The 40,931-nt window shown below is 39.2% G+C and carries 34 protein-coding genes, 2 tRNA genes and 1 pseudogene; 25 read left to right on the top strand and 12 right to left on the bottom strand.

Annotation, left to right across the window (positions count from 1 at the left end; translation table 11 throughout):
* Positions 1–206: 206 nt before the first annotated feature.
* From ACFO3G_RS00615 to ACFO3G_RS00640, 6 genes are all read right to left on the bottom strand, one after another.
* Positions 207–728, bottom strand: a complete 522-nt coding sequence (locus ACFO3G_RS00615) for a KdsC family phosphatase (RefSeq protein WP_380077006.1) — start codon at positions 726–728, stop codon at positions 207–209.
* Entirely contained in the window at positions 721–1,500 is a 780-nt protein-coding gene (locus tag ACFO3G_RS00620) for a Rossmann-like and DUF2520 domain-containing protein (protein WP_380077008.1), read from the bottom strand. The genes ACFO3G_RS00615 and ACFO3G_RS00620 overlap by 8 nt, the downstream gene beginning before the upstream one ends.
* A 48-nt stretch (positions 1,501–1,548) precedes the next feature.
* Positions 1,549–2,100, bottom strand: coding sequence for a nitroreductase family protein (locus tag ACFO3G_RS00625; protein WP_380077010.1), 552 nt, complete (start codon positions 2,098–2,100; stop codon positions 1,549–1,551).
* A gap of 169 nt (positions 2,101–2,269) precedes the next feature.
* Entirely contained in the window at positions 2,270–2,821 is a 552-nt protein-coding gene (rsmD, locus tag ACFO3G_RS00630; protein ID WP_380077012.1) for a 16S rRNA (guanine(966)-N(2))-methyltransferase RsmD, read from the bottom strand.
* A gap of 6 nt (positions 2,822–2,827) precedes the next feature.
* Positions 2,828–3,631 carry a DUF3822 family protein gene (locus ACFO3G_RS00635; protein WP_380077014.1) on the bottom strand — a complete coding sequence of 268 codons (804 nt, stop codon included), beginning with the start codon at positions 3,629–3,631 and terminating at the stop codon, positions 2,828–2,830.
* Positions 3,628–4,263 carry a hypothetical protein gene (locus ACFO3G_RS00640; RefSeq protein ID WP_380077016.1) on the bottom strand — a complete coding sequence of 212 codons (636 nt, stop codon included), beginning with the start codon at positions 4,261–4,263 and terminating at the stop codon, positions 3,628–3,630. The genes ACFO3G_RS00635 and ACFO3G_RS00640 overlap by 4 nt, the downstream gene beginning before the upstream one ends.
* Before the next feature lie 105 nt (positions 4,264–4,368).
* Here ACFO3G_RS00640 and ACFO3G_RS00645 point away from each other — a divergent pair, with 105 nt between their 5' ends.
* From ACFO3G_RS00645 to ACFO3G_RS00655, 3 genes are all read left to right on the top strand, one after another.
* Positions 4,369–5,781, top strand: a complete 1,413-nt coding sequence (locus ACFO3G_RS00645; RefSeq protein ID WP_380077018.1) for an ATP-dependent DNA helicase — start codon at positions 4,369–4,371, stop codon at positions 5,779–5,781.
* A 203-nt stretch (positions 5,782–5,984) separates the two neighbouring features.
* Positions 5,985–6,059: transfer RNA gene (locus tag ACFO3G_RS00650), tRNA-Val, on the top strand.
* A gap of 30 nt (positions 6,060–6,089) precedes the next feature.
* Positions 6,090–6,164, top strand: a tRNA-Val gene (locus tag ACFO3G_RS00655).
* 578 nt (positions 6,165–6,742) lie between these two features.
* On the opposite strand, the gene ACFO3G_RS00660 is transcribed toward ACFO3G_RS00655, so the two are convergent.
* Complete coding sequence (locus ACFO3G_RS00660; protein WP_380077020.1) at positions 6,743–7,012, bottom strand: hypothetical protein; 270 nt, start codon at positions 7,010–7,012, stop codon at positions 6,743–6,745.
* A gap of 225 nt (positions 7,013–7,237) precedes the next feature.
* Here ACFO3G_RS00660 and ACFO3G_RS00665 point away from each other — a divergent pair, with 225 nt between their 5' ends.
* From ACFO3G_RS00665 to ACFO3G_RS00750, 18 genes and pseudogenes are all read left to right on the top strand, one after another.
* A complete protein-coding gene (locus ACFO3G_RS00665; RefSeq protein WP_380077022.1) occupies positions 7,238–8,542 on the top strand; it encodes a serpin family protein in 1,305 nt (434 codons plus the stop codon).
* A 205-nt stretch (positions 8,543–8,747) separates the two neighbouring features.
* Positions 8,748–9,644: a 4-hydroxy-tetrahydrodipicolinate synthase gene (gene dapA / locus ACFO3G_RS00670; protein WP_380077024.1), complete on the top strand. Its 897-nt coding sequence runs from the start codon at positions 8,748–8,750 to the stop codon at positions 9,642–9,644.
* A 148-nt stretch (positions 9,645–9,792) separates the two neighbouring features.
* Entirely contained in the window at positions 9,793–9,966 is a 174-nt protein-coding gene (locus tag ACFO3G_RS00675; protein ID WP_380077026.1) for a hypothetical protein, read from the top strand.
* A 590-nt stretch (positions 9,967–10,556) separates the two neighbouring features.
* Positions 10,557–11,603 (top strand): aminotransferase class I/II-fold pyridoxal phosphate-dependent enzyme, encoded by a 1,047-nt coding sequence (locus ACFO3G_RS00680; RefSeq protein WP_380077028.1) that lies wholly within the window; start codon positions 10,557–10,559, stop codon positions 11,601–11,603.
* A 9-nt stretch (positions 11,604–11,612) separates the two neighbouring features.
* Positions 11,613–12,659 carry an adenosylcobinamide-phosphate synthase CbiB gene (gene cbiB, locus ACFO3G_RS00685; protein ID WP_380077029.1) on the top strand — a complete coding sequence of 349 codons (1,047 nt, stop codon included), beginning with the start codon at positions 11,613–11,615 and terminating at the stop codon, positions 12,657–12,659.
* Positions 12,659–17,203, top strand: a complete 4,545-nt coding sequence (locus tag ACFO3G_RS00690) for a translocation/assembly module TamB domain-containing protein (RefSeq protein ID WP_380077031.1) — start codon at positions 12,659–12,661, stop codon at positions 17,201–17,203. Before cbiB ends, ACFO3G_RS00690 begins: the two co-directional genes overlap by 1 nt.
* An 11-nt stretch (positions 17,204–17,214) precedes the next feature.
* Positions 17,215–17,811: a Maf-like protein gene (locus ACFO3G_RS00695; protein WP_380077033.1), complete on the top strand. Its 597-nt coding sequence runs from the start codon at positions 17,215–17,217 to the stop codon at positions 17,809–17,811.
* 69 nt (positions 17,812–17,880) lie between these two features.
* Positions 17,881–18,042: a 50S ribosomal protein L34 gene (gene rpmH, locus ACFO3G_RS00700; protein ID WP_380077035.1), complete on the top strand. Its 162-nt coding sequence runs from the start codon at positions 17,881–17,883 to the stop codon at positions 18,040–18,042.
* Between the two features lie 658 nt (positions 18,043–18,700).
* Positions 18,701–19,441, top strand: a complete 741-nt coding sequence (locus ACFO3G_RS00705; RefSeq protein ID WP_380077037.1) for a polyprenol monophosphomannose synthase — start codon at positions 18,701–18,703, stop codon at positions 19,439–19,441.
* Between the two features lie 27 nt (positions 19,442–19,468).
* On the top strand, positions 19,469–20,821 hold the full coding sequence (locus tag ACFO3G_RS00710) for a dihydroorotase (RefSeq protein ID WP_380077039.1): 1,353 nt from the start codon (positions 19,469–19,471) through the stop codon (positions 20,819–20,821).
* A gap of 401 nt (positions 20,822–21,222) precedes the next feature.
* Entirely contained in the window at positions 21,223–22,530 is a 1,308-nt protein-coding gene (locus tag ACFO3G_RS00715) for an Ig-like domain-containing protein (protein WP_380077041.1), read from the top strand.
* A gap of 173 nt (positions 22,531–22,703) precedes the next feature.
* Positions 22,704–23,042: a preprotein translocase subunit YajC gene (yajC, locus tag ACFO3G_RS00720; RefSeq protein ID WP_380077043.1), complete on the top strand. Its 339-nt coding sequence runs from the start codon at positions 22,704–22,706 to the stop codon at positions 23,040–23,042.
* A gap of 121 nt (positions 23,043–23,163) precedes the next feature.
* Complete coding sequence (locus ACFO3G_RS00725) at positions 23,164–24,189, top strand: CdaR family protein (protein WP_380077045.1); 1,026 nt, start codon at positions 23,164–23,166, stop codon at positions 24,187–24,189.
* 11 nt (positions 24,190–24,200) lie between these two features.
* Positions 24,201–24,806 (top strand): dephospho-CoA kinase, encoded by a 606-nt coding sequence (gene coaE / locus ACFO3G_RS00730; protein ID WP_380077047.1) that lies wholly within the window; start codon positions 24,201–24,203, stop codon positions 24,804–24,806.
* A 130-nt stretch (positions 24,807–24,936) separates the two neighbouring features.
* Positions 24,937–25,365, top strand: a complete 429-nt coding sequence (locus ACFO3G_RS00735; RefSeq protein ID WP_380077049.1) for a DUF5606 family protein — start codon at positions 24,937–24,939, stop codon at positions 25,363–25,365.
* Between the two features lie 113 nt (positions 25,366–25,478).
* Positions 25,479–26,669, top strand: coding sequence for a glycine C-acetyltransferase (gene kbl / locus ACFO3G_RS00740; protein ID WP_380077051.1), 1,191 nt, complete (start codon positions 25,479–25,481; stop codon positions 26,667–26,669).
* 160 nt (positions 26,670–26,829) lie between these two features.
* Positions 26,830–27,395 (top strand): annotated as a pseudogene (locus tag ACFO3G_RS00745) (transposase); the annotation flags it as partial.
* A 34-nt stretch (positions 27,396–27,429) separates the two neighbouring features.
* A complete protein-coding gene (locus ACFO3G_RS00750) occupies positions 27,430–27,714 on the top strand; it encodes a transposase (RefSeq protein ID WP_380077069.1) in 285 nt (94 codons plus the stop codon).
* A 150-nt stretch (positions 27,715–27,864) separates the two neighbouring features.
* Here the strand turns inward: ACFO3G_RS00750 and ACFO3G_RS00755 are convergent, their stop codons facing one another.
* Entirely contained in the window at positions 27,865–30,282 is a 2,418-nt protein-coding gene (locus ACFO3G_RS00755; RefSeq protein WP_380077053.1) for a leucine-rich repeat protein, read from the bottom strand.
* 1,006 nt (positions 30,283–31,288) lie between these two features.
* Here ACFO3G_RS00755 and ACFO3G_RS00760 point away from each other — a divergent pair.
* Together ACFO3G_RS00760 and ACFO3G_RS00765 are read left to right on the top strand one after the other, a co-directional pair.
* Positions 31,289–31,513, top strand: a complete 225-nt coding sequence (locus ACFO3G_RS00760; RefSeq protein ID WP_380077055.1) for a hypothetical protein — start codon at positions 31,289–31,291, stop codon at positions 31,511–31,513.
* A gap of 445 nt (positions 31,514–31,958) precedes the next feature.
* On the top strand, positions 31,959–33,197 hold the full coding sequence (locus ACFO3G_RS00765; RefSeq protein WP_380077057.1) for a hypothetical protein: 1,239 nt from the start codon (positions 31,959–31,961) through the stop codon (positions 33,195–33,197).
* A gap of 184 nt (positions 33,198–33,381) precedes the next feature.
* Here the strand turns inward: ACFO3G_RS00765 and dnaB are convergent, their stop codons facing one another.
* Both dnaB and lepA read right to left on the bottom strand, forming a co-directional pair.
* Positions 33,382–34,947: a replicative DNA helicase gene (gene dnaB / locus ACFO3G_RS00770; RefSeq protein ID WP_380077059.1), complete on the bottom strand. Its 1,566-nt coding sequence runs from the start codon at positions 34,945–34,947 to the stop codon at positions 33,382–33,384.
* Positions 34,948–34,960: 13 nt separating this feature from the next.
* Positions 34,961–36,748, bottom strand: coding sequence for a translation elongation factor 4 (gene lepA, locus ACFO3G_RS00775; RefSeq protein ID WP_380077061.1), 1,788 nt, complete (start codon positions 36,746–36,748; stop codon positions 34,961–34,963).
* A gap of 762 nt (positions 36,749–37,510) precedes the next feature.
* On the opposite strand from lepA, the gene ACFO3G_RS00780 reads away from it, so the two are divergent.
* Entirely contained in the window at positions 37,511–37,780 is a 270-nt protein-coding gene (locus ACFO3G_RS00780) for a hypothetical protein (RefSeq protein WP_380077063.1), read from the top strand.
* A 450-nt stretch (positions 37,781–38,230) separates the two neighbouring features.
* On the opposite strand, the gene ACFO3G_RS00785 is transcribed toward ACFO3G_RS00780, so the two are convergent.
* Complete coding sequence (locus tag ACFO3G_RS00785; protein ID WP_380077065.1) at positions 38,231–39,325, bottom strand: PepSY-associated TM helix domain-containing protein; 1,095 nt, start codon at positions 39,323–39,325, stop codon at positions 38,231–38,233.
* A 401-nt stretch (positions 39,326–39,726) separates the two neighbouring features.
* On the opposite strand from ACFO3G_RS00785, the gene ACFO3G_RS00790 reads away from it, so the two are divergent.
* Positions 39,727–40,746, top strand: coding sequence for a branched-chain amino acid aminotransferase (locus tag ACFO3G_RS00790; protein ID WP_380077067.1), 1,020 nt, complete (start codon positions 39,727–39,729; stop codon positions 40,744–40,746).
* 97 nt (positions 40,747–40,843) lie between these two features.
* Here ACFO3G_RS00790 and ACFO3G_RS00795 read toward each other — a convergent pair whose 3' ends face one another.
* Positions 40,844–40,930: an IS3 family transposase gene (locus ACFO3G_RS00795; RefSeq protein ID WP_380077071.1), complete on the bottom strand. Its 87-nt coding sequence runs from the start codon at positions 40,928–40,930 to the stop codon at positions 40,844–40,846.
* Between the last annotated feature and the right edge of the window lies 1 nt (position 40,931).

The following is a 40,931-nucleotide window of genomic DNA, read 5'->3' on the forward strand; positions in this document are numbered from 1 at the left end:
TAACTATTTGTATACCATAAAGATAACTATTATTAATAACATGGAAAAGACTTAATATAGAGAAAGTTGAAACTTTTTTCAAAAAACAGAAAGGGCTGCGCCAAATGGAATTTTGACACAGCCCCATATCATTTTTACCACCTCAATACCTTGAACTGATTTGAAGCACAACTCTATATTGAAATATGATTATGACGTCACAATCCTTACCAACCCCATCCTTGGCCATTGGCCCATTTGCCTTGAGCCTTGAGGGTTTGCTCAATGACATCTCTTACCACACCAAATCCCCCATTTTTGTGTGATATATACTTGGCCACGGCTTTTATCTCGGGGACAGCATCATTAGGTGCTACCGGAAGTCCTACAAATGCCATGATTTCTCTATCCGGTATATCATCACCGACATAAATGATTTCCTCTTTTCGAAGCCCTGTCTCTTCCATCAGTTGCTTAAGGCATTCCAATTTGTTTGGGACTCTCATAAAGCAATGTTGTATTCCCAAATAGGCAGCTCTCTCCTTCATTGCTTGAGAAAGTCCACCGGAAATGATGGCAATCGTAAAACCTTGCTTCACGGCATATTGCATGGCATAGCCGTCTTTGATATTGAGCGTTCTCTGTGCCTCTCCATCAGGAGCCATAGGTACAACCGTACCCGAGATAACACCATCCATATCAAAAATGAATGCTTTTATCTTTTTTAGATCGTATGCTATACTACTCACGGTTTGTTTGAAGTTTAGAATGAATAATCGAATCGGACATGGTTTGATAAACCTTCTTGAGGTTTTCTTCATCCAACAAGTCCATATGCTTCTTTATTGTCTGTGTATCTTTTCGAGCTGCGGGCCCGGTCTGCGCTTTATAGGCCGGCATCACAGCTATTTTCTCAGAGGTCTCCTTGATAAGAGGGGCCAAAGCTTCTGCCGAAAGATTTGCTTTTGAGAGAAGATGCTCGGCTATGGCATATAGATGATTTGTAAAGTTACAGGCAAAGACCGCTGCAAGGTGCAACTGCTTTCGCTGATTGTCATCTGCAAATGCAACACTTTTTGAGATTGAGTTTGCCAACTTGGTTAAGGTCTCTCGCGCTTTGTCTGTTGCAGCATCCAGATAAAGAGGCAACGAAGCATAATCAAGTTTTCTTGATTTACTAAAAGTCTGAAGTGGATAAAAAATGCCATGATCATTATGCTTCTTAAGCACATTTATGCTCACACTGCCGGCTGTATGTGCCCACACACCGGAAGTCTCCGGCATTTTTTCGGCCAATTCCGAAAGGGCATTGTCACTCACCGCAAATAGATATAAATCAGCAGAAGGATCTATAAGATTGAGATTATCCAGGGCTTCTGCTCCACAATTCAATTGATCTACCAAAGCCTTGGCATGGTCATAAGTTTTGCTATAAACCTGCAAAAGCTCATTCTCAGACATGGCAATTGCCGTGGCAAGATGAGTAGCTACATTGCCACTTCCCAAAAGTATGATTTTCATTATAGTCAGGCGTTACAAATAGATTAAGAGATTGCATGTTTTCCATGCCTATTCTTCAGATGTTGGAAGATGATAATGATCAAGATGTACTCGCTCCCATAATAGCTCTTCTTCCGGAACAGGCTCTTTGTCTTCATCCTTATGTCCTACAGCTATAATACAAAGGACTTCAAGTTGAAGAGGAATATCAAATTGAAGACGAACATACTCGGCAGACTCCTGACCATTGACAGTCAAGGTATCAATGATTTGACACCAGCAAGAACCCAAGCCCAATGCTTCGGCCTGAAGTTGTATAAATGTAGCCGCAATAGAAGCATCCTCCATCCAATGATTGGATGTGATCGGATCACCAAGTACCACAATTCCCAATGGGGCATGCTCCAAAAACTTCGAGCCATGTTCTCTAACCAAAGAGAGAGCCTTCAGTTTTTCCTTATCCTCCACAACAACATATTGTACAGAATGTCTGTTTCGACTTGAAGGTGCCCTCAAACCCGCAGACAAAAGATACCGCACCTGATCAGGTGTCAAAGGAGTGTCCTTAAACTTCCTTGTAGAACGTCTATCAGAAATTAAATTGTAAAATGACTTTTCCATAACCAGAGATTTTGTTTACCCAACTGCAATAGGAGAAGCAGATATATCCAATAAGACTATCAAAAAGCAGAATAGATAGTCTCTACAACTATCTGCATTGCCTCCTACAGAAGGTCAAAGACAAATGTAAGTCTATTTTTCGATAGAGACTCAATTAGATTGAGCAAGACTATTGCTCTTCGATTGTAAAGAAAGAAAAATTGACAGAGCCATACACACGATGGTCGAAGAAGTGCTCTTCTTCACTAAAATCATATTCTTTGGGATGTTCCAATACAAATATACCTCCCGGCATAAGAATATCCGATCCAAAAATCAAGCTCGGTATTTTCTGTAGTTCAGGCAAAGCATAAGGGGGATCAGCAAAAATAAAATCAAACTTCTGACCTCCACCGGCCTTTGCCAAAAACTTCAATGCATCATGAGACAATACCCTTAGCTGACCCTCACAACCCAAAATCTTGGCAGTCTTTCGTATAAAATTGGCATGTTCGTTGCGAAGCTCCACAGCAAGGACATTGGCTGCTCCTCTTGAGATAAGCTCAAGCGAAATACTTCCGGTACCACTGAAAACATCCAATGCTCTAATTCCTTCAAAGTCCATCAAGTTATTTAGGACATTAAAGAGATTCTCCTTAGCCAAATCTGTCGTTGGTCTGGCATTAAATGACTTTGGAACATCAAAACGTCTTTTCCCATATTTACCGGAGATAATCCTCATAATTCTTTAATCTATAGTACAATGTTGAAAAAAATTGGATGCTACATCGAGCAATCTTTGGCACATATCATGACTTCTTTTGTCATCGACACAAATTCTCAAATGGTCTCCACAAGCATCAAGAGACTGCGTTCTGGCAATCATCAAAATATAATAAACAATCTCTCCTATGACCTCCTCAGAGTCCAAAGCCACAGAGAGATCAAACTTATTGGCAAAAACGATCTCCCCATTTTCAAAGATAAAGGCGTCAATCGCATTTTTTCGAATAATGACACTTAATTGACGGCCGGTGCATTCCCTTGCAAATTTGGATTCCTGCAACAATAAATCGACAAAATAAGGTTTTGGATCGACTACCAACATTTGTCTATTTAAGAACCGAATAACCGGCTTGTTGGCAGCAGACAGAAGCAACTTCTTATTATCCTGCAACTCTGTGGTATAACATTCCCAACGACGTGCCGTAGCCTCAGCTCCCACTTCCGGCTCTTCTGATATGGCTTGCAACCAAAACGAACCTTTCGACTCGTCATAAAGTTGTATTGGAACCAGCGTATACACCAATGGCTCATAATAGATTATGACCTTCTTATATGGATACGCCAAAAAGGGATTCTTATAAAAAACTTCTTCTACTGCATCTTTCTCTTCATAGACACCACAGGGATAGGCAAACCATTCCTCATATTCCAATTCTCCCGAATCAGAATAGATATGAAAGCAAAGTCCATCCACTCGTAAGCGGATGGACACACTATATTTTTCTGCTATATCCGGTCTTAAAAAAGACAAGAAATCAGTTTTCACTCCCAGTTACCTGTTGTTTTAACCTCTTTCAAAGAGCCAAGTACCAAGCCCGGGAAACCATTAGCTTTAGCATTCTCAGAAGAGATAGCCTGGCTAAGAGAAACCTTGTCCAAATCACCCAAGTAATCTTTAAACTTAAGAGAAGCACGGAATACCGGCACCTTAACTTCCGAATCGCCGACAGTCTGTGTTATAAAATCAGTCTCCAACTTGATAGGATTTTTGCTAAATGGCACATTGAAAAGATTAGCTGCCGTGATACCGGAATTCTTCAACAATGTATCAGCCACAGGTACCCAAACAGTGTCTCTACGCAACAATCCCTGTCTTACTGCTTCACGCTCTGTAATCTTCTTATCTCTCATCTCATCAGTGTACTCACCTTCAGCCTTGATGTAATACAATTTGCCCTCTTGCAAGAACCACTGTAAATGCTGAGCGTCAGCGTACTTATGATAAATATTCTCATAAGCCTGTTCCAATGTAGAGATTGCCTTAAGCTTCTTTTGGATTACTTTTTCACGCTGTGCTTTTTCCTTTATAAACTGTACCGGTGTGTAAACGCTCATTACACAAAGGTAAATCATCACTAGAGCAGCGATGCCCACTAAGATTTTGATTAGCTTATTCATCTTTATCTGATAATTATTTTACTTTCAAAGCATAAATTACACCGCTAAGATACATCTATAAATTTAGAAAGAGTAACTTAGTGAGTGCAAATATATGATTTTACAATGATAGAGCAGTCTTTTATTCAACAAATAATACAAAACATACCTTTCAAATTAAGTGAAGATCAAACCAATGCCCTCCTAAAGTTGCAAGAATTTTTTGAAGACCCCTCCCCCTATTCAATTTTTGTATTGAGAGGCTATGCCGGTACAGGTAAAACAAGTCTTATAAGTGCTTTGGTCAATGCCATGCACTTACCCGGTCTCAGTATTACTCTTATGGCTCCTACCGGCCGGTCTGCCAAAGTCTTAAGCAACTATTCCGGACTACAATCTTACACGATTCACAGAGTTATTTATCAAGCAACAGCAGCACTTCCGGAAGAGGGAGGCAGTTTCTCTCTTGCCCCGGGAGGGAGACGAGGCAGCTTATTTGTGGTAGACGAAGCCTCAATGATTGGTTCACAAGGCAACAGTTTTGGACTATTTGGATCAGGAGACCTTCTCGGAGACCTCCTCTCTTTTGCATCGTGCACAGAGGGCTCGCGTCTCATCCTTGTTGGTGATTCTGCTCAGCTTCCACCTGTAGGAGAAGACAACTCACCGGCTCTTGACATTTCCTTTTTGGAAGGTCGCTATGGTCTCAAGGTATACCACTATACCATGAAAGAGATCCTTCGACAAAAAGAGACATCCGGCATCCTTTACAATGCCACGACAATACGAAACTTACTTGAAGGGGAAAACACGCCCAAAATAAACTGCCATTTCAATGACACACATCAAATCTCCGGAGCAGAACTCATTGATGCCATTGATACCTCTTATAGAAATTACGGTTTAGAAAATGTTATGATTATATGCTACTCCAACAAGAGGGCACTTGCGTATAACCTTGGCATTAGATCCCAGGTCTTGGACTTTGAAGAAGAGATTGTGAGAGGCGAAAGGTTAGTAGTCACGCGCAACAACTACCATTATGCCACCAAAAAAGATCGCACCGACTTCCTTGCCAACGGGGAGATTATCGAAACAACTCACTTAGGAAACAGGATTGACTTATACAATAAGCGTTTTTGCGAAGCTGAGATCTTTAGAGAAGATGAAAATAGAGAGCAATCGGTCACACTTCTGCTCGACTCTCTCACCTCTGAAACAGCTCAAATGACAGGTCAAGAAAGGGAATCTTTTTATAATGAAGTTATGCTTGACTATCAAGAGATAACTTCTATCGTAAAGCAAAGAGAAGAACTAAAGAAAAACCCCTATTGGAATGCGCTCGAAGTCAAATATGCTTATGCACTGACATGTCATAAAGCACAGGGGGGACAATGGCCATGTATATTTATTGATATGGGACTGATGAGTATCATTCCAAGCGATGCCAACCTTATTCGTTGGCTTTATACAGCCATAACTCGAGCCGAAAAGGAGGTTTTCTTTGTTAATACGCCTAAGGAGATGGTTGAACCATAAAGAATTGAAGAAAAAAAGTTTTACATCTTTCCCAAAATATAAAACACTTACAAACAACTACTTAAACAACATATCACAAAGGAGGAATAAATTTTTATTCTTAAAAATAACAGCTTTCTCTTGCAGGTTTCAAAAAATGCCTTACCTTTGCATCGTGTTTCTGAGAAACGCAGTAGACAAGACAAGTCTAAAACAAAGGTAAGGGGCTCATAGCTCAGCTGGTTTAGAGCATCTGCCTTACAAGCAGAGGGTCCTAGGTTCGAATCCTAGTGGGCCCACACCTCAAAGTTTTGGAAAGTCTTAGTTAAGGGCTCATAGCTCAGCTGGTTTAGAGCATCTGCCTTACAAGCAGAGGGTCCTAGGTTCGAATCCTAGTGGGCCCACTAAAGGTTGTATCAGTGATGATGCAACCTTTTTTGGTTATATACAGTCTCGAAAAACAATTCTTTTAGCACTTCATCTACATAACGAATTAAGCACCGGGTGGATGTATTGAACCCCAAACCTATATTGTACACCTCCCTTAAATCAGACTTTATTAGATAAATAATGTAAATTTATCAGCAGTTCTTTTTGTCTAAAAACAGCCCATTTTTGAGCTTAAAAAAGGCCATTTCTTCTATAAAATCAGAGCGAAGGGAGATTTGTCGGCTTTGCTAAATGTTAATTTATATAAAGTACTATTTTTATTTGTCTTTCGCCGGCTTAAAAATCGACTTTAGGCCGCCTTTTTTGGAAGGTCGCGCGACTTGCAATCCATTCTCGCGCTACCTTGAACCTATACTCGCGCGAGGTTGCACCCCAAGTAGCGCGACTTCGCATGTCAAGGTCGCGCGAGATCAGATCCAAAGTCGCGCGAGAACGGATTGCTTCTCGCGCGAGCTTATTTGTTAAAATAGCGCATAAAAAAGCCCGTTTCGTACTATAAAAACGGGCAAAGTCGGCAAAAGGGCAAGTGACCCTAACCCTCGAATTTGTGAATTTGAAGTTGAATCAGTGTTGTTTCAGTAGCTTTTAGAGTATTAGAACAGGTAACAGTATTTAACAAACAATCCCCTCTCATGACGAGCTTCACAGCCCAATTATAAAGGACATTCTTAAGATTATATTTGATAGTTATTGGGTCATTGATTTGTTCCTCGTCGATAAGACATATCTTACCCTCTTGAAGGAATAATCCTCCAAGCAAAACAATCATCAAAAGGAAGGTAAGTAACATGATTATATCCATGGTATCTGTCTTTATCGGTGACTAAGATACTAAAAAGGATTATCTTTAGCAATGACACTTCAATTGGATTAAGGCCAAACTGTATATGAAACAGACCTCAAAAGGACCTTCTCTTAAATTCTGTATCGCAAATATTATTTTTGTTGAAGCAGTATTTCTGCATATTTCTCATTTACTAAGTGAATAGCAAAAACAAACAGTTTAACTAACATAAGTACAACTCGTATGAAACATTTAATACAATTTACACTGACTGCAGCTGCTTCATTGACTCTTCTGAGTTCATGTGACAAAGACAACAAAGAAATAAATCCGGATATTAATAAGGGTACAGACATTTACTACGCCAATAATGTCGAGACTCCAAAACCGGGATCGAGTGTTCCAAAGATTAAGAATGACAAGCGGGAAGCCATTCTTCCGGAAGACGAAGCATATGTCAATGCGGGAAATAGGCTTGGGTTCTCTCTATTTAATGAGATTGAAAAGAAAGAACCCAAAAACAATAACACTTTATTCTCCCCACTTTCTCTTGAATATGCCATGGGAATGTATATGCTTGGGATAGAGGATAAAGCCTATGATGATCTTGTTTCTAAATTTCAGTTTCCTCATGGTAATTCTATCAAACTTGCAGAGTATTACAAAAGGTTATCCCAAGATTTGATTACCTCGGACGAATACAGAAGATTCTTCCCCGCCAATGCCTTTTGGGTTGACCTGATACATAAAAAAGAAGCCAACCGGGCATATCCACAGAATTTGGAGAAATATTTCAATGCTTCCATGGCTTTTGCCAATCTGAATGACAGCCACACAATTGAAGCCATCAACAAGTGGATCGAAGCCATGACTTACGGAAGGATCAAGGATCTGCTGAAACTTCAAATGATAGACGGAAAAACTCATTTTATCTTAGTCAATACCATCTATTTCAAAGCTCCTTGGCTAAATCCATTCGATGCTTCCCATACTAAAACAGGGATATTTTACGGCTCCACTGGCAAAAGTGAAGTACCTTTTATGAGTGACATAGTCTGCGGAACACACGCTGAAGACAATCAAATGGAGGCCATCACAATGAATGCAGGAGAGGCTTATGATATGGTAATAGTCATGCCTAAAAACAGGGAAGAATTTTCATCTTCTTACTTCATACAAAATGACATCAATAAGATTTTGGACAACGGGACGACAAGTTCATTCAACCTATCACTTCCAAAGTACGAATTTACAACATCATCTTTACCGTTATCAGAAAGTATGAATAACATAGGGCTAAATAGAATTCTCACAAGCAGCACAAAAGAGAAAATGGGATTTAATGGTGGAGACAACATCCAGATTGTACAAAAATGCTTTGTAAAATGGGATGAAAATGGATTGGAGGCCTCGGCGGCCACAGCTATCTCGGGCAATGAAGCCATACCAATAAAAGTTGTTGTGGACCACCCATTCTACATCCTAATCAGACACAAACTAACAGGAAAGATTTTATTCATAGGACATGTAAATAACATTCCCAGATAAATAGAGCAAATTGATACATTAGAAAAGCACCTCCATCGAAGTAAATCTTTGGAGGTGCTTTCTATTTCAACAGATTGTCTATTACCTTCATTATATGCAACAACATCCTATTTACAGAAAGAATGATAAATAAAAATCATCTAAAGTTATTTGTTGAACAAAGGCAGTTAAGTTACATTTGTGACTAATAACAGCAAATTTATCTATGTGTAATCTAAAACTAAGTGGCTTGGGTGTGGCTATGGTGACACCTATGAATATAGATGGCAGTGTTGATTTTGAAACGCTGGACAAATTGGTAGACTATCAAATCGAAGGAGGTGCTGATTTCCTTCTTGCAATGGGTACAACCGGTGAGTCCGCCACATTGGAAGAATCTGAGCGCATAGCGATCATTAAAGCTATCATAAAGAAAGTAGACAAAAGAGTTCCGCTAATCGTTGGTGTAGGCGACAATTATACCAAAAGGCTTTTGGAAAAGGTCGAACGTTTTACTCTTGATGGAGTCGATGGCTTTTTATCTATTGTACCCTACTACAATAAACCCAACCAAGAGGGCATATACAGACATTTTTGCGAACTAAACAAAGCTTCAAAACTGCCAATCATTCTATACAATATTCCCGGGAGAACAGGGGTCAATGCAAAACCGGAAACAATCAAACGAATTGCAGATGATTGCGAAAAGATATTTGCTGTAAAAGAGGCTGCAGGAAGTGTCGATCAAGTAAAACAGTTAGTTGACCTATTGGGACAAAGACTCACCATTTTGTCCGGAGACGATCACTTGACCATCCCATTCATGAAAGTGGGAGCCAAAGGAGTCATATCAGTTGTTGGAAATGCTTACCCCAAATACTTCTCTCAACTGGTGGCTTATGCCTTAAATAAAGATTGGGGAAAAGCTCAATCAATGGACCAAAGGTTGGAGCAATTGTATCAGCTGCTCTTTGTTGAGGGGAATCCCGGAGGCATCAAATCACTTCTGAAATCAATGGAACTGATACCCAACGACACAATGAGACTGCCACTTACCGAAGTTTCTCACAAGACAGCCGAGCAGCTTTTTGAGGTATATCAAACGCTTGGAACAGATCACTGAAACAATGATGTATTAAATTGATCTAACGTCAATAACAGTGATAAAAGAAAAAGATTAAAGATAAATTGTTGGGGATAATTTCAATATCCCATAGATTATTCCCAAATTTGTGGTCACGAAAAGAATAATAAACAAAATATAGATAGTTATGAATAACTTTATGAAGTATTTAGGTGCCATCGTAATGTTGATCGGTGTACTGTTTTTGGCAGTTCCCTATTTTGCAGGCATTGAGTCCAATGCAACACTATGGACCGGTTTGATTCTTGAAATCATCGGCTTTGTAGGACATATTGTTTTGAATAGAAGAGCGGGAGCTTAAGAATCCTCATTTTTATAAAGATGTATTTTTAAGAAGCTGTTTCGATTTTATCGGACAATCAAAAAAGTAATTCGAAGCAGTTTCTCAGTCTTCCTTTGCCACTTCTATAGGCAGAGGAAGATTTGTTGTCACTTATTGTGAGTGAGAGGGCGGTTTTGACTTCATTATAATGCTTTTAATGAATAACTATTTGTATTATGAGCATCTATTAAAGCCCTTTCTTTAGTCTGTTTCAGACAACTGTTTTTGGATTTGTTGCCCCCCCAAATGCATAAGTTCGTAAACCCAAACTCTCATATCACTTGAAATTCTTTTAAGTTATTTTTCGGTTGTATGTATTGCAAATACTCATTATCAGTTTTCTCAGTGTAACTGGAAGCAATACAATATTTATTAACCTTTTGGCTTAGAAGCAATTTATTTTAATGGGTATTTCGGGTTCTCCTCAATAGTAAAATGATTGCCATTATCAGAGCAAAGACAAAGAGAGAAAACAGGAGGAGCATCGACCTAATAATACGTAAACAATACAAACCTTGTTCATTCAAGCTGTTTGTATCCTTATATTTTTATAATAAACTCATTTATGTATGATAGACGGACACGGTGATGATCTATACAAATATGGTATAGATGTTTTAAAAGCAAACTTCAGTAGTAATATCTACGGTCCTACCAACAACCAGGCGCTGAAAGAACACCTCATTCGATCAATTTCGGTTATTGATTCATATCCGGAGCCTGAGCCATATTCTCTTCAAGAGAGATTAGCAGAGAAACTTCATGTTGACAAATCAAATGTAATCGCATTTTCCGGTGCTACAGATGCCATTTACACGATTGCAAATGTTTTGGGAAGCAACAGTGTCAATGTAGTTGTACAACCTACATTCAGCGAATATACCGATGCACTCAATCATGTAGGAGCAAAGGTTTACAATGTATCATCCTTCAAAGAGGGAGCCAATCTTATCAGTTGCTTTCGATTGGATGCCTTTTGGTTTTGCAATCCCAACAATCCTACCGGTCAAGTAATTCCTCTTGCAGAGATCAAGGCCCTTGCAAAACGATGCTCCAACACCCTTTTCATTATTGATCAGTCATACGCATCCTTTACTGCAGAAGATGTATTTCCAGATGAAGACATCAACACATTCGATAATATTTTAATTCTTCATTCACTTACAAAAGCATACAAACTTCCCGGTCTAAGACTTGGTTATGCAGTGACACAAAACAGACTTATCCTACAAAAATACGGAGCATTCAGGATGCCTTGGTCTGTCAATGCTTTGGCGATAGAAGCCGGTATGTTTGTCACGAAAGATGAAGAATGGAACAAAAGAACATTTGATTTGGGAGTATTGCTCAGTGAAGCCAAAGCATTGCGAGACGGTCTGATTGCGTTAGGACTTGAGGTTGAGCCTACCAATACCCATTTTATGCTATGTAAAATTAGTGACAAACATTCGATCACATCTCAAGAACTCAAAGACAAACTTGTCTCTCAATTCGGATTGCTTGTCCGAGATGCCTCCAATTTTCACGGCCTCAGCAACAAGCATTTTCGTGTTGCAGCACAAGATGCATCAAGTAATTCATTACTTTTGAATGCTATTAAGCAAGTTCTTAAGTAATTTGACAGAATGTTTGATGCAGATATAAGTTATTTCACAGTACCTATAGTATGTTTTGCATTTGCCTGGATCTTAGACAGGATCTTTGGAGACCCAATCTCTCTTCCGCATCTTGTGGTCGGATATGGCAAATTGATTTCTTTTTGGGAAAAGAGGGCTAATCGCACATCATCCGAAGCTCATGTGAAAAGGATTCACGGCGCATTGATGGGATTTGTCCTAACTTATGGCGTGCTTTTAGTCACGATTGCAATAATTTATAGTGCCTATTCGACCATCCCCATTTTGGGGGTGGCCATTTCTATTATACTCATATTCTACTGCCTTGCAGGTACCAGCCTCATTAGAGAAGTAAAACAGGTCTTCAAGGCCGTAGATCTTTCTGTTGATGCCGGAAGAGCACAAGTTGCCAGGATTGTGGGGCGAGACACTTCGCAGCTCTCACCTCAAGAGATTCGTATCGCAGCATTAGAAACACTTGCCGAAAATCTAAACGACGGAGTCATTGCTCCTATATTTTATTTCTTTGGTGGAGTATTGTTAGGACTGTTGCTTCATCTGGTCTATCCACTTGCCACAGAAGTGCTACCTCTTTCGTTGGGTGTTGGACTAATGACAGCATTTAAGATGGTCAATACTCTTGATTCGATGGTAGCATACAAAAACGATCGATACATCGACTATGGACGATACTCAGCCATTCAAGACGATATTTGGGGCTACATACCTGCACGGATTACAGCTATCATGCTTCTGTTGTCCGCTAAGGCTCTTGGCAACTGGTCTTTTGTAAAGAGATTTGGTCGAGCCCATCTCAGTCCCAACAGTGGATATCCGGAAGCTGCAATGGCTTCTCTTCTAAATTGCAGATTCGGCGGCCCTCACAATTATTTTGGCAAAGAGGTCTATAAACCCTATATAGGGATAAACGAACGATTGGTGGACACCAAGGATTGTAACAAATCCATCCACTTTGCACAAAGGGCGGAATTTCTTTCTATTTTGACTTTTATAGTCATTGCATTCATTGTCTGGCTTTCGGTTATGTCATTGTAATGAAGAAGAAACTTGGGAAAATATCTTTGCATCCTTCTCGTTTCAGAAGGCAGTTGCATCAGCGAATAATTCGTTGGTTCAAGCCTTTGGCATGGCTCCTGGCTATTCTATTTTTTATTCTCTACCTTCTTCCCCTGATATTAATCAACATTCCATCAGTGCAACATTGGATGGCTAAAGAGTCATCATCGTATCTAAGTCGCACCCTCAAGACTGAAGTAAGGTTGGACAAGGTGTATATTGCTTCACTGGGTCGAATCGGGCTCTCAGGAGTAGAGATCAAAGACCAACAGGACAAACCACTATTGCAAGCAAAACGACTCGAAGGGGGATTGGATTGGATTCAACTCATCAAAACCGGAGAGATAACCATTAGATCGGCTCGTCTTTTTGATGGATATATCAACCTATATCACCTAAAAGACCAACGGCTCAATGCAGATTTTATCATTACACTTCTAAAAGGAGATCCCAATCATCCCTCTAAAACGCGTCTTCGTATCAATACCATTATCATTAGAAATACCTCCTTATCCTATATACCATTAGATAAAAGACGAAAATATCTTGCCAAGAATCTGAACCTAAAGGTCAGAAAACTTAGGATTTACCCTCATAATATCTCCGGAGAGTTGAGGCATATGTCATTTAACCTCAATAGAGATCTTTTTGAAGTAAGAGATTTTGCCGGAAGGTTTAGTCTTGTTGATCAAATCCTCAAACTAAATGACGTGGCATTGTCTCTCCCTCATTCTCATCTGAACCTTCCATTGTTGGAAATGAATCTTGGAGAAAAAAACAGTGGTGTTCCGACCTTTTCTTTTGACAATCTCACAGCCAATATCACCCCATCCGATTTGAAAGGTTGGTTTGAGCCCTTATCCGAATTTGATGATCTATGCTCTTTGACCCTAAAAGGGCAGGTAAAGAAGGATAAGATTTTGTTGAATGATTTATCAATAAACTACCCGAATTTTAATCTAAGTATAGAAGACCTAAGCTCCCGTTCTATCCCGAGAAGCAAAGACTCCCTTAGCAGTCTATTAAGTCACAATGGACTCTCTTTGGGAAACCTGAGCCTGCAAATAAACAGGTCATTGTTTCACAAGATTACAGCGGAGTTGATTCCTTATCAAATCAGTCAGCATCTGTCTCCTTTAGGATTTATCGACTTCAAATGCCATGTAGACGAAGGACGTTCAGCTTCTCAATATAAGTTCTATACAGAACTCTTGACAGGACTCGGTAAACTATCGGGAGACATTGATTTGGCCTTCTCGCAAAAAAACCTTTATCCATCAGCTATTGACGGAATGCTCAATATAGACAACAAGTCAATCCTGTCGTACACCCCATACGGAAGCCAACCCCTCCTCTTGGATGCAACAATAAAAGTAGCAGCAAAGCATTCAGATCATACACTTATCAAACAAGTTCCCTATCGAGGACATTTAGATGTTTCTATCCGCAATGGCATTTACAAATACTTAAATATCAATGATGCCACTATCAACCTCACTTCGGACAACTTAGGGTATAAAGCTCTCGTAACATGCAAGCAACCCAATGTTCAAGCAAACTTGTCATATTCGATGCATCAAAAACAACCTCAATTAGACTTTGACATCGAATCCTCAGAATTTGCATTGAACAAATTCGAGAAACTTCCCGAATGGCTTCGCAAAACGACCTGTTCATTCAATGCTCAAGGATATATCAATGATTTTTTATCTATTGATAAAATTGGAGGGCAAGTATCATTGTCCAAAATGCTGTTTAAGTTACCTAAGGAGGAGAAACTGGACTTAGCTCCCTTTGATGCCTACCTCCTTAGAGAAGGACGAGGCCTAAGTATGGGGGTCAATTCTCCTTACCTATCAGCCTTAGTTAAAGGTAGCTTTCCCTTAAACGAATTGCCGGCATACTTTACTTCTGCCCTAACAAAAGCTCTTCCACAAGGATTGATAAAGTCAAAATTTCCTCACGCCTTATCGCAAAATGCTCAATTTCAAGCAGATGTACATGTAGGTAAGCACCTTGCCATTTTGGAGAAATACATCAATATGCCACTTCAATTTGTATCGGATATTGATCTCTATACACATTATAAATCTCCATCCCTGCTTGATGTTAATATCAAGATGGATTCCGTAAGGAGAGGAAGTCTTTGCTTTCACAATCTTAAAGCTCTCCTTAAGGTTAATGACCATAAAGCGGCACTCCAATGTCAAGGAGACATTCAACACAAGGATAGCCTCACTTCTAAAGACTGGAAAATAAGTTTATTGTCGGATTCGGATAAAGATATCGTTGGGAAAATTGATTTGGGATACCGTCCGGGCAACAAAGACAATGGACATATCATAGCCAAAGCCCAATACACCAATCCAAACAACAAGCCACAATGGAATATACAAATAGACAAATCCAGGTTTTACCTAAACAATATCTATTGGGATTTGGAGCCATCAGAAGTGGATATAATAGGGGGCGAAGTAAAAGTTTCTGCTCTTCAATTAAAAGCTCCCGGCAGAGGACTTTATGTGCAAGGCAAACTGGGACACAACCCCGATGATCGACTAAACATCAAACTAAACCATATCGACCTATTGTACGCACTCAGTGCCGCAGGCGTCTCATTTGACATTTTACAAACCGAGCTTACGGGAGAGGCTTCAATTTCGGATGTTTATGGAGAGCAGATTATGGAAGCCAACTTGACAAGTGAAGCATTTAAAGTGAATGGAAGAGATGTCGGGGCTATAGAATGTCATGGCAATTGGGAGAAAAACACACAGCAAATTGTACTGACAGCTACCGTAACCCAAGATAGCGCCAGATATGCAGACGTCAGTGGCTTTATCAAGCCGGTCGGAAAGGATGCCGGGCTGAGACTTAACTTTGATGCTCACGACCTCAAAATAGATTTTATAGACTACTGGTTGTCGGGATTTTGCAGCAAATTTAGTGGCAATGCTACCGGTCTGATCCGGTTGGTTGGTCCATTTAGCTGTCTCGGGCTTGAAGGAGAAGCAGAAACTCGTAATCTACAGTTTGGGATTGATTATACCAATGTGGTTTATACACTAAATGGACGAGCCAAGTTTACACCGGTCTCAATGGATTTTACAGACTTCGAAGTAAAAGATCAAGAGGGTCATAAGGGACAATTTAATGGACATGTGGGATACAAAGGATTCGACAACTTTGTCTATTCTTTGCAAGCAGATAATCTCAATGACCTACAAGTTTATAATGTTACAAAGGCCAAAAACAACTTCATATATGGAGCTGCATATGCTTCAGGAAAAGCATCATTGATTGGCAGCGAACATGACTTTACCTTAAGAGGAGCTCTCACTGCAGACAAAGGATCGGATATGACCCTAAACTTCATGAAGCCAACAGTTTCTTCCAAAACCGGATTGATGAAATTTATTGACTTCGATGCTCCCGCCTCAACTAAAGATTCTACAAGCAAACAATCAGAGCAATCTGCCTCATCCATGCCTATAACCATTTCGCTCCAACTGGATATCACACCAAAAGCAAAAGTAAAGTTGGTATTGGATGACGCAAATTCTGACGGCATTGTAGCAACAACAGAAGGGAACCTAAAAATTGATTACAATTCAGAAGCAGAAACCGATGTATACGGAAAGCTCAGTCTCTTGGATGGGACCTATCAATTCAACTTCCAAAACATTATTCGTAAGAACTTCGACCTTGAAAAAGGAAGTAAGATATTGTTCTATGGAGATCCAATGGATGCAACTATCAACCTAAAGGCAAACTATAAGTTGACAACAAACTTGGCTGATCTTGACGAAAGCTTCAATACTCTGTCACAAAACACATCATCCGTACCACTACTGTGTGTACTCGAAGTAGATGGAGCAATCAAAAGACCCGATGTGGGATTTAATATCGTCCTTCCAAGTAGTGATGCGGAACTTCAGAGAAGAGTACATGCATTTATCAACACCGAAGACGAAATGTCAAAGCAGGTTGCATACCTTATCATGACAGGTCGATTCAACAGTATCAACAACCTCAATGCCTCTGACAATACAGCTGACATAGCAGCTTCAGCCGCTGCCACCAACTTGTCGGATCAGCTATCCTACATTCTAAGCAAATTTGGAAGTAACTTCAGATTTGGAACAATGATCAAGACACCTACCGGACAATACGCCAATACAGATATGGAGCTTTTAATGAGCGGATCTTTATTTGACAATAGATTGAAGGTTAACGGAAACTTCGGATATAGAGAAAACCCGATGCTAAAAGGAACATATGTGGGAGAATTTGATGCCGAATACAGCCTCAATAAATCCGGAAGTATCATACTGAAAGCATACAACCACTACAACAATATGTACCAATACCTCAAGCAATCCTCATCAACCTGGGGATTTGGAATCATGTACAAAAAAGACTTTGACAGCTTTATAGAGTTATTCCCCAAGCCTATGAGAAAGTGGTTTAGAAAAGAAAATCGATCTAAATCCAAACAAAAAGAAACTATCATCTATAAATAAGGCATTGTTATATGAAACCGGATATTTATACAAGACTCAAAAACTACCACATTATATTGGGATCTCAATCTCCACGTAGAAAACAGCTCTTGCAAGGACTGGATATCTCGTTTGAGCAAAAACCCATGCCAGATATTGACGAAATTTATCCGCCAGGTCTCGATGCAGTGGATGTGCCCGAGTATTTAGCACGTCTTAAGGCCTCTGCATATAAAAATGAGATGAGAGAGGATACACTCCTAATCACAGCTGATACTGTAGTCATTATAGACAACGAAATTCTTGGCAAACCTCATGACAGGTCCGACGCTATAGAGATGCTTCAGAAAATAAGCGGAAGGGAACATATGGTAGTAAGCGGTGTCTGTCTTACAAAACTTGGAGAACAACAATCTTTCTCTTCTCGATCTTTTGTTACATTTGCAGAGATTCCAATTCAAGAAATAACTTATTATATAGACAAATATAAACCCTTCGATAAAGCAGGGGCTTATGGCATACAAGAGTGGATTGGCTATGTAGCAATACAAAAGATAGAAGGGTCTTTTTATAACGTGATGGGATTGCCGGTACATCAACTGTTTAATTCACTCAAAAACTTTGTGTAATAAACTTTATTCATTACCTTTGCATCCCATAAGTGCTGAGAATAAAATAAATAAATAATATAGACTGAGATGAAAAGGACATTCCAACCATCAAACAGGAAGCGTAAGAATAAACATGGCTTCCGCTCAAGAATGGCAACTAAGAATGGTCGTCGAGTACTAGCTGCTCGCCGTTCTAAAGGTCGTGCCAAACTAACTGTTTCTGACGAGTACAACATGTCTGTCAGATAAGCAAGTTATTTGAAATTAATGAATCTAACGATTGGGGAAGGAAAAAGTCTTCCCCAATTTTTTTGATCAAAAAATAAGGAAAAGATTTGTGGCATACAGATATAATGTATAAACACGACCCCTTAATCCGAAGATGTCATTAGAGAGACAATTCTTAGAAAACAATTTATCCCAAATATGCAGATAGAACATCGGAGTACCACATACATTCAAATATTCAAATCCCTTTTTCCCTTTATCACATCGCACCAAAATGGTGGAAAAATTTAGCAGACAATTTATAAGATTATAAAACGATGATATATAATGTATTAAGAATAATAATTTCAAATGACGGTCATTAGAATCTGCCATCTAACGACAAATCCGGGTTAAAACAACCTCTAAATAGGTCTCTCTTTAGCAATAACACTTTCTTCCATTCATTAATATCTGATGCCATTTTACATATTAAGTTCTTGGAATTACTCCATTATGCATCGCTCATTTTGCTCTATCTGGACAATGCCATCCAAAGGCCACATAAAATGTCTTATCTAAGTCTTTAAAGTATTGAACAATATCTTATCTTTCTTTATATCTTTGCTAAGTATTGGGAGTTGTTTGGGTCTAATCAATCTATTGGAAAACGACTTCTTAATCCTTTGATGTAAATAATATGGACAGTATCATCATTATACCCACTTACAATGAAAAGGAGAACATAGCCTTGATGATTGAAAAGGTGATGTCACTTCCTAAACCATTCGATATCCTGATTGTTGATGACAATTCGCCTGACGGGACAGCAGGTATTGTAAAGAACTACCAAAAGCAATATCCTGATAGGCTTTTTTTGATTGAACGTGCAGGTAAACTTGGTCTGGGTACAGCCTACATAGAAGGATTTAGATGGAGTCTTGAACGAGACTACAAATACATTTTTGAGATGGATTGCGACTTTAGCCATCCGGTTGAAAAGCTTACGGAGCTTTATACGGCTTGTCATGACCAGGGATATGATGTAGCGGTTGGAAGCAGATATATCAAAGGTGGCCATGTAAAAAACTGGCCTTTGGGTCGCATATTAATGTCTTATTTTGCCTCTGTCTATGTTAGAATAGTCACCTGGATGAATGTTCATGATACGACAGCAGGATATGTCTGTTACAAAAGAGAGGTTTTAGAGTCGATAGATTTAGATTCGATACATTTCAAGGGATATGCTTTTCAGATCGAGATGAAATATACTGCTTATTGCCTTGGCTACAAGATAAAGGAGGTTCCTATTACATTTGTAAATCGTAGATTGGGAACTTCAAAAATGAACAGTTCTATCTTTGGAGAGGCATTTACAGGAGTCCTTAAACTTAGATATTGGCATATGTTTAAAAATTTTCCAAAACGTAAGAGATTTTAGTTTTACCAAACCAAACATCCATTTTCAATGAAAACTCTTCTTCGAGATGCGATGATCATAAACGATCACAGTAGAATGCATGGATCCGTACTTATCGAGGATGACACTATACTTAAGATAGCATCTTCTGAATTTGATACCGATTGTATGGTCTCTTCGTCAGATGTCATAATCAACTGTAAAGGGCTCCTTCTACTGCCAGGATGCATAGACGACCAAGTCCATTTCAGAGATCCCGGTCTTACCCACAAAGCAGATATTGAAAGCGAAAGTCGCACAGCAGTAGCTGGAGGCGTAACAACCTTTATGGATATGCCTAATACAAAGCCTACAACGACAACAATAGAGGCTTGGCAAGCAAAAATGCAGAGAGCGGCAGACGTCAGTTGGGCCAATTATGGATTCTTTTTTGGTGGAACCAATGACAATATAAATGAGATTAAAAAGATTGACAGGCATAGTATTCCCGGGCTGAAACTATTTTTGGGAGCCTCCACAGGCAATATGCTGGTAGACAATAAAGAATCTCTGAGAAGAATCTTTTCTGAAACAGACCTTCTAATTGCTGTTCATGCTGAAAAAGAAGAATTGATTCGTAAAAACAAGGCTTATTACATTTCTAAGTTTGGAGAAAATCTTGGAATAGAGTTTCATTCTTTGATTCGCTCGGCAGATGCCTGCTACAGATCTTCCGCTGAAGCGGCTGAGCTTGCAGAACGCTGCGATGCACGCCTACATATTCTACATATTTCAACAGAAAAAGAACTATCCCTTTTTAGAAAAGATATACCACTCAGAGAGAAGCGTATTACTTCTGAAGTATGCGTACATCACCTATGGTTTGATGACTCATACTACAAGACTTTAGGCAATAGGATCAAATGGAATCCGTCAATAAAGCGCTTATCTGACCGTGATGCTCTAAGAGAGGCCGTAAGAAATCACAAGATAGATATAGTAGCAACAGATCATGCGCCACACCTTTGGTCAGAGAAGCGAGGTTCTTGCCTTAGAGCTGCCAGTGGAGGTCCACTGATCGAACACTCTCTGCTTACAATGCTGGAGATGGTCAAACAGGGGATATTCAGTTATGAGAATGTGGTAGATATGATGGCCCATAGGCCGGCTATTCTATTTGGAATACCGGATCGAGGCTTTATTCGTCCTGGGTATAAAGCAGATTTGGTTTTAGTAAACCCAAATAAGCCACATAGAGTTACTGACAATAAAGTCTTTTCTAAATGTGCTTGGTCACCTTTTGATGGTTATATATTTGCACACTCAGTTGAGAAAACTTTTGTCAATGGGTGTCTCGCATTTTCCAATGGAATTCATTCTCACAAAAGGCCAGAGATTGAAGCTGTGAGATTTGGCTACTAATATCTCATTGTATTCCATTAAAACCTTTGTTTAATAGGTAGTTAAGGATACGTAAAGAAAGGAACAACAGACAATATGCAATACATTCATCTTAAAAACAGACCAACAGTCAGCAATCGGGACAAAAGGGGTTCTTAACCAATCACTCACACAATTAACTCAAAATAGATTTTAAGTGTATACCTATCACAACATCTAATAGTATATTTGACATACGATTAGTCAACCATATCACATTTTTTGATGTTTATTATACTTTGACTTATCAAAAAATTATTTAGCTTTGTGGTAGCGCAAGCCATATGGAGAACAATGAACGATGAGAATTGACTAGAACAGTTCTTCAATCTTTCAAAAAAGATATTTATTTTTTTAAGTATAACTACTAATCAAAAGTTAAAATGAAAAGATTTTTTAAGTATGCAATCGCAGCTGTAGCAGCATTGACTCTTGCTGGTTTCGCAGTGTCTTGCGGTAGCGATGACGACGACAAAAATGACGTGGAGATTACAGCTCCTAAGGGTACCGAAATCTCTGTAAAGGTTGGAGAAACAGTAACAGCAGAGGTTGCTGTAAGACCTGCAGGTACAACTCTTACATGGGCTTCTGCCGATGAAACAAAGGCTACGGTAAAAGATGGAGCAATCACAGGTGTAGCTGAAGGTAAAACCACTGTAACAGCAACTGCAAAGGGAAAATCTGTCACTTTCAATGTAACAGTTACAAAGAAGGAAAATGGTGGTGGTGATAACCCACAAACAGGTAAAGTAAACGAATTGCCAAGACTTATTTTTGACAATGATGAAGCAGAAATAAAAAAGTACGAAGAGAAAGTGCCAAGAACTATGACACAAGCAGCTTTGCCTGAAGTAGGTCTTCAAGATCCTGTTCCTGTATTTGCAAACAAAGATCTTTCAACAGTAAAGGGTGTTGTATATGGTCTAAACAACGGTAAATTTGATCTTATTCTTGTTGGTTGTTCAAGTAGTAAGATTGTAGATCTCCTCACTGCAAACGGATTTGAAGCTATGCCACTTGAAAATGGTAGCACAGCTTATATAAACGAATCTATAAAAGTTGCATATATGAAATTTCCTAAAGTAGCTCAAGCATTCCAGGATCTTGGTTGCGATGAAATGGGTGCATTTATGAATCTTGGAGAAAGTGGTGGTCAACAAGGTAGTGGAACACCGGACTTCGTTCCGAATGATAAAGAATTCCCAATCCTTTCTATCAACCCTGGAGATGCTGTTACTGCACACGAGAAAGCTGCTGGCAGAACACTTACAGAAGGTCTTGAACTTGGTTTTTCAAAACCAGTTTCTGCATTCGTTGGTAAATGCGAACATATAAACGTAGTTATGTACGGTGTTTCTTGGAGTACAAGTGATAACAAAGCATCTTTAGGTATGCTCGCTGGTGCAAATGGCGACAGAATGACTGTTTTGAAACCATACTTTGACAAAGTTCTTGAAGGATGGGAATACTACGGAAAGAATGAAGCACAACTTTGTGGTTGGATTAGCAAAGATGGATGGACAATTGTCGTTACAGATGAAAAGGGAGGAAAAGACAACTATGCATATGAGCATGAAATCCAGATTATCTCTAACACTCCGGCTCAAAATGCTCCCCAAGCTCTTACAGTTCGCAAGGCACAAGTTATTAAGCCTCTTAAGAACAACTTCCAATTGGTTGTTAGACGCTAATCTATCTCTTCATTAGATATCTCAATTGAGATTGTAAAATGGAAGACGAAGGGGATATGCTCAAGATGGGCATATCCCCTTTTCTATTGCAACAATCTTAGCCTTATACATATTGTATGTACAGAATGCTTTCTTTACCTTTGTGGATAAACCAATAAGAAAAAAGCAACAAAATGAATCTATTTCCTTTATTAGATGCTCAAGCTCCTGCTCAGATGGCAGGTGGCGGTAGCGGATGGTCTATGATTGTCATGATGCTTGTCATCGTCGTAGTATTTTACTTTTTCATGATTCGTCCCCAGCAAAAGAAACAGAAAGCACTCCAAAAAGCACGGGAGGCGATGAAGAAAGGCGACAAAGTGATTACAGCCGGAGGTATCCATGGCACTATCAAGGATACAAAGGAGAATGACTTCATCATAGAAATTGCAGACAATGTTCGCATTCGAGTAGATAAATCATCTGTCTATCTTACGATTTCGGATGCTGAGTCAGACACAGAGCGTAAGTAATACGAATAATATCAAAGAGACGTATTGCATTTTTATAGATGTAATCTCGTCTCTTTGCTTTATGGAAGAACGACTGTTTTGCAACAGTGTTCTTAACTAGATCGTATAACGACACATATCAATGGATCTCAATTTGGGCACATCACAATCTGGTCGAAAAGGGGACAAGAAGGGCTATTTTGATTTAGAGGGCGGTGCTAAACGGCTAAAGAGTCACCGTTTTCTGACATTTATTGGCTTTGTCCTACTTGCTTTCTCCTTTTGGCTGATTAGAAGCTTGCAACTTACATATCACACACAAATTGAGGTGCCTATTGAGTATGACAAACTTCCACCAAATGTTAGATATCCTCAGAATGCACCGGAAAAGGCTGTATTCACAATACAGGATGTCGGTCTTCAACTTATCCAATACGAGTTTCAACATTTTGAACCAATCCACGTAAAACTACATGGTAAGGGTTCTAAGCAACTTCTACTTGGGAAAAAAGCTTTGATTGAAGAATTTCAAAAACAACTAAGCCCATCCACTAGTATTATTACATCCTCTCCACAAGAGATATCGCTACCGCTTTACGAACTTCGTTCTAAAAGAGTACCGGTAAAAATGAATTTCAAACCTATCACCGATCAAGGTTACATATTGAGTCGTGTTAGCTTTTCCCCCTCAGAAGTCAGTATATTTGGAAGTGCAGAGTCACTAAAAAACATCAATGCCGTATTCATTGACAGTGTGGGGCTCGGCAAGCAGCACGAACCCTTTGTTCAGGATATAGCCTTAAAGAGTCTCAAACGATATGGTATTGATTATGCCAAAGAGAATATGCATGTAAGGGTAAGCTTTGGAATAGAGGCTCTCACAGAACAACGATTCGAACTTCCCATTGATGTTGACAGTGCCCCGGATGGATTTCACTTACGATTGCTTCCCAATGTTGCATCTGTCAACATTACGCTTCCCAAAAGTAAATACAAACTCCTCTCTCCTGAGCAAATAAAACTGGCCGTCAGTTATCCAACAGGTCCAACCGGAGAGATTGATCCGGGAATCACCCTACTCCCAATCAAAGTAGTCAGTAAACCGGATTGGGTGGTCAGTAGCAGGATAGAACCTCAAAAGGTTGAATTCATTCTAGAGAAGTTATAAAAGACATTTTTATGTTTACACTCGCTATCACCGGAGGTATAGGAAGTGGCAAATCTGTAGTAAGCGGGATTTTACGTCTCAAAGAGTTGCCCGTTTATGACACAGACAGCGAAGCCAAGCGTCTGATGAACGAAGATGAAAGTCTCAAAAACAAACTTATCATAGCTTTTGGTCAAAAGATATATCCCGAACATTTAGAAGGGAGGCTTGATCGAATAGCATTGGCAAAAATTATTTTCAACAATCAAGATGCTATACGCTTAGTCAACAGCATTGTCCATCCGGAGGTAAAAAGAGATTTTATATCCTGGCGTGAGAAGAGACAAAAAGAGGGTTACCCGGGAGTAGCCTTAGAATCAGCCATACTTTTTAGTGCCAAGATTGAAGATGTTGCAACTCACATAGTAGCTGTCACAGCAAGTGAGATGACTCGAATTGAGCGGGTCTCTCATAGAGATCATGCGCCCAAAGAAGCCATCTTGGCACGAATCAGATCGCAAATGTCGCAGGAGGAGATTATCGACAGATCAGATTTCGTTATATCCAATGATCGTGACGATTTGATTATTCCTCAAGTGGATAAAATGCTGACAACTATCAATACAATAGGCAACTAAAAGGAACACAAACATAATCTTCTCCAAAAGATTTCCCAATAAGTTACTTTGATTTAATTGTAGAACAACGCTATTTAACCAAGTTTGAGTACATTTGTATTTGGACAAAATATATAATTAAGAACGAAAAATGCTTAAGAAGATTTTATCAATCTCTGGGAAGCCAGGCCTTTTCAGATTGGTCTCACAAGGTCACAACTCAATTATTGTTGAGTCTTTGGATAATGGCAGAAGAAACGCAGTATACGCCAACGAACGTATCATCTCTTTAGGCGATATATCAATGTATGTCGAAGATGGAGACAAACCTTTGGGGGAAGTCCTGCAGGCTCTATACGACCTTCAAGAGGGGAAACCTGTTGAGAACGCAATCATCAAAGGATCAAAGGAAGAGATCTTCGACCTATTTGAAAAGATTCTTCCCGATTATGACAGAGATCGTGTATATCAAAACGATGTTACAAAACTACTCAAATGGTACAATGCTCTTCTAAGGAATAATATTACAGAGTTTACTGAGCCTGAGGAAGAAAAAGAAAACAAAAAAGAAGAAGAATAACTCATCAAAAGCCTGTTGAATGACCTCGCAAGAAAGACCTTTCGAACAAACAACAGGCTTTTGTGTGAAGATATATTTAATCAAATTGCTTTAACCTAATAAATACAATCGCAATGTTTAAGGGAATGAAAAAGTACCTTGCCGACGAATTGAAGAATATCAAAGAAGCCGGCTTGTACAAAGAAGAGCGTATTATTATTACGCCACAAAGAGCAGCCATCAAAGTAAATGAAGGCCAAGATGTTATCAACTTTTGTGCAAACAACTACTTAGGTCTGTCTGACAATCCTCGCCTTATCCAGGCAGCTAAAGATATGATGGACAGCCATGGCTATGGTATGAGCTCTGTTCGTTTTATCTGTGGTACTCAAGACATTCACAAGCAGCTTGAGCAAGCGATATCTAAGTATTTCCATACCGAAGATACCATCCTGTATGCAGCTTGTTTTGATGCCAACGGAGGTGTATTCGAACCATTGTTTACAGCAGAAGATGCAATCATCAGTGATGCTCTAAACCATGCTTCTATCATTGACGGAGTTAGACTTTGTAAGGCTAAAAGATATCGCTATGCCAATGGTGATATGAAAGAACTTGAAGAATGTCTCAAGCAAGCACAGGAACAAAGACACCGCATCATTGTAACTGACGGCGTATTCTCAATGGACGGCAACGTAGCTCCAATGGATAAGATTTGTGACTTGGCTGAAAAGTATGACGCACTTGTAATGGTTGACGAATGTCACTCAGCAGGTGTTGTTGGTAAGACCGGTCGCGGTGTAGCTGAACAGTTTGACTGCTTCGATCGCATCGATATCCATACCGGTACGCTTGGTAAGGCTTTCGGTGGTGCTATCGGTGGTTTTACAACCGGTCCTAAAGAAATTATTGATATGCTTAGACAACGTTCTAGACCATATCTTTTCTCAAACTCTATTCCACCCAGTGTCATCGGTGCCAGCCTTGAAGTATTCAAGATGTTGGAAGAAAGCGATGAACTTCATAGCAAACTGGTTGAAAATGTCAACTACTTCCGTGATAAGATGATTGCTGCAGGATTTGATATCAAACCTACACAATCAGCTATTTGCGCAGTAATGCTTTATGATGCTCCTCTTTCTCAAAAATATGCTGCTAAGATGCTCGAAGAAGGTATCTATGTAACCGGATTCTACTACCCCGTAGTTCCAAAGGGAGAAGCTCGTATCAGAGTACAACTCTCTGCCGGACATACACGCGAGCAGCTTGATAAGTGTATCAATGCATTTATCAAAGTTGGAAAAGAACTTGGTGTGATAAAGTAAGATATATCTAATCATCGCAATCAAAGGGGCTGTGTCAAAATTCCATTTGGCGCAGCCCTTTCTGTTTTTTGAAAAAAGTTTCAACTTTCTTTATATTAAGTCTTTCCCATGTCATGAATAACAACTATCTTTATGGTATACAAATAGTTATATAAACCAAATGATGCATTTCCGCAATCATAATCGCACCACGATGATTCTTTTTCCGGAAAGAATCGATCAAGACATTGAGGAGAATGACCCGGTAAGGCTTTTGGATGCCTTGGTGGATAGTCTGAATCTTAGATCGTTTTACACACTCTATCATGAGCGCGGCCGCAGTCCCTATCATCCGGCCATGATGCTCAAGGTAATTCTCTACGCCTATATGAACAATGTTTATTCCTGCCGCAAGATTGAGAAATTGCTGCGTCGGGACATTCACTTTATTTGGTTGGCCAATTATGAGAAGCCGGACTACATCACCATTAACAGATTTCGATGCCGTGTGAAAAACGAGTTGAACGAGTCTTCACTCAGCTCGTGCTGCTTTTGGCAGAAAAAGGCTTTATAACGTTGGATGTCGAATACATAGACGGGACGAAGATCGAATCCCGAGCCAACAAATACACCTTTGTATGGAAGAAGAGCGTGGAGCGGAACCGCCATAAATTGCAAGAGAAAATAGCCGTTTTGCTTGATCAGATCGACGNATTACAAGCAAAGAGCAAGAGAGAGACTGACATCGCCCGAGGGGATCAGACATCGGGGCCTACGATGAATCAAACCCGAAGCGGTCTTTGGGCAGATCAAAGCCAATATGCACTACAGACGCTTTCGACATTTTGGTAAAGACATGATTACAATGGACTTTACCTTCCTTGCCATGGCCTTTAACATCAAGAAAATGGCAGCAAAGAGGCTGAAAACCAAGAAAAATGGAGGAAATTCGCCGAATAATACGCCATATAGGGCCTATTTATCGGTTTTAAGAGTTTCTGTGAGTCCAATGGTAGCTCCCATCCAAAAATTGGTTGCTAAAACTCAAAAAATGAGAGGTTGCTAAAAAAATAGAGGCTGAGCCATTATGATTAATGACACAGCCCCGTTTTTCTTTTTATACCGCCCTTATATGTTTCTAGGCACTACAAAAGCCCCACTACAATGAGGAGCTTTTGATGAATTTGGAATTCATTTTAGGTATAATTGATATGCTCTAAAAAGGCAAATCATTCTCATCTATGCTTGTTGTTTGTGGAATTGTTATAATTCCTCGTTTTACCATTTCCCAAAAACATTTAACTGTAGCAGATATATCAGAAAATGCATCGTGTGCATTTTCAAAGTCAGAGTCAAATAGTTTGTTATATAGTTCTTGTAATTTAGGATAACGGTATCCGTAAAAATTCGTCAACTTACAAAAGTCTATAGAACTTTTCATAGTACACAAACTTATTGTACCATCCCATGATAAAATTTTATTTTCACGATAAAATTCTGCTTCTATGATCTTTTTGTCAAAATCTATATTATGCCCCACAATGTATTTTACCGTTTTTATGTCTGATTCGAAAAAGCCCAAAACCTTATTCAAATTTTCTCCGTATTCTTTTGCATATTCAGTAGATATACCATGTACAGAAACAGACTCGTTGGGAATAATAAATCCATTAGGTTTTATAATATGATTATGCTTTACTAATATATTTTCGAATTGGTCTGTAATTATCCAACTCAATTGGATGACTCGAGGCCAATTATTTATATCGGAAGATGGGGCATTATAATTTTTAGATAATCCTGTTGTTTCTGTATCAAAAAATAAATATCGGTCTGTCTCTGGCAAATACTTAGCAGCATTATTATGTAAAATATCTAAGTGTTTATCAAAAAGTGTTTCATCTAAATTTTTCTGCAGATTATTATAAATTTCGGCATCATATTTAATGAATCCACATGCATATAATTGTAGTAAATTAAACTTTGCAGATTGAGAATCGGAGCTTTTTAAATATTTTACCGCTAAATTAGAATTGCAAGAAGTTTCTTTGCCCAAAAGATAACGCAACGCAAGGGAATTTTTGCTTTCATCAGATGAAGTTTCAATAAGCCATTCTATTGAATTTATCTGATGTTTGTGAGGTGAAAGATAACTATCATGGCGACTTTTTATCTTATTGATTTCAGTCAATTCTATTTTGATATTTTTATAAGTGGCATAAAAAAATATTCTTTCGCCACAGAATCTATTTATCACTGAATCAAGCTCTTCCAAAGTAACATTTGAGGGAACAATTGTTGGTAAAATCCCATTTCTAAAACTATATTGTAACCCACTAGCATGTATTGAAGGGGGTAACACCAAATGGTCACACCACCTCAGTTCCATTCTGTAAAAAAGCTTACCATTTAAGTCGCAATATTTGTCATTAGGTTCAAAAGATAAAGAATCAATATTTTGTGTGGCCGTATAATCTTCACTTTTAAAAATAATATGAAATCCATATCCATTGCCACTGCGCACTACCCATGGATAATCTAAGGGTAAGTGTAACAAACCCAGAATTTCATTAATGAAACCATTTAATCCTTCGTCAGGATACAGAATCTCACTTATCCAAATATTTGAAATATCTATATCTAGTGCTCGATAGTGATTGTATCCAAGAACCAAACCTATTCCTGATGATTTCTCCCAATTAAGAGATAACAAGTAGTCTAATGGTTGTGATATGGTTTTATAGGACTCCCAGCCAGTGTCTATTGGCTCCTTGAATGACTTCTTATTCCTCTTGGGGCATTCTGACCATTTCATCTGGGTTACATTCATACCAAACAATCGATAATATAAACTCATGTATTTCAATTCATTTGATAATTGTTGTTGAACAGAACACAGAGTTACAGTTTCTTTTGAAAGACCTTTTGAATAATCCTCTAGTGGAGCTATATATTTTATATTAGAACAATCCGGAAATGCAGAAAGGACTTTTATAGGGGTGAAGTATCCAAGGTAAATTCTCGTTAGACGTTCACAACCAATGAAAGCCGTTGGATCAATATCAATGTCTTTAGACTCGATAATTACACATTTAAGTTCATTACAATTCTCAAATGCATTGGAGTATATTGACCTTATATTTTGCGGAATATTTATTTCTGATAGAGACTCACAGCCTGAAAATGTTTCAGGGGATATGTACTCAATGTTACTGGGTATTAGAATTTGACTAACATTATTGCAATCCTTAAACGCTCTATTTCCCAAGTTCTTGATTGAATTTGGAAGATCTATAGTTGTTAATGATCGACAATTATTAAAAGCTCCGGAAGCAATTTCTAACATTTGTGACGGAATAGATATAGTACGAAGATTTATACAGCCACTAAAGCATTCAAAAGGTATTTCTTTAACTTCTTTTGGAATGTTTATCACCTCTAGTGATATGCAGTTTTTAAATGCTTCTGATTGTATTTGGGATATTGTTTCGGGTAGCACAATATCGGAAATTTCATAACAATCTCTAAAAGCATGGTTGGCAATTTTTTTAACACCATTGGGAATGATAATTTTACCTACCATATCTTTGGTACAAGACAAAAGAATTTCGTTATCGTCAGAATATGTTATCATACATAAAACCAAATTTACACTTCTACTCTCAAAAGTATAAAAAGTATTTGATATTTTAAGATTTAATTGTAGCATTAACGTTATACGAATGCAACCGATAGTGTTCTAAACGATGTCCTTTAAAATAGAGTGTTATTCAAGCGGACAAGGGAGCAACAGTCTCTTGTCCATATATTTTTGTGGGGAATCTTCTTATGCAGATTCTGCCTCATCAGGAGAAGGTGAAAAGGGCTCATTTATCCACTTGTAAAGGTCTGTTTGGGTTAAAGTGTTTAATCTGAGCGATGAAGTGAGATTAGATAGGTGTAACGGATGTTTTGTCTCGCTTTTGAGGTGGTGCGGAAAAAGGATGGTGATCAGAGCGATCCATATCTGTATTTCCACTGCATTGCAAGTATATTTGCGATGAAAATGGTGGGGTATTTCAGTCTGTGCGCTGTATTTTTTCTTTTTACGAATCTACTCTTTTCTTTTTTATCACACCAAAACATTTAGGTCATTATTGAATTTTGACTCAAAGATAAACCTCCTTTGAGAATGTTGCACGGATAACAGCCTTATTATATTGCATATACTACTGACTATCAGTATATCTGTATATGTTTAACGAGTAAATACTAAACTTACTCTAAAATCCAAAGAGGTAGTAAGATTTGTACTGTACGACTATTTATAATCGTTGGTTCAGAATAAGTACCGCAATCTTTTCGTTGGTTTTTCTAATAGATTGTGATTACCTTTAGCCTAAGTAAAAGGGTGTGAAAGTATATATACAATTATATCTATATGGTCTCCAATATCTTAGGAGCCCATAGGGAACTTTCACTTAGAAATTGGATCGGAATAATTAACTATTTACGAAACCTCTCTCCCCTTTTTATTGCAAACTGCTTAGCTGACTGGATATTGATGACGGAGGATATGAACCTAACAGCAAAGACCACGGTTCAAAGATAAAGTTCATCAAATACCAATCAATCTTTACAACATTAAATTAATAACTAATATGAGAGCTCACTTACAGCCGAAGGTTACATTCGAAACAAAACCTGTTAATTGTCCTGCATGCGGAAGATCTTGCATTGTAGATGTTGTCTATGCCCCATTTGACAAAGAAACAGAAGAAAAAGTAAAACAGCAGAAGCTTATCCAAGGCAATGAAGATCCACTTGCTCCACACCCCACCTGGGGATGTACCTCTTGTGGAACAATGTTTTATAAAGAGAAATAAATCGATATACAGATATCTTTTTGTACTACCGACGGACAGATAAAAGCTCTATTCCGGTCGTCAATAAGGATGTCATATTACAATAGAAGGCTTCCTTTTTATAAGGACTGCAGGGGATGGTTGTGTTTTTATGTCACTGCAAACTGTATCGGTTGACCTAACTACCTTTCTGAAGATACTGAAAGATAGTTATAAGAATGATTGACAACCATCTATCTCGGATAAAAGGTTGATAATTCTTTTGGCCTGCATTTCAGATGAATGTATTGCAGACGCCGCTAAGATTTGCCTCCACACACCCTCTAAGGCAGCTCAATAATTCGCCTTAGGGCTCTCAAAACTATCCCAAACAGCCTTCTTAGAAAAGAAATGGCATATACAAACCTTCGCAGACTATCGCCACAATATTTTATTTGATTGATAAGAATAACCTAACATTACACAGATGAAAAAAACTTTTTACCTCTTGTCTATAGTCCTTCTTATGACTCCTATTCTTTTGAATGCACAAAGCGATAACACTAAAAGCTCGGTCAAATTTTCCGGCTACATTCAAGGCGACTATGAGATGGGTCAAAAAGAGGCAAAGCTCTATGTGGGCAATCCTAACTCTAATGAACAAAGTTATTTTGGTCGGTTTGGTATTAGACGAGGAAGATTGAAATTGGACTACGGACTCAAATCAAATCCGGATTGGAGTATTGTAGGGCAAATAACCATGACCGAAAAATCGATCAATCCTTTCCAACTATATTTCAACTATTGCCATACATATTCTTTTGAGGATAGCAAGCTTACCTCTCTACAAGTAGGAGCAAGAGGAGGTCTTGATTCTTATCATTTTGGTTTAGAGCCTCAAGAAGGTTCAAAGGCTCGACTTGCGCCCGAATATACACCTTATTATGACGTCATGTTTCCCGGAGTAGACGATTTTATGGCTGGTGGACATGTGACATGTTTCTTTGATAAGGCATCCTCTTACAAACATGCTTTGGGTTTACAGATGTATCTATTGTCCGGCAATGGTCGCAACTCCATGAGAAAGTCTATCCCTGATCTGTCTCTTGACCTGAGACATACTTTCCACGCCGGAATCTTCGATGCTTTTTATGGAGCTTCGTACTATCTGGGATATGTACCTCAGACCAACTTAGGAGATAAAGATCGGGTTAAACGAAATTACCTCTCTCTTTATGCAAGAGTAGGCATGCCATCATGCTTAGGCCGGACACGACTGACCGGAGAATATATGTCAGGAAATCAGCCCGGCAAACTTCATCTTGCCACTGTGACAGGCCCGAGTATCTCCAACAAAGAGTATAATGATGGTAAGGAAATCTTTTCGAGAGGCTTTTGGGGAATGAGTTTACAACTCGATCATAGATTCAGCTTTGCACCTATAGGTATCTTGTACAAATACTATTATTATGACAAACGAGATATCCTTTCCGGAGATGAATTGCTTTGGAACAAGTATTTACAATATGGTTACGCCTCTAAAGAAGCAGACGGAACAGAACAAGCACATGGCATAGGTATCAATGTATTTTTGGTAAATGACAGATTGAGAATGACTGCATACTACGAAGCAATCACCTCTAAAAGAGCTCCAAACAAATCATTCTCTTTCTATGATGATCCTGACAACGACCGATTTACTTTCCGTGTACAATATAACTTCTAATATAAAGTTAGCTCCTCTTAGAAGCTGAACGCTATTAATAAATAAACAATAAAGCCCGAAAGCGATGACTGCTTTCGGGCTTTATTGTTTATAGTTCATCTATAACCCTCATAAACCCAGACTTACCATTAAGATATGTAAGGTTGATGCCTCTCTACCTTACACTTTTAATGATATTGGCAAGTTAATAAGGAATATCGCCACCGGAGATATTTGGAAGGAATGTATTAGAAATCGAATCTTCCCCTGCTGCTCCTCCTGCAAGTGGGTCATTGCCGGGCGACATAGGTGCTGACATATCTGGATTGACATTGCCACCAATAGCAGACTCACGAGTTACAGAAGAGGCCATCTCAAGAGGTAAAAACTTTGCAAACTCTTTTCTAAAGCTTAGTCTGACATCCCCTACCGGACCATTTCTATGCTTAGCAATAATAAACTCTGCCACACCAATAAGTGAATTGCCTTCCGGGTCCGTAGTGATTTTGTAATACTCCGGACGGTGAATAAAGCAAACCATATCGGCATCCTGCTCAATAGCCCCGGATTCACGAAGGTCGGCCAACTGTGGTCTTTTGCTGTTGAAGTCTCCCTGTCTGAGCTCCACACCACGGTTAAGCTGAGAAAGAGCAATGATAGGGATTTTTAATTCTTTTGCAAGCACCTTAAGAGAGCGCGATATTGTACTGACCTCCTGTTCACGGTTTCCAATATTCATACCGGAAGCATTCATAAGTTGGAGGTAGTCGATAATAATCATCCTAACCCCATGCTCACGTACAAGGCGGCGGGCTTTGGTTCGAAGCTCGAAAATCGAGAGAGATGGCGTCTCATCTATATATAGAGGGGCATCAAACAAGCTGGTTAGTTTCTTATCGAGCTGTGCCCACTCAAACTTTTCCAAACGACCATTTTTGATCTTCTCACCCGGTATCTCACAAACATTACTAATAAGACGCTTGACAAGCTGTACAGAGCTCATCTCAAGGTTGAATATTGCTACCGGTATACCATTATCCACAGCGATATTTCTCGCCATAGACAAAACAAAAGCCGTCTTACCCATTGCCGGACGAGCAGCAATAATAATAAGGTCGCTATTCTGCCAGCCGGAAGTCATCTTATCGATAGCCGGATAGCCGGATGGTGTACCACTGATACCGGAAGTATTGTTTGCCGCAACAGAAATTTCATTCAGAGCCTCTTGGACAATCGGATTGATCTGTCTCACCTCCTCTTTCATATTCTGCTGAGAGATCTGGAAAAGTTCACTCTCTGCCTCCTGCATCTGGTCAGCAACATCTTCGACATCATCGAAAGCATCTTTGAGTACCCGACTCGAAAATTTGATCAAGTCTCTGCTCAATGCTTTCTGAGCCAAGATTTGAGCATGATACTCCAAGTTGGCCGAACCCGCAACTTCAGAAGTAAGAGAAGAGACATATGCCGCACCACCAACCTCATCAAGGACTTCATTTTTTCTGAGCTCCTCTGTAACTGTCAGAATATCCACCGGACGTTGCTGTGCTGCCAGACGAATGATGCTCTCATATATCAATTCATGAGCGTGAAGATAAAAGCTACTCGGCTTAAGCATTTCACTTACTGTCGAATAGGCATCCTTTTCGAGAAGGACAGCTCCTAATACGGCCTTTTCAATTTCTACAGCCTGTGGTGGGACTCTTCCCTCTATCTGATTGACGGAAACCGGTTTCTTAGCTCTTGTCTTGCCATTTTTTGCAATTGCCATATCTATTCTCCTCTTAATCAAGTTTGAGCACAGCCAAGAACGCCTTTTGTGGAACTTCCACCGTACCAATCTGCTTCATCTTCTTCTTACCTTCCTTCTGCTTTTCGAGAAGCTTTCGCTTACGAGAAATATCCCCTCCATAGCACTTTGCTGTCACATCCTTACGCACAGCTTTGACTGTCTCTCTGGCAATAATCTTCGACCCAATGGCTGCCTGAATGGCAATATCAAACTGTTGTCGAGGTATCAGCTCCTTGAGTTTCTCACACATTCTTCTACCAAAACTTTGAGCATTGTCAAAATGCGTAAGCGTAGAAAGAGCATCTACCGTGTCACCATTGAGCAAAATATCAAGTTTGACAAGTTTAGATGGTCTAAAGTCAGATAGGTGATAGTCAAAAGAAGCATATCCTTTGGAGATACTTTTCAGCTTATCATAAAAGTCAATAACAATCTCACCCAAAGGAAGATCATAGAATAGCTCTACCCTATCGCCATGTATATATTCCTGTTTTACCAAGATACCCCTCTTACCGAGACACAGCGTCATAATCGGTCCTATAAATTGTGTATTGGTAATGATGGAAGCTCTGATAAAGGGCTCTTCAATATGGTCTATTAAGGTCGGATCAGGCATTCCGCTCGGATTGTGTACCTCTGTACAGTGCCCTTGTTTGTCATACACAAGATAAGAAACATTAGGAACCGTGGAGATAACATTCATATTAAATTCCCTATCCAAACGTTCCTGAATAATCTCCATATGTAACAGTCCCAAAAAACCGCATCGGAAACCAAAACCAAGGGCAGCAGAGCTCTCCGGCTGGAAGGTAAGAGAAGCATCATTGAGCTGAAGTTTCTCCAATGAAGCACGAAGATTTTCGAAGTCCTCTGTCTCAATGGGATAAACTCCCGCAAAGACCATAGGCTTGACCTCTTCAAATCCTGAAATAGCATTTTCGGCCGGTCTATCGACATGGGTGATTGTATCTCCGACCTTTACCTCCTTACTCGTTTTAATACCTGAGATAATATAACCTACATCTCCACAGCTAATTGACTTGCGAGGCTCCATATCCAAACGGAGTACCCCCACTTCGTCGGCATCATATTCTGTGTCAGTAGCCATAAACTTTACAAGATCACCCTTGGATATCGTGCCATTGACAACTTTGTAATACGCAATAATACCTCTAAACGGATTGAATACAGAATCAAAAATCAAGCATTGAAGTGGAGCATCAGGATCTCCCACCGGAGCAGGTACTCGCTCAACAATAGCATCCAATATAGCCTGCACTCCCAGACCTGTCTTGCCGCTTGCGCGCAAAATATCCGAACGATCACAGCCCAACAAATCAATAATCTGATCTTCCACTTCCTCCGGCATTGCACTTTGCAAGTCACACTTATTCACTATTGGAATGATCTCAAGATCATGCTCAATAGCCATATACAGATTGCTAATGGTCTGAGCTTGAATACCCTGAGTAGCATCCACGATAAGAAGTGCTCCTTCACAAGCAGCTATCGAACGAGAGACCTCATAAGCGAAGTCCACGTGTCCCGGAGTATCAATCAAGTTGAGAGTATACATCTCCCCTCCATGCTCATAGTTCATCTGTATGGCATGGCTCTTGATCGTAATACCTCGCTCACGCTCAAGGTCCATATTGTCCAAAACCTGGTCTTGCAGGTCTCTCTCACTAATTGTTTTTGTTGTTTCCAACAGACGGTCGGCCAATGTGCTCTTACCGTGATCTATATGTGCTATTATGCAAAAATTTCTAATTCTATTCATACTGCAAAGATAATAATAAGCAAGGAGCTTAAAGATAGCAACATGCAACAAAACTAATTATGAAATAGAAATAAACATTGCTTCATCACGACACAAATTAAGGAATAACTTTTTGCCACGATAAAACGACTTTTGAACAATTGAGTTATCAACGTTCTGTTTAGAATTTATAATAGGAAGATTGAGCATATACGCTTAGGTATAAAAAAATGGAAGTCTCCCAACTTTCACAAGCTAGAAGACTCCTGACACTATTGAACTATATTAAAAAGAGAGAAACGCAAATTTACGGGAAGCTCTTACGAGCCTCCAAAAATCCGCAAAAAAAGCGGATTAGATAGTCAAATGTCCGATGTACACGAACAACGAACTACAAGATAACTTACTTACCTTGTCTCTATCCACGTGCAAAGATAATACTAATATGGTAAAGGGCAAATCTTTTATCGAAAAAAACATTTTTCAATCAAACAATTTCAAGACAAATACCATATATATAACTGCAATACAATGGGTTGTGTCTGTATTATCTTTTTTATTTCAGAGCTTATAAATGCTATAATACTCTTAGAATAAGCATGAAAACTGAGTTGTTTTAGTGAGCACTCGTTCATAACATAGCATGACAAAATGCTCAAAACAGCTCCATAAACTTTCATATTGCAACATTCTATGGCGTGAAGGGATATTTCTTCCGAATAAGGTCCGCATTGTTAATCCGGGTTATTATTAGTATCTTGTTTCAACAAAAGCATAAAAACCATGGAGATAACAATCTTACTTATCATACTTCTGACAGCTATACTACTTGGCGGATTGTCACACCAAGCAGATAGAATAGGCTCCATGTGCTCAGATCAAATTGTCATTCCTACTATTATCAATAACAATTATCCCACCCTTCTTAAACTAAGGACTGTGAAGTTCGAAGAAAGAGGGTTCTATTTGTTAAATATTATTACTTTACACAATACTCAAAAAGGAGCTCTAACAACTCCTATTTATACCGAAATTCTTACATTTTGGGGTTAGGGGTCTCTGACTCAATACACACTTTGCCCGTTTTATTAGTACGAAACGGGCTTTTTTATGCGCTATCTTAACAAATAAGCTCGCGCGAGAAGCAATCTATTCTCGCGCGACTTTGGATCTGATCTCGCGCGACCTTGACATGCAAAGTCGCGCTACTTCAAGTGCAACCTCGCGCGAGTATAGGTTCAAGGTAGCGCGAGAATGGATTGCAAGTCGCGCGACCTTCCAAAAAAGGCCGCCTGAAGTGTGTTTTTAAGCCGCCAAATTGTCCATAAAAAGCAGCCTATACATATATTAACATTTAGATAGGACGATTTCGTACTATCGCTATTGGTTTTTGTAGACAATAAGCCTCTCTCTGAGTCCAAAAAGCACTGTTTTAAGGCTGAAAACAGGCTTTATTATTTAACATTATTTATCTAATATAGAGCATAAAAACAGCAATAAAGATTATCTGACAGCCTTTCTTTTGAGCCTTCTCAGCCATAAATAATACCCTGTAAGCGTCAAAAACACACCCATCAACAATGCTATTGCATACAATATCTTGGACCACATTCCCCAAAAGTTGCCAACATGCAAACTATAAAACAACGCTTTCATCTTTTTTAGTTTTGGCTGTTCTTCTGCTCTAACAATCTTATCTACACTCCCATCTCCTCTAAACAGTATACGATCCATTTTTGTTGGATAATTGCGATTATTGAGATAGACTTGAGCTTCACCTTTTAGAAGTCTGATGGACAATGAAGAAGGATAAATGCTCTTTGCCTGCGACCATTCCTTGTTCCAAAGATCAAGTTCTTCTTTAGATATTGGAGTCATCTTGGTGCTTGGGGTATGCATTCCTCCGGTAGGCTTAGACTCATAACGCACGCCACAAGCTCCATAGACAACTGTTCTAAACCAATCAAATGACCAAGTCAGTCCGGAGATACATACGATCAGTAACACAATAGAAGCATAAAAACCAGCCACGAGATGGAGGTCGTAAAGCAAGTTTTTCTTAGAAATCTTAAATCTTTTTCTCCAAGCCCTTTTATTTTTTGGGACCCATGCAATAATACCTGTTATGAGGACTATCAGAGTTCCCAATGTGGCATATCCGATTATCCTCTGTCCGGGCGTACGCTCCTTAGCTCTGCCATTGCTCTTCAACAACAAAGCACAATGAAGAGCCTTCACCTTTTTGAAAAAAGGAGTCCTCTCGACCCAGCCTTTTATCTCACCGGTAACAGGATCAACACTAAGTTTCTTACTTCTAAAGTTCTTAAACCCAATCAACGCAGGGCTATTGCTTGTGGCAGGAAGCTCTACCCATACTATTTTAAGAGAATCGGGAAGATTGGGTTTGACTTTTTCGACTATACTTTGAGGATTCAATATGCTGTTCCCCCTCTGCTCAACTTTGTAAACATCGGGGTGTGCAAGTTCGGTTAGTTGTGGTTCGAATATCAACAAAATACCGGACAAGCAACTTAAGATAAATACAATCCCTAATGGTATCGAAAGCCACAAGTGCAATTTCAAATAAATCGGTCTCATAAATGGTAATTCAATTATAATAGAGTTTCGGCACCGTTCCTCATCAACACACAATATACTGACAACGAATACAGTCCGGGTTCTTTCAAAGGCAAAAGTATCAAAAAGAAGAGATATATTGAGCAAACAATCTACATGAAAAGATATGTCAATATTGAAGCTATAAGGGATAGAATCTGCATACCAATTTGACAAATATTACAAAGAAGCAACAAATAAAGCCTCTTACATTTGTTTGAATAACACTGAGATATAGTATAAATCTGACTTTTATTGAGAAATAATCCTCCAAAAGTGTCCCAAATCGAGCAAATAACAATACAAAAATGTATCTTTGTAGTGCCAACGATGGCGAATAAAAGAGAAATATTATTTATTCAACCCATAAATTATCAATCATTATGGAAAATATCAATTGGTCAGAAATCGGTTTTGGCTATATTAAGACCGATTACAACGTACGCTGTTACTATCGCAATGGAAAATGGGGAGAGCTTGAAGTAAGCTCTTCAGAGTATCTCAACATTCACATGGCTGCTACATGTCTTCACTACGGACAGGAGGCTTTTGAAGGCCTTAAAGCATTCCGCGGTAAAGACGGTAAGGTAAGAATCTTCAGAATTGAAGAAAATGCCAAGCGTATGCAGCGCTCTTGCGAAGGCGTCGTAATGGCTGATTTGCCACAAGAAATCTTTATAAATGCTTGTATCAAGGCTGTTAAGCTCAACGAGCGTTTCATCCCTCCATACGAAAGTGGAGCCTCATTGTACATTCGTCCTCTTTTGCTCGGACTTGGTGCACAAGTAGGGGTAAAGCCGGCTAACGAATATGTTTTTGTTGTATTTGTAACTCCGGTAGGACCTTACTTTAAGGAAGGCTTCAAGCCAACTCCGATGGTTATTCTTCGTGGTTATGACCGAGCAGCTCCTTTGGGTACAGGTACCATCAAGGTGGGAGGTAACTACGCTGCCGGTATGATTCCAACCGTAAAAGCTCACGAAGAAGGCTACTCTGCTCCATTGTTCCTTGACGCAAAAGAAAAGAAATACATTGACGAGTGCGGACCGGCTAACTTCTTCGGTATCAGAGACAATACATATATTACTCCGCTTAGTACTTCCATCCTTCCGTCCATTACAAATATGAGTCTTATGCAGCTTGCAGAAGATCTTGGCATGAAGGTAGAACGTCGTAAGGTACTTGAGGAAGAGCTTGCTACATTTGAAGAAGCCGGCGCTTGCGGTACAGCAGCTGTGATTAGTCCAATCCTTAAAATTGACGATCCGGACGAAAACAAGACTTACCAAATCTCTAAAGATGGAAAACCAGGCAAGAGATGTGAAGAACTTTATCACAAACTCCGTGGTATCCAATATGGTGACGAACCTGATACTCACAACTGGGTAACCATCGTAGAATAATCGAATATCGAATTAGGTTGTACCGACAACCTTCAATCACATAATAAGGGGCTGCGTTTCTGAAGTGCCCCCCAAAAGTTGGACGTTAAATTAAACGTTATAATTGTCTATAATGAGCTCGGTATTTTACCGGGCTCATTCCTTTTAACCTCAGTTTTATTCTTTTATTGTTATACCATTCTATA

Source organism: Falsiporphyromonas endometrii, assembly GCF_042654485.1.
Taxonomy (GTDB): Bacteria; Bacteroidota; Bacteroidia; order Bacteroidales; family Porphyromonadaceae; genus Porphyromonas; species Porphyromonas endometrii.

Coding starts and splice junctions, on each gene's coding strand:
- ACFO3G_RS00735 (WP_380077049.1), top strand. CDS start 24,937: ATGCTTAAGAAGATTTTATCAATCTCTGGGAAGCCAGGCCTTTTCAGA.
- ACFO3G_RS00625 (WP_380077010.1), bottom strand. CDS start 2,100: ATGGAAAAGTCATTTTACAATTTAATTTCTGATAGACGTTCTACAAGG.
- coaE (WP_380077047.1), top strand. CDS start 24,201: ATGTTTACACTCGCTATCACCGGAGGTATAGGAAGTGGCAAATCTGTA.
- ACFO3G_RS00725 (WP_380077045.1), top strand. CDS start 23,164: ATGGATCTCAATTTGGGCACATCACAATCTGGTCGAAAAGGGGACAAG.
- ACFO3G_RS00705 (WP_380077037.1), top strand. CDS start 18,701: ATGGACAGTATCATCATTATACCCACTTACAATGAAAAGGAGAACATA.
- ACFO3G_RS00675 (WP_380077026.1), top strand. CDS start 9,793: ATGAATAACTTTATGAAGTATTTAGGTGCCATCGTAATGTTGATCGGT.
- ACFO3G_RS00760 (WP_380077055.1), top strand. CDS start 31,289: ATGAGAGCTCACTTACAGCCGAAGGTTACATTCGAAACAAAACCTGTT.
- kbl (WP_380077051.1), top strand. CDS start 25,479: ATGTTTAAGGGAATGAAAAAGTACCTTGCCGACGAATTGAAGAATATC.
- ACFO3G_RS00755 (WP_380077053.1), bottom strand. CDS start 30,282: ATGATAACATATTCTGACGATAACGAAATTCTTTTGTCTTGTACCAAA.
- dapA (WP_380077024.1), top strand. CDS start 8,748: ATGTGTAATCTAAAACTAAGTGGCTTGGGTGTGGCTATGGTGACACCT.
- ACFO3G_RS00680 (WP_380077028.1), top strand. CDS start 10,557: ATGATAGACGGACACGGTGATGATCTATACAAATATGGTATAGATGTT.
- ACFO3G_RS00690 (WP_380077031.1), top strand. CDS start 12,659: ATGAAGAAGAAACTTGGGAAAATATCTTTGCATCCTTCTCGTTTCAGA.
- ACFO3G_RS00660 (WP_380077020.1), bottom strand. CDS start 7,012: ATGGATATAATCATGTTACTTACCTTCCTTTTGATGATTGTTTTGCTT.
- dnaB (WP_380077059.1), bottom strand. CDS start 34,947: ATGGCAATTGCAAAAAATGGCAAGACAAGAGCTAAGAAACCGGTTTCC.
- ACFO3G_RS00645 (WP_380077018.1), top strand. CDS start 4,369: ATGATAGAGCAGTCTTTTATTCAACAAATAATACAAAACATACCTTTC.
- ACFO3G_RS00780 (WP_380077063.1), top strand. CDS start 37,511: ATGGAGATAACAATCTTACTTATCATACTTCTGACAGCTATACTACTT.
- ACFO3G_RS00665 (WP_380077022.1), top strand. CDS start 7,238: ATGAAACATTTAATACAATTTACACTGACTGCAGCTGCTTCATTGACT.
- ACFO3G_RS00765 (WP_380077057.1), top strand. CDS start 31,959: ATGAAAAAAACTTTTTACCTCTTGTCTATAGTCCTTCTTATGACTCCT.
- ACFO3G_RS00715 (WP_380077041.1), top strand. CDS start 21,223: ATGAAAAGATTTTTTAAGTATGCAATCGCAGCTGTAGCAGCATTGACT.
- rsmD (WP_380077012.1), bottom strand. CDS start 2,821: ATGAGGATTATCTCCGGTAAATATGGGAAAAGACGTTTTGATGTTCCA.
- ACFO3G_RS00695 (WP_380077033.1), top strand. CDS start 17,215: ATGAAACCGGATATTTATACAAGACTCAAAAACTACCACATTATATTG.
- cbiB (WP_380077029.1), top strand. CDS start 11,613: ATGTTTGATGCAGATATAAGTTATTTCACAGTACCTATAGTATGTTTT.
- yajC (WP_380077043.1), top strand. CDS start 22,704: ATGAATCTATTTCCTTTATTAGATGCTCAAGCTCCTGCTCAGATGGCA.
- rpmH (WP_380077035.1), top strand. CDS start 17,881: ATGAAAAGGACATTCCAACCATCAAACAGGAAGCGTAAGAATAAACAT.
- ACFO3G_RS00785 (WP_380077065.1), bottom strand. CDS start 39,325: ATGAGACCGATTTATTTGAAATTGCACTTGTGGCTTTCGATACCATTA.
- ACFO3G_RS00640 (WP_380077016.1), bottom strand. CDS start 4,263: ATGAATAAGCTAATCAAAATCTTAGTGGGCATCGCTGCTCTAGTGATG.
- ACFO3G_RS00620 (WP_380077008.1), bottom strand. CDS start 1,500: ATGAAAATCATACTTTTGGGAAGTGGCAATGTAGCTACTCATCTTGCC.
- lepA (WP_380077061.1), bottom strand. CDS start 36,748: ATGAATAGAATTAGAAATTTTTGCATAATAGCACATATAGATCACGGT.
- ACFO3G_RS00710 (WP_380077039.1), top strand. CDS start 19,469: ATGAAAACTCTTCTTCGAGATGCGATGATCATAAACGATCACAGTAGA.
- ACFO3G_RS00790 (WP_380077067.1), top strand. CDS start 39,727: ATGGAAAATATCAATTGGTCAGAAATCGGTTTTGGCTATATTAAGACC.